Origin of the sequence: Streptosporangium subroseum (assembly GCF_900188345.1) — a bacterium.
Classification (GTDB): Bacteria; Actinomycetota; Actinomycetes; order Streptosporangiales; family Streptosporangiaceae; genus Streptosporangium; species Streptosporangium subroseum.
Genome location: NZ_FZOD01000063.1, coordinates 1 through 56,762 on the forward strand (window position 1 = coordinate 1; position 56,762 = coordinate 56,762).

Annotated in this window: 52 protein-coding genes; 24 read left to right on the plus strand and 28 right to left on the minus strand. The window is 69.9% G+C overall.

What is annotated here, in order from left to right:
- A partial coding sequence (locus tag CHC08_RS38210) for a YceI family protein (RefSeq protein ID WP_143653515.1) occupies positions 1-789 on the plus strand: 789 nt, incomplete at its 5' end.
- Positions 790-930: 141 nt separating this feature from the next.
- Positions 931-1,398, plus strand: a complete 468-nt coding sequence (locus CHC08_RS38215) for a MarR family winged helix-turn-helix transcriptional regulator (protein ID WP_245878819.1) — start codon at positions 931-933, stop codon at positions 1,396-1,398.
- Positions 1,399-1,402: 4 nt separating this feature from the next.
- Here CHC08_RS38215 and CHC08_RS38220 read toward each other — a convergent pair whose 3' ends face one another.
- Positions 1,403-2,683 carry an MFS transporter gene (locus tag CHC08_RS38220; protein ID WP_179282450.1) on the minus strand — a complete coding sequence of 427 codons (1,281 nt, stop codon included), beginning with the start codon at positions 2,681-2,683 and terminating at the stop codon, positions 1,403-1,405.
- A 35-nt stretch (positions 2,684-2,718) separates the two neighbouring features.
- A complete protein-coding gene (locus CHC08_RS38225) occupies positions 2,719-3,303 on the minus strand; it encodes a winged helix-turn-helix domain-containing protein (protein WP_089212273.1) in 585 nt (194 codons plus the stop codon).
- Between the two features lie 253 nt (positions 3,304-3,556).
- On the opposite strand from CHC08_RS38225, the gene CHC08_RS50950 reads away from it, so the two are divergent.
- From CHC08_RS50950 to CHC08_RS38245, 4 genes are all read left to right on the plus strand, one after another.
- Entirely contained in the window at positions 3,557-5,239 is a 1,683-nt protein-coding gene (locus CHC08_RS50950) for a serine/threonine-protein kinase (protein WP_218825689.1), read from the plus strand.
- Between the two features lie 3 nt (positions 5,240-5,242).
- Positions 5,243-8,053 carry an AfsR/SARP family transcriptional regulator gene (locus CHC08_RS38235; protein ID WP_089212274.1) on the plus strand — a complete coding sequence of 937 codons (2,811 nt, stop codon included), beginning with the start codon at positions 5,243-5,245 and terminating at the stop codon, positions 8,051-8,053.
- 98 nt (positions 8,054-8,151) lie between these two features.
- A complete protein-coding gene (locus CHC08_RS38240; RefSeq protein WP_245878820.1) occupies positions 8,152-8,745 on the plus strand; it encodes a hypothetical protein in 594 nt (197 codons plus the stop codon).
- Positions 8,729-9,310, plus strand: coding sequence for an OmpA family protein (locus CHC08_RS38245; RefSeq protein WP_089212275.1), 582 nt, complete (start codon positions 8,729-8,731; stop codon positions 9,308-9,310). Before CHC08_RS38240 ends, CHC08_RS38245 begins: the two co-directional genes overlap by 17 nt.
- 151 nt (positions 9,311-9,461) lie before the next feature.
- Here CHC08_RS38245 and CHC08_RS50030 read toward each other — a convergent pair whose 3' ends face one another.
- Complete coding sequence (locus CHC08_RS50030; RefSeq protein WP_179282451.1) at positions 9,462-10,193, minus strand: hypothetical protein; 732 nt, start codon at positions 10,191-10,193, stop codon at positions 9,462-9,464.
- A gap of 624 nt (positions 10,194-10,817) precedes the next feature.
- Positions 10,818-11,780 (minus strand): helix-turn-helix transcriptional regulator, encoded by a 963-nt coding sequence (locus CHC08_RS38255; protein ID WP_089212276.1) that lies wholly within the window; start codon positions 11,778-11,780, stop codon positions 10,818-10,820.
- 39 nt (positions 11,781-11,819) lie between these two features.
- Between CHC08_RS38255 and CHC08_RS38260 the strand changes: the two genes are divergently transcribed.
- The 3 genes from CHC08_RS38260 to CHC08_RS38270 all read left to right on the plus strand — a co-directional run bounded on the left by CHC08_RS38260 (position 11,820) and on the right by CHC08_RS38270 (position 13,803).
- Positions 11,820-12,299, plus strand: coding sequence for a hypothetical protein (locus tag CHC08_RS38260; RefSeq protein ID WP_089212277.1), 480 nt, complete (start codon positions 11,820-11,822; stop codon positions 12,297-12,299).
- Entirely contained in the window at positions 12,296-12,745 is a 450-nt protein-coding gene (locus CHC08_RS38265; RefSeq protein WP_089212278.1) for a hypothetical protein, read from the plus strand. The genes CHC08_RS38260 and CHC08_RS38265 overlap by 4 nt, the downstream gene beginning before the upstream one ends.
- A gap of 368 nt (positions 12,746-13,113) precedes the next feature.
- Positions 13,114-13,803, plus strand: coding sequence for an SDR family oxidoreductase (locus tag CHC08_RS38270; RefSeq protein WP_089212279.1), 690 nt, complete (start codon positions 13,114-13,116; stop codon positions 13,801-13,803).
- A 110-nt stretch (positions 13,804-13,913) separates the two neighbouring features.
- Here CHC08_RS38270 and CHC08_RS38275 read toward each other — a convergent pair whose 3' ends face one another.
- The 3 genes from CHC08_RS38275 to CHC08_RS38285 form a co-directional block, all read right to left on the minus strand.
- Positions 13,914-15,266 (minus strand): carbohydrate-binding domain-containing protein, encoded by a 1,353-nt coding sequence (locus tag CHC08_RS38275; protein ID WP_089212280.1) that lies wholly within the window; start codon positions 15,264-15,266, stop codon positions 13,914-13,916.
- Between the two features lie 171 nt (positions 15,267-15,437).
- Entirely contained in the window at positions 15,438-16,085 is a 648-nt protein-coding gene (locus CHC08_RS38280; RefSeq protein WP_245878821.1) for a response regulator, read from the minus strand.
- Positions 16,086-16,089: 4 nt separating this feature from the next.
- Positions 16,090-17,238, minus strand: coding sequence for a sensor histidine kinase (locus CHC08_RS38285; RefSeq protein WP_089212282.1), 1,149 nt, complete (start codon positions 17,236-17,238; stop codon positions 16,090-16,092).
- Positions 17,239-17,397: 159 nt separating this feature from the next.
- On the opposite strand from CHC08_RS38285, the gene CHC08_RS38290 reads away from it, so the two are divergent.
- The 4 genes from CHC08_RS38290 (at position 17,398) to CHC08_RS38305 (ending at position 22,354) form a co-directional block, all read left to right on the plus strand.
- Positions 17,398-18,111: an ABC transporter ATP-binding protein gene (locus tag CHC08_RS38290; RefSeq protein ID WP_089212283.1), complete on the plus strand. Its 714-nt coding sequence runs from the start codon at positions 17,398-17,400 to the stop codon at positions 18,109-18,111.
- Positions 18,108-18,983, plus strand: a complete 876-nt coding sequence (locus tag CHC08_RS38295) for a hypothetical protein (RefSeq protein ID WP_089212284.1) — start codon at positions 18,108-18,110, stop codon at positions 18,981-18,983. The genes CHC08_RS38290 and CHC08_RS38295 overlap by 4 nt, the downstream gene beginning before the upstream one ends.
- 212 nt (positions 18,984-19,195) lie before the next feature.
- On the plus strand, positions 19,196-20,221 hold the full coding sequence (locus tag CHC08_RS38300; RefSeq protein ID WP_089212285.1) for a LacI family DNA-binding transcriptional regulator: 1,026 nt from the start codon (positions 19,196-19,198) through the stop codon (positions 20,219-20,221).
- 228 nt (positions 20,222-20,449) lie between these two features.
- The gene (locus CHC08_RS38305) at positions 20,450-22,354 is read left to right on the plus strand and encodes a ricin-type beta-trefoil lectin domain protein (protein WP_179282452.1); all 1,905 of its coding nucleotides are present in this window, start codon (positions 20,450-20,452) and stop codon (positions 22,352-22,354) included.
- A gap of 156 nt (positions 22,355-22,510) precedes the next feature.
- Here CHC08_RS38305 and CHC08_RS38310 read toward each other — a convergent pair whose 3' ends face one another.
- The 3 genes from CHC08_RS38310 to CHC08_RS38320 form a co-directional block, all read right to left on the minus strand.
- Positions 22,511-23,467 (minus strand): SPFH domain-containing protein, encoded by a 957-nt coding sequence (locus CHC08_RS38310; RefSeq protein ID WP_245878822.1) that lies wholly within the window; start codon positions 23,465-23,467, stop codon positions 22,511-22,513.
- A 178-nt stretch (positions 23,468-23,645) separates the two neighbouring features.
- A complete protein-coding gene (locus tag CHC08_RS38315; RefSeq protein ID WP_218825690.1) occupies positions 23,646-24,392 on the minus strand; it encodes an SDR family NAD(P)-dependent oxidoreductase in 747 nt (248 codons plus the stop codon).
- Between the two features lie 57 nt (positions 24,393-24,449).
- Entirely contained in the window at positions 24,450-25,265 is an 816-nt protein-coding gene (locus CHC08_RS38320; RefSeq protein ID WP_089212289.1) for a VOC family protein, read from the minus strand.
- 119 nt (positions 25,266-25,384) lie between these two features.
- On the opposite strand from CHC08_RS38320, the gene CHC08_RS38325 reads away from it, so the two are divergent.
- Both CHC08_RS38325 and CHC08_RS38330 read left to right on the plus strand, forming a co-directional pair.
- Positions 25,385-25,984: a TetR family transcriptional regulator gene (locus CHC08_RS38325; RefSeq protein ID WP_089212290.1), complete on the plus strand. Its 600-nt coding sequence runs from the start codon at positions 25,385-25,387 to the stop codon at positions 25,982-25,984.
- A gap of 320 nt (positions 25,985-26,304) precedes the next feature.
- Entirely contained in the window at positions 26,305-26,970 is a 666-nt protein-coding gene (locus CHC08_RS38330) for a maleylpyruvate isomerase family mycothiol-dependent enzyme (protein WP_089212291.1), read from the plus strand.
- Between the two features lie 55 nt (positions 26,971-27,025).
- On the opposite strand, the gene CHC08_RS52600 is transcribed toward CHC08_RS38330, so the two are convergent.
- Positions 27,026-27,160: a hypothetical protein gene (locus tag CHC08_RS52600; RefSeq protein ID WP_275937235.1), complete on the minus strand. Its 135-nt coding sequence runs from the start codon at positions 27,158-27,160 to the stop codon at positions 27,026-27,028.
- 37 nt (positions 27,161-27,197) lie between these two features.
- Here CHC08_RS52600 and CHC08_RS38335 point away from each other — a divergent pair, with 37 nt between their 5' ends.
- Complete coding sequence (locus CHC08_RS38335) at positions 27,198-27,767, plus strand: dihydrofolate reductase family protein (protein ID WP_089212292.1); 570 nt, start codon at positions 27,198-27,200, stop codon at positions 27,765-27,767.
- A gap of 40 nt (positions 27,768-27,807) precedes the next feature.
- Here the strand turns inward: CHC08_RS38335 and CHC08_RS38340 are convergent, their stop codons facing one another.
- From CHC08_RS38340 to CHC08_RS38350, 3 genes are all read right to left on the minus strand, one after another.
- Complete coding sequence (locus CHC08_RS38340; protein ID WP_179282453.1) at positions 27,808-28,500, minus strand: DUF4232 domain-containing protein; 693 nt, start codon at positions 28,498-28,500, stop codon at positions 27,808-27,810.
- Between the two features lie 284 nt (positions 28,501-28,784).
- Entirely contained in the window at positions 28,785-29,531 is a 747-nt protein-coding gene (locus CHC08_RS38345) for a CPBP family intramembrane glutamic endopeptidase (RefSeq protein WP_218825691.1), read from the minus strand.
- A 323-nt stretch (positions 29,532-29,854) separates the two neighbouring features.
- Positions 29,855-30,820 (minus strand): alpha/beta hydrolase, encoded by a 966-nt coding sequence (locus tag CHC08_RS38350; protein ID WP_089212295.1) that lies wholly within the window; start codon positions 30,818-30,820, stop codon positions 29,855-29,857.
- A gap of 80 nt (positions 30,821-30,900) precedes the next feature.
- On the opposite strand from CHC08_RS38350, the gene CHC08_RS38355 reads away from it, so the two are divergent.
- Complete coding sequence (locus CHC08_RS38355) at positions 30,901-31,485, plus strand: helix-turn-helix domain-containing protein (RefSeq protein WP_089212296.1); 585 nt, start codon at positions 30,901-30,903, stop codon at positions 31,483-31,485.
- 216 nt (positions 31,486-31,701) lie between these two features.
- Here the strand turns inward: CHC08_RS38355 and CHC08_RS38360 are convergent, their stop codons facing one another.
- Both CHC08_RS38360 and CHC08_RS38365 read right to left on the minus strand, forming a co-directional pair.
- A complete protein-coding gene (locus tag CHC08_RS38360) occupies positions 31,702-32,193 on the minus strand; it encodes a nuclear transport factor 2 family protein (protein ID WP_089212297.1) in 492 nt (163 codons plus the stop codon).
- Positions 32,194-32,225: 32 nt separating this feature from the next.
- Positions 32,226-33,074: an SDR family NAD(P)-dependent oxidoreductase gene (locus tag CHC08_RS38365; protein ID WP_089212298.1), complete on the minus strand. Its 849-nt coding sequence runs from the start codon at positions 33,072-33,074 to the stop codon at positions 32,226-32,228.
- A gap of 116 nt (positions 33,075-33,190) precedes the next feature.
- Between CHC08_RS38365 and CHC08_RS38370 the strand changes: the two genes are divergently transcribed.
- The 5 genes from CHC08_RS38370 (at position 33,191) to CHC08_RS38385 (ending at position 38,614) form a co-directional block, all read left to right on the plus strand.
- Entirely contained in the window at positions 33,191-34,096 is a 906-nt protein-coding gene (locus tag CHC08_RS38370) for a LysR substrate-binding domain-containing protein (protein ID WP_089212299.1), read from the plus strand.
- A gap of 115 nt (positions 34,097-34,211) precedes the next feature.
- On the plus strand, positions 34,212-34,892 hold the full coding sequence (locus CHC08_RS38375; RefSeq protein WP_089212300.1) for an alpha/beta fold hydrolase: 681 nt from the start codon (positions 34,212-34,214) through the stop codon (positions 34,890-34,892).
- The gene (locus tag CHC08_RS50035) at positions 34,892-35,155 is read left to right on the plus strand and encodes a helix-turn-helix domain-containing protein (RefSeq protein ID WP_179282454.1); all 264 of its coding nucleotides are present in this window, start codon (positions 34,892-34,894) and stop codon (positions 35,153-35,155) included. The genes CHC08_RS38375 and CHC08_RS50035 overlap by 1 nt, the downstream gene beginning before the upstream one ends.
- Positions 35,152-37,866, plus strand: coding sequence for a helix-turn-helix transcriptional regulator (locus CHC08_RS38380; protein ID WP_179282455.1), 2,715 nt, complete (start codon positions 35,152-35,154; stop codon positions 37,864-37,866). Before CHC08_RS50035 ends, CHC08_RS38380 begins: the two co-directional genes overlap by 4 nt.
- A gap of 73 nt (positions 37,867-37,939) precedes the next feature.
- Positions 37,940-38,614: an alpha/beta fold hydrolase gene (locus tag CHC08_RS38385; protein ID WP_089212302.1), complete on the plus strand. Its 675-nt coding sequence runs from the start codon at positions 37,940-37,942 to the stop codon at positions 38,612-38,614.
- A gap of 31 nt (positions 38,615-38,645) precedes the next feature.
- Here the strand turns inward: CHC08_RS38385 and CHC08_RS38390 are convergent, their stop codons facing one another.
- From CHC08_RS38390 to CHC08_RS38415, 6 genes are all read right to left on the minus strand, one after another.
- Entirely contained in the window at positions 38,646-39,173 is a 528-nt protein-coding gene (locus CHC08_RS38390) for an EF-hand domain-containing protein (protein WP_179282456.1), read from the minus strand.
- 217 nt (positions 39,174-39,390) lie between these two features.
- Positions 39,391-40,374, minus strand: coding sequence for a sugar kinase (locus tag CHC08_RS38395; protein ID WP_089212303.1), 984 nt, complete (start codon positions 40,372-40,374; stop codon positions 39,391-39,393).
- Positions 40,375-40,397: 23 nt separating this feature from the next.
- Positions 40,398-41,069, minus strand: coding sequence for a bifunctional 4-hydroxy-2-oxoglutarate aldolase/2-dehydro-3-deoxy-phosphogluconate aldolase (locus CHC08_RS38400; RefSeq protein WP_089212304.1), 672 nt, complete (start codon positions 41,067-41,069; stop codon positions 40,398-40,400).
- Entirely contained in the window at positions 41,069-41,896 is an 828-nt protein-coding gene (locus tag CHC08_RS38405) for a hypothetical protein (RefSeq protein ID WP_089212305.1), read from the minus strand. Before CHC08_RS38405 ends, CHC08_RS38400 begins: the two co-directional genes overlap by 1 nt.
- A complete protein-coding gene (gene dgoD, locus CHC08_RS38410) occupies positions 41,890-43,035 on the minus strand; it encodes a galactonate dehydratase (RefSeq protein WP_089212306.1) in 1,146 nt (381 codons plus the stop codon). Before dgoD ends, CHC08_RS38405 begins: the two co-directional genes overlap by 7 nt.
- Positions 43,036-43,087: 52 nt before the next feature.
- Complete coding sequence (locus CHC08_RS38415; protein WP_245878824.1) at positions 43,088-43,912, minus strand: SDR family NAD(P)-dependent oxidoreductase; 825 nt, start codon at positions 43,910-43,912, stop codon at positions 43,088-43,090.
- 92 nt (positions 43,913-44,004) lie between these two features.
- Between CHC08_RS38415 and CHC08_RS38420 the strand changes: the two genes are divergently transcribed.
- Positions 44,005-44,856, plus strand: coding sequence for an AraC family transcriptional regulator (locus tag CHC08_RS38420; protein ID WP_089212307.1), 852 nt, complete (start codon positions 44,005-44,007; stop codon positions 44,854-44,856).
- A 10-nt stretch (positions 44,857-44,866) separates the two neighbouring features.
- Here CHC08_RS38420 and CHC08_RS38425 read toward each other — a convergent pair whose 3' ends face one another.
- The 6 genes from CHC08_RS38425 to CHC08_RS38450 form a co-directional block, all read right to left on the minus strand.
- Positions 44,867-47,023: an alpha-galactosidase gene (locus tag CHC08_RS38425; protein WP_089212308.1), complete on the minus strand. Its 2,157-nt coding sequence runs from the start codon at positions 47,021-47,023 to the stop codon at positions 44,867-44,869.
- A 25-nt stretch (positions 47,024-47,048) separates the two neighbouring features.
- Positions 47,049-47,912 (minus strand): carbohydrate ABC transporter permease, encoded by an 864-nt coding sequence (locus CHC08_RS38430; RefSeq protein WP_089212309.1) that lies wholly within the window; start codon positions 47,910-47,912, stop codon positions 47,049-47,051.
- On the minus strand, positions 47,905-48,825 hold the full coding sequence (locus CHC08_RS38435; RefSeq protein WP_245878825.1) for a carbohydrate ABC transporter permease: 921 nt from the start codon (positions 48,823-48,825) through the stop codon (positions 47,905-47,907). The genes CHC08_RS38430 and CHC08_RS38435 overlap by 8 nt, the downstream gene beginning before the upstream one ends.
- Positions 48,826-48,830: 5 nt before the next feature.
- Entirely contained in the window at positions 48,831-50,090 is a 1,260-nt protein-coding gene (locus tag CHC08_RS38440; RefSeq protein ID WP_089212311.1) for an ABC transporter substrate-binding protein, read from the minus strand.
- 51 nt (positions 50,091-50,141) lie between these two features.
- On the minus strand, positions 50,142-52,661 hold the full coding sequence (locus tag CHC08_RS38445; RefSeq protein ID WP_179282457.1) for a glycoside hydrolase family 97 catalytic domain-containing protein: 2,520 nt from the start codon (positions 52,659-52,661) through the stop codon (positions 50,142-50,144).
- A 170-nt stretch (positions 52,662-52,831) separates the two neighbouring features.
- A complete protein-coding gene (locus CHC08_RS38450) occupies positions 52,832-55,453 on the minus strand; it encodes a glycoside hydrolase family 97 N-terminal domain-containing protein (protein WP_089212313.1) in 2,622 nt (873 codons plus the stop codon).
- A gap of 203 nt (positions 55,454-55,656) precedes the next feature.
- On the opposite strand from CHC08_RS38450, the gene CHC08_RS38455 reads away from it, so the two are divergent.
- The gene (locus CHC08_RS38455) at positions 55,657-56,715 is read left to right on the plus strand and encodes an aldo/keto reductase (protein WP_089212314.1); all 1,059 of its coding nucleotides are present in this window, start codon (positions 55,657-55,659) and stop codon (positions 56,713-56,715) included.
- Positions 56,716-56,762: the final 47 nt, after the last annotated feature.

Genomic DNA, 56,762 nt, shown 5'->3' on the forward strand with positions numbered 1-56,762 from the left:
AAAGACGGCTGGGCGGTACAGCACGCGATCATCACCGTGACCGACGGGTACGGCAACCAGGTCGTGCGGGCCGAGGCGGACGCCGAGGGCGCGGTGATGACCGCTCCGCTGGCGCCCGGCGTCTACACCGTCGTCGTCACCGCGGTCGGCTACTCACCCATCGCCTCGACGGCGATCGCGACCACGTCCGGCACCGCCGAGCTGGGCGTCCTCGTGCTCGCCCGGCAGGGCGGTGTGGAACTGCCGCCGCCCGGCGTGTGGACCATCGATCCCGCTCATTCGAAGGTGGCCGCGACCGCGCAGCACCTCGGGCTGTCCAGCGTGCAGGGAAGGTTCACCGGGTTCTCCGGCCGGATCGACGTCGGCGCGACCGCCGAGACGTCCAGCGTCGCGGCCGAGATCAACGCGGCGTCGATCACCACGGGCAACGGCACGCGCGACGACCACCTGCGCTCGGCCGACTTCCTCGGCGTCGAGTCGCATCCGACGATCTCCTACCGGAGCATCGGGCTGTCCGTCACAGGTCCGGACCGGTGGAAGCTGTACGGTGTCCTGACGATGAGCGGCATCACCCGATCGGTCGATCTCGACCTCACCTACCTCGGCACGAGCCCCGACCCGTGGGGTGGCCTGCGTGCCGCGTTCCGCGCCGTCACCGAGCTGCGCCGCGAGGATTTCGCGATGAACTACAACCAGGTGGTGCAGGCCGGGATCTCGCTGATCGGGGCAACCTTGAAGGTCGAGCTGGACATCCAGGCGATCCAGGGGGAACTCGCGCCGGAGGCCTGATCGTTTCCACTGTGTGGAGGACGACCGGCTCCGCCGAGTGGCCCGGCCGGCTCCCGGCCGAGTGGCCCGACCATCAACACCCCAAACCGACCGGTGATCGCCGGTACCCGAAAACGAAGGGAGAGGATCATGATGACCGAGGTGGAAACGGCAGCAATCCCCGCCGACGAGCACGAAGCCTACTGTGCGCTCGAGCAACAGCTCGGCGTCCTCTTCCGGCGTTCGCGTGCGCTGTCCGCGCAGGTGGGGCGTACGGTGCACCCCGAGCTGGAGCCCGGCGCCTACGGGATCCTGGGGCGCATCGTGGAGGCGGCGCCGGCGCGTTCCAGCGACCTGGCCGCCTACTTCGGTGTCGGCAAGGCGACCGTCAGCCGCCAGCTGAAGGTGCTGGAGGAGCTGGGGCTGATCGGGCGCGAGCCCGATCCCCTGGACGGCCGCGCCCACCTCCTGAATCTGACCGAGGAGGGACGCCAGCGGTTCGACCGCGCACGGGTGGCACGCCAGGACCGCTTCTACGCCCTGCTCGCCACCTGGCCGGAGGAGGACGTGCGGTCGCTGGCCCAGATGCTGGCCCGCTTCAACGCCCTCACCGAGACGATAGCGACGTGAGATCTCAGAGCTTGGAGGGCTCCAGCGCTTCATGATCTGCCTCGTGGCCGGGCTCTTCCCCAGGCTGCGGCGCAGGCCCGCCGGTCTGTTCCCGCGAGAGCTCATCGGCTCCCGGAACGGGACGCCGGATGAAGAGGTAACCGGCCGCGAGCATCCCGACAACGGTGATGACCAGCAGCAACAGCCGGTAGTCCAGGACGGCGATCAGGCCGGCCCCCACCGCCATGGAAGCCGTCTGCGGCACCGTGACGCTCAGTTCGAACGCCGCGAAGCTCCGTCCGAGGAGCTCGACCGGAGTGGCGCGCTGGATGGCGACCGACACGCCGACGACCATCCAGGGGACGGTGACACCCAGCAGGAACATGCCCGCCACCACAACCGCGTCGTACGGCGTCGTCAACATCGCGCTGCACACCGCGCAGGCGACCAGGCCCCAGGCGACCAGAAGGCTCTCCCCCGTCCTGCGCATCACGCCGCTCGCCGTGGCGCCTCCGACCACGGTCCCGACGCCCATCGCCGAGCCCAGCACACCGACATATGACGGCTCATGGCCCAGGCCCACGGTGACGACCACGAACCCGATGGACTCGTAGAACCCGATCGCCAGCATGGCCAGGCCACAGGTCAGCACAAGCTGCCGAAGCATGCGGGTCTTCGCGATGTAACGGATCCCGGAGCCGACCTCGGCCACCCAGTGCTGCTCGGACGGCTGCGGGGCGGGCTCGTCCACCTTTATCGCCAGCAGTATGGCCGCCGCCACCAGAAACGTGACGATGTCGATCGCCACGAGAACGTTGGCCCCGTGCCAGGCGTAGAGCCCGGCGCCCGCCATCGGGGCGACGATCCTCAGCAGTCCGCGAATCGTCTGCAGTGCCCCGTTCGCGTCGCCCAGTAACTCCTCGGGAACCAGCCTGGGCAGGAGAGCCGCCTGGGCGGGCCCGCTGAGGCTGCCCGACACGCCGTAGGCGAACATCACCAGGTAGACCACCCAGATCCGGTCCTGCTCGGTGACCAGGATGAGCGGCAGCAGCAGTACGGGAGTCAGCAGGTTGACGGCGATCAGCAGCGGACGCCGTCGTACCCGGTCCACGATCAGGCCCGACACCGGGAGGAACAGGCTTCCCAGGGCGAACGCGAACATGACCAGGCCGGCCGAGCTCGCGCTGCGGGTGAGCTCCTGGACCGCGATGGCGAGCGCCAGCCACAACGCGGAACTACCGAAGTTGGAAAAGGTGTCCGCGAGCAGAAACAACCTGACCTGCCGCTGGGCCAACAGCTTCAACATCACCGTGCTCCTCTGTCGATCTCTGTCGAGCCTGGTTACGAGTGACGTTCCTTGAGTTCCGCGCTCAGCTCTCCCGCGTCCTCGCCCGCCGTCGGTGTGGCGCTCAGAAAAATGCGCACCAGCCGGGCGTCGTCCGGCCAGGACTCGGGATGGGTGAGGCGCTCGGTATAGGGCCGGAGCACTGCGAGGAGTTGCTCGGCGATCAGGTTCAGTTCTTCGACATCCACCGGCAGGGTCATCCCTCCGAGGAACGAGGCCCGGCGCCAGTCTTCGGGTTCGTCGGAATTGGACTCGGCCCATCGTGTGATCCGGTCGGCCTCACGCTCGACGAAGACCCGCTCCAACTCGTCGCCGGCCACCCCGCCCTCCACCGAGGACCAGCTCTGCTCGATGGAGGTGAGCTGCCACGGGCGCTCGCGCCGGTCCTTTCCGCTCAGCTGCTCGACGAAGCCGTACTTGGACAGCTGGCGAAGGTGGAAGGAGCAGCTGGCCTGGCTGACCTTGAGATGCCGCGCACAGGTGGCGGCGGTGGCCGGGCCTATCACCGCCAGCAGTTCCAGCAGATCCAGCCGCAAAGGATGGGTGAGAGCCCGAAGGGCCCTGGGGTCGGTGACGCGCATATTCCAAAGATGTCTTTGGAATATAAAAATGTCAAGGATGTCTTTGGAATGTGTGCCTCACGACCCCGGAGGCCCGCAATCCCGGAGACGCGGATCACTCTCGCCCGCCGGCAGAGCCGCCGGCCTTCGTTCGACCCGGCGACCTGCATGGCAGCCCTCTTCCGGCGGCGTCGACGTACCGGCCCCGGCGATAAGCCGCATGAGATTGAGGCTTTTGTCCGCGAAATAAGCGTTCAACCGTAAGGTGACTTCGATGAACGTGATCGGCGGATACGTGCTCAGGCGGGAGCTGGGCCGGGGCGGCATGGGTGTGGTCCACCTCGCCACCACCCCGGCCGGCGGCCTGGCCGCGGTGAAGGTGATCCATCCGCAACTGGCCGGCGATCCGGCCTTCCGGCGGCGCTTCGACCGCGAGGTCGCCGCGGCGCGCAGCGTGGCCAGGTTCTGCACCGCTCCCGTGCTCGACGCCGGGATCGAGGGAGGCGTCGCCTACCTCGTCACCGAGTACGTGAAGGGGCCCGATCTGGCGCAGGCCGTACGCGATCAGGGGCCGCTGACCGGCGCCGACCTGGAGGCGCTCGCGGTCGGGATCGCCACGGCGCTCCACGCCATCCACGGGGCAGGGGTGATCCACCGCGACCTCAAGCCGTCGAACGTGCTGCTGTCGCCGCTCGGCCCGCGCGTGATCGACTTCGGCATCGCGCAGCTCGTCGACAGTCAGAGCCTGGCCAGCCAGTCGATTCTGGGCACGCCGGCGTTCATGGCGCCCGAGCAGGTGCGCGCCGAACCGCTGACGCCCGCGACCGACGTCTACGCGTGGGGCGGGGTGATCGCGTTCGCCGGCACGGGACGGTTGCCGTTCGGCGGCGGCTCGCCGTCCGAGGTCCTCTACCGGATCGTCAACGAGGGGCCGAACCTCGACGGTCTCGACGAGACCATGCGCGCCGTCGTCGAACGGGCCATGGCCAAGGATCCCTCGCGGCGGCCGAGCGCCCAGCGGTTGCTGGACGAACTGGTCGGCGGTAGGCCGACCCTGGCGACGGCCACCCAGGTCGTCGAACACACCCTGGCCGTCGCCCGTGCGCCGGGCGCGCTCAGGTGGGCTGACACGCCCGAGCCACCGGCCGTACCCAAAGGGCTGAGCACACCCGAGACACCGGCCATGCCCGAACGGCCGGATACGCCCGGACCATCGGCCATGCCCGAACGGCCGGATACGCCCGAGCCATCGGCCATGCCCGAGCCATCGGCCATGCCCGAGCCATCGGCCATGCCCGGGACGCGGCCCGCGGGGACCCGGCGGCGGTGGCCGTGGATCGCCGGCGCCGCCGCGCTCGTGACGGCGTCGGCGGCTGGGTGGGCCGCCTACGCCCTCTTCCGCGCGCCGGCGCTGCCCTACCACGCGGACTTCTCCCGATCCTGGGCGATCGGCACGTCCGCCGGCGGCAGAACCGAGCAGGACGGCGGGGCCTACCTGCTGACCGCGAACCCCGGCTGGCGGCTGTGGAAGTCGGCTCCCCTGTCGGTCGAGCCCGCCCAGGACATCGTGATCAGCTCCGACATGCGGCTGGAGCGGGGCTCGGGGGAAGTCGGCGTGTGGTGCCACGGCGACGAGGACACCGGCGACCGCTACGAGTTCGCGGTCACCGGCACGGGAAAGGCCTCGATCACCAAGCGGCACGGCGGTCAGGGCACCGTCCTGTACGGGCCCGTGCAGGTGAAGAGGTCGGCCGACAGCCGCGTCGTCGCCCAGTGCGCACAGCGGGGCGAGCGGGTCGCCCTGAGCATGTGGCTCAACGACGGCCTGGTGAGCGAGGCCGTCGACACGCGGAGCCCCTACGCTCCGGGGTCCGTCGGCGTCTACGCGGCGCCGGACACGGCCAAGCCCCTCCGGGTCAGGTTCCGCTCGTTCGACGTCCGCCCGGCGGAGGGCTGAGCGGTGCGGTTCGACGTGCTGGGACCGTTGCGGGTCCTTGAGGGCGAGCACGACCTGACGCCCGGTCCCGCCAAGCACCGCACGTTGCTGGCCGCCCTGCTGCTGCGACCGGGACGGCCGCTGACCGTCGACCGGCTGATCGCCGAGGTGTGGGGCGAGGAGCCGCCCGCATCGGCCGAGGCGGTGCTCCGGGTATACGTGAGCGCGCTGCGCAAGGTGGTGGACGGGATCCGCACCGTGCCAGGCGGCTATCTCCTCGACGTCGATCCCGACCAGGTGGACGCGTACAGGTTCGAGCGCCTGGTGGCCGCGGGCCGGCGGACCAGGGACGCCGGCAGGACCGCCGAGGCGGCCGACGACCTGCGTGCCGCCCTGGCACTCTGGCGAGGGCCCGCGCTGGCCGGCATCGACTCGGGCGAGCTGCGGCGGGCGCATGCCGTACCGCTGGAGGAGCTGCGGCTGACCGCGCTTGAGGAGCGCGTCGCGCTGGATCTGGCGCTCGGCCGTGGCGGGGAGGTGGCCGGGGAGCTGCGCGCGCTCGTGGCGGCCCACCCGTTGCGGGAGCGGGCATGGGGGCAGCTCATGCTGGCGCTCGACCAGGTGGGACGCCGGTCGGAGGCGCTGGGCGCCTACCGGGAGGTGCGGCGGCTGCTGGTCGACGAGCTCGGCCTCGAACCGGGGGCCGAGCTGCGGGAGGCGCATGAGCGCGTGCTGTCGGGAGGAGCGCCCTCGCGGACCGTGCCGAACGAGACGCCGCCCGACATCGTCGACTTCACCGGACGCGAGCGCGTGCTGGACTGGATCCGCCGGTCCGTGCCCCCCGCGGGGACCCCTCCCGTCCACCTGGTGCTGCACGGTCCGGCGGGATCGGGCAAGTCCGCGGTGGCGATCCACGCGGCCACCGCGCTCGACTTCCCCGACGGACGGCTTTACGCCTCGCTGAGGGCCAGGACGCCGGGCGCGATGCTGGAGGACCTGCTGCGCTCGCTCGGGTGCCCGGAGGGAGCCGTACTCGCCGACCTGGACGAACGGATCCGCCTCTACCGCAGCATGGTGAGCGGGCGGCGGCTGCTGGTGGTGCTGGACGACGCGGCGGACGAGGCCCAGGTCCGCCCGCTGCTGCCCACCGGGCCCGGCTGCCTGACGCTGGTGACCAGCCGCTCGCCGCTGTCCGGGCTGGAGGCCGCGCGCGCCTGCGAGATCGGCGTGTTCGATCCCGGAGAGTCCGTGGCGATGCTGGCCAGGGTGGCGGGTGAGCGGCGCGTCCGGGCCGAGCCGCAGGCGGCCGCGCGGATCGCGATGCTGTGCGGCGGGCTGCCGCTGGCGCTCAGGATCGCGGGGTCCAGACTGGCGCGGCGACCGAGCTGGACGCTGGAGCACCTGGCGGGACGCCTGGAGGACGAGCGCGTCCGTCTCGACGAGCTCAGCGCGGGAGATCTGACCGTGCGGAGCAGCCTGGCGCTCGGCTACCGCGCGCTCTCGGACCCCGAACGCCTGCTGCTGCGCCGCCTCGGCGCGCTGTCCGCGCCCGACTTCGCCCCGTGGGCGGCCGCCGCCGTCCTCGGCGCACCCGCCGACCGGCTGCTGGAGTCACTGGCCGAGGCGGGCCTGCTGCAGGCGCGCGGGCTCGACGCGACCGGCCAGGAGAGGTATGGCTGGCACGACCTGACCAGGCTCTACGCCGCCGAGCGCCTGGCCGATGAGGAGGGTCCGCCCGCCCGGGCGCTCGCCGCCGCCGCCCGGGAGATTCTCGACCGCACCCGCCGGGCCAGGGCGCTGCTCCTGCCCGCCGAGCCCGGCTCGGGCCAGACCCTGGTTCGTACGGCGGAGCAGGCCATCGCCCTGGAGACCACGCAGCTGAGGGAGTCGGCCCGCCGGCTGGCCGTCGAACGGGGGTTCCTGGTCGCGACCGTCGCCGACTTCCAGCGGACCGGCCTGGACGAGGCGGCCTGGCGGCTGGCCTTCTACCTGACACCCTTCTTCGAGCTCGGCGCGCACCGCGAGGACTGGCGCCAGACCGTGGATCTCGGCCTGCGGTCCGCGCGGCGCATGGGCCACCGCCACGGTGAGGTGCTGCTGCTGCGGTCCCTGGCCGATCTGCACCGCGCGGAGGGACGTCTCACGGAGGCGGCCGAAGCCCTCCACCGGGCGCTTCCGCTGGCGGAGGCGGGCGAGGTGGCCCGCATCCGGCACCGCCTCGGCCTGGTCCACCTCGCCCAGGGGCGGTTGTCGGAAGCGGGGGCCTGCTTCGTGGCCTGCCTGGCCGCGTTCTCGGCGGCGGGCGACCAGCGGGGCAGGGCCGACGCGCTGCGCGCCCTCGGCGGGTTGCGGCGCGCCGAAGACCTGCTCGTCAGGAGTCTGGAGGCCTACCGCGAGTTGGGCGATCCGCGCGGCGAGGCGGCCGTCTCGTTCGACCTCGCCGGGCTCCATGTGGACCAGCGGCGGCCTTCCGAGGCGCGTCAGCGGGCCGAACGCGGCCTCGGCCTGGTCAGGCGGCTGGGAGATCGACTGCCCGAGGCCGCGGGGCTGGTGGTCCTGGCCAGGGTGGCCCTGGCGGAGGGCCGGCCCGACGTCGCCCGCGGGGCCGCCGAGGAGGCGCTCGGGACGTTCCGCGAGTACGCGGACCGCGGGGGCGCCGCGCAGGCGTCGCTGACCCTGGCCGCGGCCTTCCTCGACCTTGATGAGGTGGATGGGGCGGTTGATGCCGTGACACGTGCTGTGGGAGAGTTCAACGCTCTCGGCGACCGGCGAGGTCTCGCCAGGGCCGAAGAGCTCGCCAACGAGGCGCGGCGGCGGCGTGGCCTGCGCATATAGCGCACTATGCGGATCCTGAAGGTGACTCGCCTACGGTCGTGCTCGATTCGATCCACGAGAGGCAGAGGTGGGACGGGATGCGAAGAGGGATCACGCCCGTGACGGCGGTCGTACTGGTGGCCGTGCTGACAGGCTGCGGGATTCTGCCGGACCGGCAGGGCGGCGGCGGTGAGGAGAGGCAGGCCGCCTCCCAGTCGCAGGCTGTCTCCCCGCCGCAGGCGGTCCCTCAGCCGCAGACGGAGGAGCCGGCCGCCATGGTCAAGGTAACCGCCGCGGCCGAAGAGCTCGGGGCGATCGCCAGCCGCAAGGTCTCGCACGGGGGCAGCAACCTGCGCGTCGACATCACCGGCCTCAGGCGGCAGGGAAAGATCGCCACGCTGACCTGGACCGTCGCCAACCTCGACGAGCGCACCGACACCTGGTACCTGGGCTCCCGCCTGAGCAGCGCAGGCCTGGATATCACCGTCTCGGGTGTCTCGTTGATCGACCCGGTCAACGGCAGGCGCTACCGCGTCGCCCGCAACGGCACCGACGAGGACGCCAAGTGCGTGTGCAGCAATGGCAGCGAGACCATCAAGGGCGGCAGCTCGCTTGAGCTGTACGCGGTCTACGGAGCGCCGCCCGCCGATGTCACGAAGGTCAACGTCGAGTTCCCCAACCTGGGGGTGTTCACCGATGTCCCGATCTCCTGAGCGGACCGCGGCGATCCTGGTCACGGTCGCCCTGATGGTCGGGTCCGGCCAGACCGCCCGGGCCGATCCCACATCCCCGCCCGGCACCGCCCCGGTCGACGCGGCCTTCACCGTCGAGGATCTGGTGTTCCCCGTCGAGGACATCGTCCCCGAGACCGAGTCCATGGACGGCACGGAGAGCGAGTCCAAGAGGGGCGAGGAGATCACCGTGGGGCTCACCAGCGACGTGCTGTTCGCGCTGGACAGGGCCGTGCTGACGCCGCAGGCACGGCAGCGGCTGCAGCGGGTCGTCGCGAAGGTGCGGGCCGAGTCCGTGGGCGGGGCGGTCAGGATCGAGGGGCACACCGACGACCAGGGCAGCGACGCCTACAACGACGCGCTCTCCCTCAAGCGGGCGCAGGCCGTACGGCAGGCCCTCCAGGGGAAGCTGCCGGACGTGACCCTCCAGGCCAGTGGCTACGGCGAGAGACGCCCCAAGCTGCCCAACATCGTCCAGGGAAAGCCCGTGAAGGAGAACCGGGCGAGGAACCGGCGAGTCGAGATCGTCTTCAACGCCAAGCAGTGATCTCCGCCGGCTTCGGCGACGACGCGGGGAGCATCTGGGAGCGCCCGCCGTCCTGACGGAAACGACCGCGGCCGGGGGGATGCCCCGTACCGCGGTCGTCGTGAAAGCGCTCGAAGGGAACGAATTCAGAGAGGTGGAGCCGGAACGGGCGTCACTCCGGGGTCGGCCCGGAGGTCGGCGTCGTCGGGGTCTCCGTGGGCTCCGGGGTCTCTGTGGGGTCCGGAGTCTCTGTGGGGCCCGGCGTTTCCGTGGGCGGCGTCGGGAGATCTGTGGGGCCCGGCGTTTCCGTGGGCGGCGTCGGGAGATCTGTGGGGTCCGGGGTCTCCGTGGGCGGCGTCGGAAGGTCCGTGGGGATCGGGGTCTCCGGGGGCGGCGTCGGAAGGTCCGTGGGCGTCGGGACGGGCGGGGTGGGGCAGATGGCGGGAGTGCGCCACCGGGTGCCCGGCCGCCACTGCTTGGAGGACAACCAGCTGTCGCCGCGCCAGAAGCTCCTGTTGGGCCGCGACAGATCGAAGACGTAGGCGACCGTCGCCGTCTCGCCCACGGTCGTGGCGGTCACCGTCACCCAGTCGCCCTGCCTGACCTCGTTACCCCGCCGGCCGGTGAGGGTGCGGGTGGTGTCGCTGATCGCGTACACCTTCTCGAAGCCGTCCTGGCTTTTCACCGTGATCGAGTCCTGCGCCAGAACGGTCGCCTCCCCTGTCTGGGCGAACACCGTGAAGCCGCAGCCGTCCTTCGCCGGCAGGACGAGCTCGCCGTGCAGCGTGCCGGGGAACGCCAGCGGGGGGACGCGGGGTGGTACCGCCGGAGTGGTCGGAGTCGGGGTCGGGGTCGGAGTGAGCGTCGGTACGGGAGTCTCGGTGGGCGTCTCGGTCACCGTCACGCTGGGAACCGGTGTCTCCGGGTCCGTCGGGATGGGCGTCGGGGATGCCGCTGACGCCGCGGACATCCCGATACCGCCCGACGCCACCAGCACGACGGCGGTGGCGAAGACGAATGGGCGTGGGATGCGTCGGCGTGGCCCTCCCGACCCGCTCGACAACAATTCGTTCGGCTCATCAGAGTTTCCTGGCGTCACCATGTTCTCCATCGGGCTTGATGTGGAACCAACGGGGGCATTGAGGATGCGCTCCTGTCTGCCCCTCCAAGACCGAGGACCACTGCCCGGTCGCGGTCCTCCCTCGGGGGGCGCGGGGAAGAATGCCCGCTTCCAGAGGACCCATGCGAGCAACTTTGGCGATCAACTACCCGATGTAGGACCTTCCACCAGCTCACCGCCGCATTTCACGAATTCAAATTAAAAGGGATGAGATCCCCGTCAACCAGTCTCGGCCTTCGCATTAATGCGATTAAGTGCAGTAGGGAACATAATTCGCAAATCGCTCAAACTCATCGATACCGCCGGGAGTCGGCCCGGCAGCCGCCCGGGCGTGATCACCTGACGGTGACCGTTCATCGAGCCCGGCAGACGGATACGGCGCCGGTGGCCCAGGGGGTGTGGAGCGCGTCAGGCGGAGGCGTAGCGGGCCGCCAGGGCGCGGGAGGTCTCGGCGAGGCGGGCCCGCAGTTCCGGCGGCCCGAGAACCTCGACGTCCGCGCCCAGGGCGAGGAACGTCCCGTGGGCGTGGTCGAGCGACTCGATGGGGAGCACCGCGCGGATCCAGCCGTCCGGCTCGGTGGTTCCGGTGCCGGTCAGCGCCCGGGCGGCCGCTCCCCTGAGGCGGGACGCGGCTCGGGGCGAGAGGCGGACCACCGCCTCGCCCGCGTACAGGCGGGCGTGGAAGTCCGCCTGGTAGCGCCGCCAGTAGCCGGCCAGGTCGAAGTCCTCGGGAGGCTGGAACTCCTCGTCCCGTACGGCGAGTTCGAGGATCTGGTCGACCCGGTACGTGCGCGGCCCCGGGCCGGGTCCCGCGACGATGTACCAGCGGCCCGCCTTGAGCACCAGGCCGTACGGCTCCAGGCGCCGGTCGACGTCGGTCGGCTCCTTCCAGCGGCGGTAGCGGATGTCGAGCACCCGGCTGTGCCACACCGCGTCGGCGACCTGCGGCAGATGCGGGACGTCGTCGTCCTCCGCGTACCAGCCGGGCGCGTCGAGATGGAAGCGGGAGCGCATCCGGTCGGCCTGCGCGCGCAGCTCGGGCGGGAGCGCCGCACGCAGTTTGAGCTGGGCGGTCGCGAGGACCGAACCGAGCCCGAGCTCGGCGGCGGGTCCCGGGATGCCGGAGAGGAAGAGCGCCTCCGCCTCGCCGGCGTTCATCCCGGTGAGCCGGGTGCGGTAGCCGGCGAGCAACCGGTAGCCGCCGGAGTGCCCTGCGTCCCCGTAGAGCGGTATGCCCGCCGCGTGCAGCGACTCGATGTCGCGGTAGACGGTCCGCACCGACACCTCCAGCTCCTCGGCGAGCCCGGCGGCGGTCATCCGGCCCCTGGTCTGGAGCAGCAGGAGGATCGAGAGAAGACGGCTCGACTTCACTGACACAAGATGTCAGTGAAGTGGCCCTACGGTCCAGCCATGGCTTTCACGGAGAAACTGCTGCGGGTGCCGCACCCGATCGAGGTGGGCGGCCGCCGCGTCAAGCGCTATCACGTCACCGCCGACCCCGCCGGTATCGATCCCGGCGTCGAGAAGGCCGCGTACGCGATCCTGCCCGAGCTTCTGCCCGAGCCGGACGGCACACCGCCGGCCACCTTCGTGGTCCTCCACCGGGGCGGGGACGACGGGGCCTATATCAACGCGTATAGCTGGGCGTGGGACAACGTCCTGCACTTCGGCGGGGCGGCGGCGGGCCAGCCGGTGCTGGGCTGCCCGGACGGCGATCCCACGCACTTCGTCCGGCTGGACCGGTCGCTGATCGGCTGCGTCTGGGAACTGCCGCCCATCCTCCACGAACGCGACGCCTGGGTACGGCACATGCTCGCGCCCGACTCCCCCGACCTCGACGCCTACCTCGCCGACTCGCTCCCCGAGGGCACCACAGGAGACCGCTCATGAACGACTTCGACTTCCTCACCGGCACCTGGAACGTCGCCAACCGGTGGCGTACGGACTTCCTCGACGAAACGAGCGAATGGGAGGAGTTCCCCGCCGTCAGCCGCGCCTCCCGGCACTTCGAAGGCGGAGCGAACTTCGACGAGATCGAGTTCCCCACCAAGGGCTTCACCGGGCTCACCCTGCGGCTGTACGACACCGAGCGCGAGCAGTGGTCCCTGTACTGGTCCAGCAGTCGCACCGGCAAACTGTTCCCGCCGGTCATCGGCCGCTTCACCGGTGGCCGGGGCGAGTTCTACGGGGACGACACCCACGCGGGCAAGGAGGTCCGGGTGCGCTTCGTCTGGTCGGGCGCCACGGAGGATTCCGCCCGCTGGGAACAGGCCTTCTCAACCGACGAGGGAGAGACCTGGACAACCAACTGGATCATGGATCTCACCCGTAGCTGATCCTGCGCGCGGCGGGCGACCGGGACGCGGGACGGCGGGGCCGGGGGGACCTGACCGGCCCCGCCGCCGGGGTGCCCGGCGACCGCCGTTCCGGCCGGCGAGTCGCAGCGTGACGGCCGCCTCAACGCCGGAAGGGGGCCGGGTGTTGCGGTCTTAATATTCGGAGTCGCGTTCGGCAAAATGCCAGTTTTCCCGACGTTGAACCGTCCCTGTCCCACGTTGTAGATGTTGTGACCGGGAGTAGGCCGAAACCCCGTCCCTCCTGGCGACCCATCCTGCCGAGCCCGTATGGAGAACCGGCGATCAGGCCGGCGGAGCGCCCGTATCGCGTTCGGTGCCGCTCCTGACTCCAGTGCGGGAGGAACAGCATGAAGATCGAGAACTCTGTGGCGGTGGTGACCGGCGGCAACCGCGGGCTCGGCCGGCACTTCGTCACGCAGTTGATCGAACGCGGCGCGAAGGTGTACGCCGCCGCGCGCAACCCCGAGGCGGTCGACGTGCCCGGCGCGATACCGCTGCGGCTGGACATCACCAGGCCGGAATCGGTGGCGAAGGCCGCTCAGGTCGCGACCGACGTGACCCTGCTGATCAACAACGCGGGCATTTCCACCCACTCATCGCTGATCGACGGCGACTTCGACCAGATCCGCCTCGAGATGGAGACCCACTACTTCGGCTCCCTCGGCGTGACGCGTGCGTTCGCGCCGGTCATCGAGTCCAACGGCGGCGGTGCGATCCTCAACGTGCTGTCCATACTCTCGTGGGTGCACCCGCCGGACTACGGCGCCTACAGCGCCGCGAAGGCCGCGGAGTGGGCGATGACCGACGCGGTCCGGCAGCAGCTGGCCCCGCGGGGCATCCACGTCTCCAGTCTGCACGTCGGCTACATGGACACCGACATGGCCTCGTACGTCGACCCGGAGAACAAGGTCGACCCGGTCATGGTCGTCTCCACCGCCCTGGAGGGGATCACCTCCAACGTGGCGGAGATCATCGCCGACGAACGCAGCCGCATCGCCAAGCAGAACCTGGCCGCGCCCCTGACCGTCCCGGCCTGACCAAAGACGCCCTCTGTCGACCGCACCCGGCCCGCTCGATCGGGCTCCGAGCGGGCGCGGCGACCACGAGGCCCCGGCCGGGCCCCGCCGTCGCCGCGTGGTGATATCCGCTACCGCACCAGGCCGAGGCCGGCGAGCGAGCGGTCGTACTCGGTGAACGACTGGTTGTTGTACGGCCCATAGACCCAGGTGCGCAGCGAGTCGGCCTTGGTGTCGATCTCCACCAGGCGCACCGGGTTGGTGGAGTTGGAGTGGAACGTCTGCAGGAACGAGTAGATCTTGTTCCCGTGCACGCCGGTGTCCACCCGGTTGCCCGCGATGCCGACGTGTCCGGAGAAGACGAACTTGATGTTGGTGTACTGCTTGATCAAGTTGTCGAACAGGTACTGCGCGCTGTTGGCCCCGTACTCGGAGCTCTGCTCGATGTTGCCGTTCCCGTCGAGGTAGTCGTGCGTGACGACGATGACGTTGTGGTGCGGGTTGGCGGCGACGACGTTCTTCGCCCAGTTGACCACCTCGGTCCGCGGCCACAGCTCAAGGGTCATCACCAGCCACTGCACGCCGCCGGCCTCGTAGGTCGAGAAGGAGTTGTCGACCTTGCCCGCCTCGAACTGCCCCTTGACGGCGCCGTACTGCGCCGCGGTGAAGTAGCGGTTGAAAACGGTCGTGTCCCGGACGAGCTCCCGGGTGTGGGCGGGGTCACGAGCCGAGCCGCCGACACCGGTCGCCTGCGTGTCGTGGTTGCCGATCGCCAGCGAGTACGGCACCTTCGCCGTTTCGAGCGCCCGCATCGCGTTCTGGGCGATCGCGTACTGCGAGTGATCGGGGGTGTCCCAGTTGACGACGTCGCCGGAGTGCGTCACGAACCGGAGGTCCAGCGCGGACTTGTTGCTGACCAGCCAGTCGGTACGGTTCCGGAAGCGGGTGTCGCCCGCGTTCAGGACCTCCTGCTGGGTGTCGGGCATGACGGCGAAGCTGAACTTGGTGTCGACGGTGGCCGGTGTCTCCATCCGGGCATAGGCCAGATGGACGTTGCGGTCGCACGCCGCCGACTGGAAGTCGTTGATGAGCTCGATCTTGACGTTGTGCCGGCCCGCGCCGACCGCCGTGCCCACCGGGTAGGTGCCATAACTGGTGGCGCTGACGATGGTGGAGGTGCCGACGACCTTGCCGTCCACCGTCACGCGGATGGTCGGCCAGCCCTCGCAGTTGTCGCCGATCGCGCCGACCGCCACCCGCCCGGAGCCGTCAATCGTCGTGGTGGCGTAACTGGAGTTACCCCACAGCGAGGCCTGGGTGCCCGACGCGGGCACCGGAGTGCCGGTCGCCGGGCGGATCGCCCCGCCCGTCACGGTGAACTGCGAGGGGGTGTCGGCGCTTGCGACGCCGGCGAGACCCACTCCCGCCATCGCCATTCCCGCGACCACCGCGATCATCGCGGATCTGAGTCTCTTGATTCGCATCGCCAATCTCCTCCATGCACGTCACTTCCGCCGCTTGGACACTGGGATGGTAAGAAAGATCAGATACGGCAATGCAAATATCCAAAACACATTCCAGATACACGAGCTGTACTTCGGATTCCGCCCACGTGACGGGCGTTCGGCGCGGCCCTTCGACAAGCTGGGCGGCGTTCAGAGGAAATCGGCGTCGCGTACCTTCATGGCGACGTGGACCCGGTTGTCGGTCCCCAGCTTGGCGAAGATCCGGGTGATGTTCGCCTTCACGGTCGCGACGCTCATGTAGAGGCGTTCGGCGATTTCGGCGTTCGAGCTGCCCCGGGCCACCTCGATCGCGACCTCGCGCTCGCGTTCGGTGAGCCTGGCCAGCTCACGCCGTGCCTCCGGACGCCGCGGCTCGTTCCTGCCGGTGGCCGCGGCGATCACCTGGTGGGTGACACTCGGCGACAGCACCGGCTCCCCCCTCGCCACGGCGCGGACCGCCTCGATCATCTTCGGTGGCGGCGTGTCCTTCAGCAGGAAGCCGTCGGCGCCGAGTCGCAGAGCCCGCAGCACCATGTCGTCGGCGTTGAAGGTGGTGAGCATGAGGATCCGGGGCGGGTCCGGCTGGGACAGCAGCAGCTCGGTGGTGATCAGCCCGTCCTGGTTGGGCATCCGGATGTCCATCAACACGACATCGGGCCGCAGGTCACGGATCACGTCCATGGCCTTCCGCCCGTCCCCGGCCTCGCCGACGAGGTCCAGGTCGGGCTCGCCGCCGAGGATGAGGCGCAGCCCGGTCCGAACCATCGGGTCGTCGTCCACGATCACCAGTCGGGTCACGATGTCAGGCCTCCCATGGCAGCCGGGCGTCAAGGATGAAGCGTCCGTTCTGGACGGCATGGCTGAGAGTGCCGCCGGCCATCCGGGTCCGTTCGGCCAGGCCGACCAGCCCCAGTTTTCCGCCGGGACCCGCGGACGTCCCGGCCGGTGCCGGGTTGCTCACCCGAATCCGCAGGCCGTCACCCGGCCGCCCGTCGAGCTCGGCCGCCACCCGGCTGCCCGGCGCGTGCTTGCGCGCATTGGTCAGGGCCTCCTGCACGATCCGGTACGCGTGCCGCCCGGTCTGCGTCGGCAGCAGTTCCCGGTTGTCGATGGTGTCGTCCACCTCGACCTCCTGGCCGGCGGCGCGCACCTCGTCGAACAGGGCATCCACGTGGGCCAGGGTCGGCTGCGGGGCCTCCAGAGCGCCGTCGCTCCGGAGCTCGCCGAGCACGGTGCGTAGCTCGTTCAGCGACTGGTGCGCGTTCTCCTGGATCGCCAGCGCGACCTCGCGGGTCTCCTCGGCGGAGAGATCCGTCCGGTACGCCAGGCCGCCGGCGAGCATCGACAGCAGGGAGATCCGGTGAGCCAGGACATCGTGCATCTCCAGGGCGATCTTGGCCCGTTCCGCCAGCTTGGCCTGCTCGATCCGCTGCGACTGTTCGCGCTCCGCGGCCAGTGCCGCCTGTCGCTGGGAGGCGGCCAGGTCACGGCGGCCGCGAAGGTACAGGCCGAAGACGGTCAGCCCGCCGAGGAAGAGGGTTCCGCTCACCACGGAGATGACGGACACCTGGTCGCTGCCGTGCCGGACGGCGAATGCCACCGTGCACAGCCATGACACGACCGCGATCGGGATCAACTGACGCCACCGGCGATGCGTACACAAGGACACGTACGCGACGGAGGCGGGACCGGCCGCCGTACCGGAGAAAACGGTCAGCAGGGCGGTCGCCAGCGCGATCTGCCATGGCCGGCGACGCCGCCATCGCATCAGGACCAGCCCGACCACGCCGAGCCCCACGTCGACCAGTGTCGGCACAACGTCGCGTTCCTGGTTCCCTGCGGCCGCGACCAGGATGATGCCGTAGAACAGCATCGGCAGCACGGCGTACAGGTAGCGCAGCGCGATGCCCTGCAGGTCCAGGGGCGGCTGGTACTCCGTGTCGTCGGCCACGCTCACAGCCTAAAGACCACGGTACCGGAGCCCTAGCGACCTGGGTCTACATCCGGGTGGCCGCGGGTCTAGAACCGGGGCGACGGACCTGACCCTGCGCGCGGCAGCCCTCGACCTGGGTCCGATGCTCGGCGGCCTCACATCCGGTGGACTGGATCAATGATCGAATTTCACCACGTCAGCAAGGTCTACAGAGGAGTGAAGGTACTCGACGACGTGTCCTTCGCCGTCGAACCAGGAAGCGTCACCGGGTTCATCGGACCCAACGGAGCCGGAAAATCGACGGCCCTGCGTATCCTGACCGGGCTCTCCCGTGCCACCTCGGGCTCGGCCACCGTGCTGGGCGGGCCGTACGCCGAGCTGGACTGCCCGGCCTCCCAGGTCGGCACGTTGCTCGACGCCGGCGCCCAGCATCCCGGCCGTACCGGGCGGGAGATCCTGACCCTGGGCGCGATGACGCTCGGCCTGCCGAGGTCGCGGGTCGGCGAGGTCCTCGACCTGGTCGGCCTGACCGCCCGGGAGAGCCGGCGGACCTTCGGCGGCTACTCGCTCGGGATGAAGCAGCGGCTCGGCATCGGCCACGCGCTCCTCGGCCGGCCCAGGGTACTCATCCTGGACGAGCCCGCCAACGGTCTCGACCCCCAGGGCATCCGGTGGATGCGCGGGCTGCTCCGTGACCTCTCCGATTCGGGTTGCGCGGTGCTGCTCAGCTCGCACCTGCTGCACGAGGTGGAGCAGGTCGCCGACCACATCGTGATGATCGGCCGCGGCCGCGTCCTCGCCCAGGGCGCCGTCGACGAGCTCGGCCAGGGCCGGAGCCTCGAACAGACCTTCCTCGAACTGACCGCGAGCACCGATCGGAGTGCGGCATGACCGAAACCGTCACTCCCAAAACCGTCGGCATGGCCACGAGCGAAACCGTCGCTCCCGAAACCACAGGCGTGTCCACGGACGACACCGCGACGGACGACGTCGACACCATCGGCCCGAAGACCGCGGACGTCCACCGGGCACCGGCACCGATCCCGTTCCACCGGCTGCTGGCGGTCGAGACCCGCAAACTCTTCGACACGCGCAGCGGCAAGATCATGACCGGGACCCTGGTCGCCCTGACCCTCGCGTCCGTCATCGGTCGCGGCGTCGTCTCCGGTCCGCAACTGCACGCCCTGGTCGGCGCCGCCGGAATCGGCTTCGGGACCTTGCTGCCCGTGCTCGGCATCCTTACGGTGACGGGCGAATGGAGCCACCGCACCGCCCTGACCACGTTCGCGCTCGAACCCCGGCGACGGCGGGTGCTGGCGGCCAAGTGCCTGCCGCCGTTGATCACGGCCGTGTTCGCCTCCCTGTTCGCGATGCTGGTCGCGGTGCCGGTGACGGCCGTCGTCGCCGGTGTTCAGGGCGTCCCGGCCACCTGGGAGATCGACCCTCTCGCCCTGCTGGGCTGGACCGGGACGGGCGTTCTCGTGGTCGCGGAGGGGCTTGCCGTGGGCACGCTGCTCCTGAACGCACCGGTCGCGATCGTGATCTGCCTGTCGACCCCGGTCCTGTGGAGCGTCGTCAGGGGGCTCGGTACCACCGGCGAGGTCCTGGCCGAGTGGTTCGACCTGAACACCACCACCGATGCCCTGATGTCCGGCGCCATGACCGGTGGCGACGCCGCCCGGCTGGCCGTGTCGATGATCTTCTGGATCGTCATCCCGATGACGGCCGGTGTGGTGCGCACGGTCCGCAAAGAGGTGACCTGACAGACGGACCGCGTGGTGCGCAGGTCCGCAACAGACAGCCCGCATAGTGCGCACGGTCCGCGAAGAAGCGACCCGACAGACAGCCCGCGTGGTGCGCGTAATTCGTAAGGAGGTGGCCTGCCGGGGGGCGTACGCTCGTCCGCCCCGCGACTCTCGACGCATGCCGCCGGTAGTTATGCTGACCGCAGGCATACGGCTGGCAGGGGGCGCGGATGGCTAGGCCCGGGATGCGCGCGACCGTGCGCGACGTCGCGGCGGAGACGGGCCTGTCGATCGCCACCATCTCGCGGGTCCTGAACGGGCAGGCCAATGTCGCCCCGCACACCCGGGAGCTGGTGCTCCAGGCCGTCGGCCGCCTCGGAGATCAGGCGCCCCGGCCGCGCGCCGGGCAGGAGACGATGGCCGGCGGCACGATCTACGTGCGCTGCCCCTATCTGCTGACCGACTATTTCGGGCTCATCGTCTCCTCGGTCGGTGAGACCATCGAGCTGCACGGCGGGCAGATGATCCTGGGCACCGGTGAGTCGGGCCGGCACACCCCCGCGATCTCCGGTCTGCCCGACCGCTCCGACATCGCGGGTGCGATCCTGATCCTTCCCCCGGAGCCGGGCGACGAGCTCGTACGGCTCCGTGACCGGCAGTTCCCCTTCGTGGTCATCGATCCCAGGACCCCGCTGCCCAAGAACATCGTGGCGGTGTCGGCCGCGCACTTCGCGGGCGCGCGCAAGCTGATGGCGCACGTGGTCGAGCTCGGCCACCGCCGGGTCGGCATCATGGGCGGTCCCGTGGAGTGGCTGCCCAGCGAGGCCAGGCTGGCCGGATACACCGCGTCGCTGGCCGACGTCGGCGTCCTGCCGTCGGCCGAGCTGCTACGCAACGTGCTGGAGCCCAACACCGAGAACGGCTACCGCGCGGCCTGCGAGCTGCTCGATCTGCCCGAGCGGCCGACGGCGTTGGTCGCGTTCAACGACAAGATGGCGGTCGGCGCGCTGTGGGCGGCGGCCGAGCGCGGTCTGAGCGTCCCCGGCGATCTGTCGGTCGCGGGGTTCGACGACATCGACCTCAGCCGGGCGACTCTGCCGATGCTGACCACGGTGCGCCAGCCTCTGCAGGAGATGGGCCGGATGGCGGTCACGCTGCTGATAAGGCTGCTCAGCCGGCACACGCTGGAGGCGTTGCACGTCTCCCTGGGGACCGACGTGATCGTTCGCGGCTCCACGGGTCCCGTCCCCAGCTGAGCATTTGTTTCATTTGTTTCATTGTCGGTTACCTCCCAGCTCGCGCGTGAAGTGCATGGATTTGGGCCTTGACAACTAATTTCACCCTGTGTTGTCCTATGCCGTAACAGGTAAGTTTCTTATCTGTTACATTCGTTACAGTGACGGCTCCCAGGTGAGGCACGTGGCCTGATCCGAACATCCTGGGACGTCGCGGGCCCAATCGCACCCCCCGAAGGGACCCCTGCCTTGTCTCGACCTCCTCGCCGGGCGCTCACCCTCGCCCTCGCCTGCGTCGCCGCCATCTGGGCGGTGGGGCCTGTCGCCGCCACACCTGCCCTCGCCGCGGGCGAGTCCGTGAACATCTGGCTCACCACCACCTCCGACGCGGGTGGCCGAACCGTCACGCGAGGTCTCCAGCAACAGGCCCCGATCGCCTTCGGTCCCGCCGGCGGCAGCGCCAACCAGACCATCACCGTCAACGAGGGAACCACCTACCAGCAGTTCGAAGGCGGCGGAGCCTCGATCACCGACACCACCGCCTACCTGCTGCGCGGCGGCCCGATCAGCGCGGCCACCCGCGACACCGTGATGCGCAAGCTCTTCGACCCCGTCGACGGCATCGGCCTGTCGTTCGTGCGCAACCCGATCGGCGCCTCCGACCTCTCCCGTCCGGGCAACGTCTCCCTCGACGACACCTGCTGCAACCTCAACGACTTCGGCGCCAATGGTTACGACACCAACGTGCGCCTGCTCACCCAGCAGGCCAAGTCGCTCAACCCGGCTCTGCGCGTCAAGGGCGTGCCGTGGAGCGCCCCCGGCTGGATGAAGGACAACGGCCGGATGGACCAGATGGGCTGGCTCAAGGCGGAGTACTACCCCATGTACGCCCAGTACCTGGTCAAGTACGTCCAGAGCTACCAGGCCGCCGGGATCCCGGTGAACTACATCTCGGTGCAGAACGAGCCCAACTGCTGCCAGGCGGGTAACCCGACCGCGATGAGCTACCCCGGCATGAGCTGGAACTCCTCCGGGCTGGCCGAGCTCACCAAGAACCACGTCTACCCGGCCTTCCGGGCCGCCGGCATCACGACCAAGGTGCTCGTCCACGACTGGAACTACGGCGACTACGCCGGTATGGGCGCCGGCGTGCTGAACGACGCGGCCGTGCGCAACGACCCGCTGTTCGGCGGCATCGCCTGGCACGGCTACGGCGGCGACCCGGCGATCGGCACGCAGGTCCACAACCAGTATCCGGCCGTACGCCAGTTCAGCACCGAGCACTCGGGCGGCACCTGGATCGGCAACCAGCACAACGAGGATCTCTCCGACATCGTCAACTACGCCCGCAACTGGAGCGGCAGCCTCGTCAAGTGGAGCCTCGCGCTCAACCAGAGCATGGGTCCGCACAACGGCGGTTGCGACGTCTGCACCGGCCTGATCACCGTTCAGGAGGGCGGCGCCCGCGCCGGCCAGGTCGACTACACCATCGAGTACTACACGACCGGCCACCTCACGAAGTTCGTCAAGCCCGGGGCGTTCCGGATCGACTCCACCGCCAACGCCACGATCCAGAACGTCGCCTGGCGCAACTCCGACGGCACCAAGGCCCTGATCGCGCACAACCGCGGCACCTCGGCCCAGTCCGTCCGGGTCAACTGGGGCAACCAGTCCTTCGTCTACTCCATGCCCGCCCGCACCACCGCCACCTTCACCTGGGGCGGCACCCCCGGAACCGGCAACCCCGGCAACCCCGGCAACCCCGGCGGCACGGGCGGCGCCGTCACCGGTCTGGCCGGCAAGTGCATGGACGTCGCCGGCGGCAGCAGCGCCGACGGCACCGCCGTTCAGCTCTACACCTGCAACGGCACCACCGCCCAGCAGTGGACCCGCCCCGGCGACGGCACGATCCGCGTGCTCGGCAAGTGCCTGGACGTCGTCGGCAACGGCACGGCCAACGGCAGCCAGCTCCAGCTGTGGACGTGTTTCGCCGGCCCCAACCAGCAGTGGACCTACAACTCGGCGACCAGGGACCTGGTGAACCCCGCCGCGAACAAGTGCGTGGACGTCACCGGCAACACCAGCGCCGACGGCGCCCGGCTCCAGCTGTGGAGCTGCACCGGCGCCGCGAACCAGAAGTGGACGATGTCCTGACCTGAGCAAGCCACGGACGCGAACCCTCCAGACGGGGGGGTTCGCGTCCGTACTATACGGAGATCAGCGGGGCTGTCGTCAGTTCACGGACCGGGCCGTACCGGGGCTGTCCTGAGCGGCCTGGTTCTGATGTTCCGAATGCACCGGGCCGGCTGTCTATCGGCTCGGGACGACGACGGCGTCGGGGTTGCCGGGGGCGTAGACGGTGATGCCCTGGGGGAGGGACTTGAGCTTGTCGATCTCGGCGCAGGCGGGGCACTTGTCGTAACCGTTCTGCCTGGCACGGTTGGCCTCCGCCTCGGCCTTGGCCTGGTCGACCTTCGCCCGGGCCTCGGCGACGCCCGCGGCCGCCGCGAGGGAGGTGTCCACCGACCGCTGGACGTCCTGGGGCAGGGTCACCCGGACCAGGTTGAAGCGCAGGCCGGTGAGGAAGGCACCGCCGAGCATCTGCGGGAGATCGCGCTCCAGCGTGGCGTTGACCCCCGCCTGCACCTTGGCGACGTTGGCGTTGCTGCTCCTCGGCTCCAGTTCCGCCCCGCTGTCCAGCATCGCGCAGGAGGGCACCAGCTCGGCGCAGCGCAGGTCGCCGATCTGCACGCGCAGCGCGTTGTCGATCACCGGGCGGACGGCCTGGCCGAAGAAGGCCGCCCATCCCGCGTCTCCCTCCCACGCGTAGTAGGACTCGTTGTCCTGCCCGCGGAAGGTGCGGGTGCCGAAACCGTCGTCGAACCGTTTCAGGGTTTCCCGGTCGAGGTTGAGCGTGAAGTAGAGCGTCCCCTCGATGCCCAGGTTGACGCCGTCACTGCTGGGAGTCGTGACGAGGTCGACGCCGAGGGCGGTGGCGCGTTTGGGGTCGGAGGTGATGGTGTAAAAGCGCTGCTGGGCCGGATAGGGGTGAATGTCCGACCACAGTCCGGTCCAGGTGAGCCCGGACGCGGGATCGAGCACCTGCCTGACCCCGTTGTCGTCGAAGAGACCGCCGTCCCGGACGACCGCGACCTCGCCGGCCTGGGTGCTCGCGAAACCGGTGATCGCTCCGATCGCGGTGGGGATCGCAAAGCCCAGGACCGCTGCCAGCAGGATGATCGCCATGATGGTGCCGAGTCTGCGCATCGCCTGCGCTCCTTGGATGGAGGGCATCTGCGTTCACCCCGATTATCCACAATTCCCTTATAGAATTGTTCAACAATCCTTCGAAATACCTGGCGCGGAAGACACATATTTGTACGACTTTGTACGGCTTGGCAGTCCGGACCAAGGGGGCACCGCCGTCAAGCGGTGCGTGCGATGCTCACAGCTGGGTCTGGCCCCCGTTGACCTCGTACACCGATCCGGTGACGAACGACGCCTGGTCGGAGAGCAGGAAGTTCACCACGCCGGCGACCTCGTCCATCTCACCGGAGCGTCCCATGGCCGTCTTGGCCGCGATCGCGGCCCGCACCTCGGGCGGCAGGGCCTGGGCGGAGGGTGCGTCGATCGGACCCGGTGCGACGGCGTTGATCCGGATGTCGCGCTTGGCGTATTCGACCGCGGCCGAGCGGGTGAGTCCGACGATGCCGTGCTTGGAGGCCGAGTACGCGGCGCGCCCGGCGTGTGCCATCACGCCGGCGGTCGAGGCCATGTTGACGATCGCTCCGCCGCCGTGCTCGACGAAGTAGGCCAGCTCGGCCTTCATGCTGTAGAAGACGCCGGTGAGATTGACGCTGATCACCCGCAGCCAGTCCGCCGGATCGATCTCGTGGACATCGATCAGGTTCGGGGTGACGCCGGCGTTGTTGAATGCGATGTCGAGCCGCCCGTACGTCGACACGGCAAAATCCACAAGCCGCTGAGTCTCCTCGAAGACCGACACGTCGACGACAAACGGTGTGGCCTCGCCGCCGGCGGCGCCGATCTCCTTGGCGACCTGTTCGGCCGTGTCCCGGCTCCGATCGGCAACGATGATCTTGGCGCCTTCCCGGGCAAGTCGTTTGGCGCCCGACTCTCCGAGTCCCGAGCCGGCGCCGGTGACGATGCCGACCTTTCCCATGACGGACATGGTGATTTCTCCCTGGTGTATGTGCTGCGTCGTGGTACGCCGCGAACGAGTGGGTGGTCAGCCCTTGGGGGCCATGACGGTGAAAACCGCTCCGGCCGGATCGAGGAAGACGGCGATGTGGCCGACGCCGATGTCCGTGGGGGGCATGAGTTGTGTGCCGCCCGCGTTGACGGCCGTTTCGGCGGTCGCCGCGGCGTCGGCGACGGTGAAGTAGACGTCCCAGTAGGGCGGAACGTCCTTCGCCATCGCCGGCGGGCGGGGAAGAAGCCCGGAGATCGATCGACCGTCGAGCTGCCACTCCCGGCGATTCATCGGGCCCTCGGGTCCGGTCACGGTCCACCCGAACACCGACCCGTAGAAGGCCGCGGAGGAATCGACGTCGTCACTGATCAGTTCGGCCCAGGAGAACGTGCCGGGTTCGTCGACCGTCGCGGCGCCCCCGCGGTCGTCGTGGTCACCGGCCTCCCAGACCGCGAACCGGGCCCCGCTGGGGTCGGCGAAGACGATTTCCCGGCCGGCACCTGCGGCGTCTTCCGGGCCGGCACCCGGGGCGGCTTCCGGGCCGGCGCTCAAGGGGTCGCCGGATCGGGAGAGGATCGTGCCGCCCGCGGCGGTGACCTTGCTCGCGAACTCGTCGACGTCGGCCACAGCGGCGTAGGCCGTCCAGCCGGGATGGCCGGGCTCTCGGATCGGCCCGACCCCGGCTGCGGGGCGTCCCCGCAGTAGCGCCGTCCGATATCCGTTGGCTTCCGGTGACGCGTCGCCGAACTCCCAGCCGAACAGCGTGGCGTAGAACCTCGCCGCGGCATCCGGGTCGGGGGATTGGAGATCGGCCCGGCTGGGCGTTCCATGTTCGTGGTTGTCGATGTCCATGTCTGCTCCTTTGGTTGATGCCTGGTCAGCACTGGTGACAACCATAGACAAACATGTCAGCGAATGACAAACACAGCAGGAACCGCCTGGAATGACAGCGTGCTGCTAGCATCTGAACCATGACCAACGCACCGGCCTCGCAGGGCGGCCTCCGTGAGGTGACCCGCCGGGCGGTCCAGGCGGAGATCGCCGGCAGGGCGATGGAGCTCTTCCTGGAGCAGGGATTCGACGAGACGACCGTCGACCAGGTCGCCGCCGCCGTCGGCATGTCCGGGCGCAGCGTGTTCCGTTACTTCGCCACTAAAGAAGACATGGTCCTGGGAGACATGCTTCAGATAGGGCACGCGCTGGCCGCCGCGTTACAGGCCCGGCCGGCCGAGGAGTCGCCCTGGGAGGCGTTGCGACGAGCGCTGGACGAGCCCCTCGCCGCCCTCAAGAGCGACGGCGGCAAGGCGTTGGCCAGGGCGACCATGCTGGCGACCACCCCCGCGCTTCGGGCCGCCGCGCAACAGAAGCACACCCAGTGGGAGGAGCTGCTCCTTCCCTACGTCGTTCAACGCATGACAGGGCCCGCGGCCACGCGCGAACTGCGCGCCCACGCGATCGTCTCGGCCGCGCTCTCGTGCCTGGACGTGGCAGTCGAGATATGGACAAAATCCGGCGGAACGAAGGCGCTGGACACTCTGCTGGACACGGCCATCCAGGCGGTTCGCAGCTAGCCGGAATCGTCCGGCCCACGTCGCGGCAACCGTACGGGTGCATCGGACCAGGGCCTGAGACCGTCTCGGAGCACGCACGGCACCCGATGACAGGCGCCGAGATGTCAACGGCAAGTGACCCTGAGCGTCTTGCCCTGCGGCGGTTTCACGGCATCGTGGGAGCAGCGGTTCCGTGTCCGCGGATCGTCCGGAAAATACTTCGCTCACGAGCGACGATTCCATCCCGCGTCGGGAGTCTCCCCTTCGACCGACATCTGCCACCCTGCTGGTGCCGCCCAGGCGCAGCGAAGGTCACGACCCACGACAGGAGACCGTCCGACATGGCCGCGACAGAACCGAGAGCAGATCGCCCCCGCGTGACCGACGTCTGGCCGCTGGTCCACGCCGAGCGAGCGGCCCTGGCGGCCGACCTCGCGGATCTGACCGACGAGCAGTGGGCGACGCCCTCGCTGTGCACCGAGTTGACGGTGCGCGAGGTGCTCGCGCACCTCACCGCGGGGGCGAGCCTCAACACCGTACGGTGGATGGCGGGCGTGATCCGCTGCCGGTTCGACTTCGACAAGCAGGTGGCCATGCGGCTGGCCGAGCAGCTCGGCGCGACCCCGGCCGCAACGCTCGAAAGGTTCCGCCGCGTCATCACGAGCACGACCAAACCGCCCCTCCCGGCCGTGGCGCTGCTCGGCGAGTCGATCGTGCACGGGGAGGACATCCGACGGCCGCTGGGCATCCGCCGCGACCACCCGATCGAGACGATCACGAGGGTGGCCGAGTATTACCAGGGCTCCGACCTCGTCATCCCGGCCAAGGGACGGATCGGCGGCCTACGACTCGTCGCCGGTGACGGGCCCTTCACCACCGGCTCAGGGCCGCGCGTGTCCGGCACCACACTGGCGCTGACGATGGCGATGGCCGGGCGTACGGCGTACTGCGACGAGCTCGAAGGCGACGGTGTCGCGACCCTGCGCGACCGCTGCGAGACGGCGTGACCCAGGCGCGAGGCCACGGCCCGTCGCTTCCGGTGGAACTCGCCGACGGACGCGTTCAGGACCGGGCTTCCGTCGTTCGCGGGACCTCCGGCGGCAGGATGCGCGCCACCATGTCACCGATCAGGCCGTCAAGGGGGTAGGGCGCGAGAAGGCCGGGCACGGTGAGGTCGTCCACGATCAGCCCGGGCATGGCATCGATTGCACCGCCTTGAAAAGGAATCAACCGCATGCGCAAGCTGACCTACTACATCGCCTCGACCCTCGACGGCTTCATCGCCGGCCTCGACGGGCAGTTCGACTTCTTCTCCTTCGAGGGCGACTCCTCGGCCGCCATCCTGGCCGATTATCCCGAGACCATTCCGATCCAGGCCCGTGAGCCACTCGGCCTGACCGGCGTCGCGAACAAGCGGTTCGACACGATCCTGATGGGTCGCGGCACCTACGAACCCGGCTTGGCCATCGGCGTCACCAGCCCCTACCCCCACCTGAAGCAGTACGTGTTCTCCCGCACCCTGACCGGCACCGACCCGGAGGTGGAGATCGTCTCCAGCGATCCGGCAGAGCTCGTCCGGAGCCTGAAGCAGCAGGACGGAATGGACATCTGGCTGTGCGGCGGCGGGAAGCTGGCCGCTCAGCTGCTGCCGTACATCGACGAGCTGATCATCAAGCTCAACCCGATCGTCCTCGGCTCCGGCATCCCCCTGTTCGACGGCCCCTTCACCCCGACCGGTTTCACCCTCACCGCCACCCGTCCCTTCGACACCGGCGTGGTGATCATGACCTACGTCAAGAACTGACCACTTCCGCCACCCCGGAACTCCTTCTTGCGAGTGCCACCTACCAGGCGACGACGCCCTGGTTGCTGGGCTGAACCGTGCCGACCTGGAGCGACTTGAAGGTGATGCCGGACTGCTCCGGGTTCGGGAAGCCCTCCAGGGTCGCCGCCACGAGCGGCCCGCCCTTCGCGAGCCCGACCTTGATGGTGTTGCCGGTCGGGCAATCAGTGGCCGCCTTGTCGCAGATCGTCCACTTGATACCGGCGAACGCGCCTGTACCCGGGGCCAGGTCGGCCGGCACCGACTCGCCCGGCTCGGCGACGTCCTTCGTCGGCACGTTCACCGCCTGGTCGGCCGCGTTCACAAGCGTGATCACCAACCAACCGCCCACGCTGCAGGTACGGCTGGACGCGTTCGTCAGCTGGACGAGCGCCATCCGGCTGTCGCCCTCGCGTCGTTGCGGTTGCTCGGTGAGGGTCACCGTGATGTCGGTCGCCGTACAGGCCGGCACGGCCGCCGGTGTGCCGTCACCGACCGGCGCGGGTGACGTGGCGGTCGGGTCGTCGCCCACGCTCGGCGCGACGCCGGTCGGGGTCGACGTGACCGGTGACGTATCCGATGCGGAGCCTGCCGTCGTGGGGGCGACCGGCGACGAGGTCCCGCAGGCCGAGATCATCATCCCCGGTACGGCGAGCAGCAGAACCGCCCTGGCACAGTTGACGGTCCAGCGGGCCGTACGACGTCGCGACACCACGTTCTTCCCAATCCCTCGTTGGCGAGTCACGGTTGCCGAGCACCCGGGTCTCCCCCGGACACCGGTTCGGCGAACACGCTTCGAACACAGCACGGCTCCGGCGTCGGAATGGTTCAACCCCGACGCCGGAGCGAGCATGTGGCGCAACGGTTCGACCAGGACCGCGCCGGAGCCGCTTCTCGCGCGGTCACTCCCCTGTTCGGGCGCACCCGAAGGGTCCCGTCACCGGGCGGCTTCGATTGTGCCGCCCGAATCGATCAACCTCGGGGCCGGCTGATCCGATCCTATGAGTTGGTGACGACCCGGTGCGAGCGGGGATCGGCATCAACCGGCAGGTCCGTCCGGCGGTCACGCCGCGAGGCAAGCAGCACGATCGCGACAATGATCTGCACCGCCAGGACGGATGCCTGCGTCACAGGCGAATTGACACTCAACAGCGCCACTGTCGTGTTGATTCCGAAGTGGACCGCGACCGCCGCCACAACCCCGGCACGCTCGTAGGCGTAACCGGCCAGCAGCGCCATCGGAATGACGCTGAGCGTGAACAGCAACCCGCTCCAGCTGATCAGGCCGAATGTGGCCTGGATGGTCCCGGGGATGAAGAACAGCGGCAGGTGCCACACCGCCCAGACGACACCCAGCAGCAGGCCGGCCTGAAGGCGGCTCATCGACGCACGCAGGCGCGGGTATGCCGTGCCGCGCCAGCCGGGCTCCTCGGCCAGCGGACCGCCGATCAGCATGCTGATGATGAACGGCACAGGTCCGCCGACGGTCGCGATCAGCTTCTGCCCCTCCGTCAGGCTCACCGCGGGGCCGCCCAGGAGGTCCGCGAGCAGCGCGGCTGCCAGCACGGTCGCCGACGCCAGCACCAGCAGGGGCAGCACCCAGAACAGCCGCAGGCTCAGCCGGAGCCTCACCGTATGGGCGGGGACGGGTTGACGGCGGCGGGCGCGGCGCACCCGGACCACGATCGCGCCGATCACCGGGCCGAAGCCACCGAGCAGGTAGGGGATGACGGTGGGAGAACTCATCGCCGGTCCACCGAGTTTGATCGCGACAAACCAGAGAGCCCAGGTCGTCGCGAACGTGACAGTCCAGAAGAGGGCAAGGCCGCTTTTCTGACTAACGGGGGGTGTGATGGTCACGCTTTTTCCCTTTCACGAGTGTCGCAGGAAGGAATTTCTGATTTCTTCCGCGGGGGGCGAGCGAAAACGGCGATTGAAGTGTTCTTGAAGGTCAGCGCGGGCCAATACGGCCGACGGCGAGTCCGAGAGCAACAAAAACAGGCGCGCCGAACAGAGGCAGTGCCCTGTCGGCACTAACCGGACGAAATGATCGGACTAAGGATTTTTAACTAGGGAATTTTTGTCCCGTCGGGAGGATCCGTACGCCCTGCGGCGTGGATCTCCTGGGGCGTCTCCCGGAGTCGGTGAGCGAGCCAGCCGGCCACCTGCGCGAGCAGATCGGCGTCGACCGGCCGGCGCAGCAGCCGGGGATAGGAGCGCGCCGACGGACGGCCGGGGTCGCGACGCAACAGGTGGGTGAGATCGGGGATCCGGTGGACCTCGACCTCGCCGGGCACCAGCCTGCGGATCTCGTCCAGATCCGCGGGGTCGACCTGGACGTCCTTGCCGCCGGTGATCGCCAGGACCGGGACCCGGATGTTCGCCAGGTCCGGGCGCGGGTCATGGCCGAGCAGCTCCCGCATCCACCGGGCGTTCATCGGCATCCCGGCGACGCGCGTCACGTCCGTGCCGGTCGTCTTGATCCGAGCCAGCTGCCGGTTGGCCAGGGCTCGCAGAACCGGCAGCAGCGGCCGCACGAGCGCGGGGAGATCGCGGGCGATCATCCCGGCCTGCCAGCGCAGGGCGTCCTCGCCCAAGCGGGCGAACCCGGCCAGCAGCACCACCGCCGCAACCCCCGGGTGCCCGCCGAGGGACATGGCGTGGACGGCGCCCTCGCTGTGCCCGACCACGCCGATGGCGTCCGCCCGAATGTCGGGCCGTACGGCCAGGGCACGTAGTGCGGCGGCGGCATCGCGGCGGTTGTCGGCGAATCCGGTCGCGCGCCAGTCGCCGGAGGTGGCGCCGACGCCGCGACGGTCATACCGCAGTGTGGCGATCCCGTCCTTCGCGAGCGCGGCGGCCAGTGGTGGTCCGAGCTCCATGCGGAGCCGTCCGGTGTTGGCGTCGCGGTCCAGCCGCCCGGATCCGTGCAGCAGCAGAACGGCCGGATGCGGGCCTGGGCCCGCGGGCAGGGTCAGGGTGCCGACCAGGGGCAGTCCGTCGTCCGCGGTGGCTGTCATGTCGACATCCCGCATGTCCCGCCTCCTCTCATCATTATCGCTGGTGCGAACTTTATCAGCTGTGAGAACATTACCGTATGTGAGAACATGGGTTCATGGCAACCGCAGATCTCTTCCTGCATCCCGTCCGGATGCGCATCCTGCAAGCGCTGTTCGATGCCGATCCGCTGACCACCTCACAGCTGCGCGACCGCCTGCCCGACATCGCACCGGCGACGATGTACCGGCATATCGCCGTGCTGGCCGACGGGGGTGTGCTGGAGGTGGTGGAGGAGAAACGGGTGCGCGGCACGGTGGAGCGCAGCTACCGGGTGCGCGAGGAGCATGTGGTGATCGACCCCGCCGCGCGGGCAGCGATGACACGGGAGGACCACCTACGGGCCTTCACCACGTTCGCGGCGTCGTTGATGGCGGATTTCCACCGCTATCTCGCCCACGAGGACGCCAATCCCACCTCGGACGGCGTGGTCTACCGGCAGGCGGCGGTGTGGCTGACCGAAGAGGAGTTCGCCGTGATGATCGAGGAGATCGAGAGCGCGGTCATCGCGCGGATCGGCAACGCCAGGGGCGACGACCGCATACGTCACGTCATCAGCCTCGTCGCCGTGCCGGACCAACCCCGGACGGAACCTCGGCCGGACCCCGGGCCGGACGCCGGCGCCGAGCGGATGTCTGATTGACCCGTCTCTCGCTCCTGCAGGGCACTTCACCACCCGGGTGCCAGGCGCCGCGGCCGTACCATCGGGCGGCGCCGTCTCCCGATCGGCCACCGTTGTCCTGCGGCAATGCCTGGTTCTGCGGACCGTCCGTTGCCGTTCCTCGCGGCAGGCGGAGCGATCGAGAAACGAAAGACCCGTGACGACGCGTCGTCACGGGTCTTCGCAGAGCGCACGTCTCTATGCGGCTTCCTGAGGCGTGGAGGGACGGCTGTCGGTCCAGTCGATGATGATCTTCCTTTCGGCGAACAGCCACTGCCCGTCCCTGCGGACGAAGACGTCCTGGTTGCGGATGGACATCACCATCAGCATCCGCCGGCCGTCGTGCTCGAACAGGTGGTGGGCGAGGCAGTGGGTCTCACCTGCGGCGCCGTCCTCGTTGAAGTCCACGGCATGCTGACCGATGAAGTGCGTCGTGGCCTGGAAGGTGTTCAGAAATCCCAGTGCGTCAACTAGCTCGGCGCGGCCCCGCAGGAGCTGGACGGGCTCGCTGCTCGCGGGGTCGCCCTGGTAGACGGCGAGACGGGCGTCCTCGGCGAACAGGGCCGCCTGCCCCTTGGCGTCCCGGCGGTCGGCGTAGTGGGCATAGAGGTCGACGAGCCTGCGGACGGCCATCCGGTCGGCGATCTCCGCGAGGAGTGCTTCGGGGGATCTTGCGCCCAGAGTGGTCATACGGGTTGCTCCTTTGTATTCGATATGCCGGGTCAGACGGAGACGTCGGTGGAGCGGCTGACTTCCTCCCAGCCGGCCACGTCCTCCAACCGGGATGCCAGCTCGGCGCGGATGCCGTCGACCGCATCGCCGCCCAACGCCAGTCGCAGGGGCGGGTTACCGCTGTGGACGGCGGTGACGATGGCGCTCGCGGCCTTGGCGGGGTCGCCCTGCTCCTGGCCCCGCATCGAGTCGATGGCTTCGAGGAAGGCGCCGACGCTGCCGTGATATGTCTCCGGAACCGAGGTGATGGTCTTGCTCGCGTTGATCTGGGTACGGAACGCTCCGGGTTCGACCATCATCACGCGGACGCCGAGCGGGGAGAGCTCCCGGGCGAGCGTCTGCGACAGGCCCTCCAGGGCGAACTTGCCCGCGTGGTAGGCGCCGAACCCGAGGTAGGTGACCTGTCCGCCCATGGAGCTCATCTGCACGATCGTGCCGCTGCCCTGCTCGCGCAGGTGCGGCAGGACCGCCTTGGTGACCTCGGCGGCGCCGAAGAACAACGTCTCCATCTGGATGCGCAGATCGTCCATGCTGAGCCCCTCGACAGCGCCGAAGAGCAGGTTGCCGGCGTTGTTGACCACGACGTCGATCCGGCCGTATACGGCCAGTGTCGCCTCGACCGCGTCCTCGATGGAGGCGGAGTCGGTCACATCCAGCGTGGTGGTGCTGACCCGGCCCCGGCCGAGATCCACCAGGTCGGCCAGGACCTCGGGGCGACGGGCGGTGGCCATCACCCGGTCGCCCGCGGCAACCGCGGCACGCACCAGCTCGCGGCCGAACCCGCTGGAACAACCGGTGATCAGCCAGACCCGGGACTGGTCGGCGGCGATGTCGGACATCAGTGAACCCCCTTGTGCGTACGGGTCGCCACGTGCTTCCCGCTGTCCACCAGCCTGGCCAGGGGCCATGATCAAGATCCAACACTTGCTCTCTGCCCGCGCTACAGTCAGAAGCTGTGACCCATCCTGAGCTGCGGCAACTGCGATATTTCCTTGCGGTGGCCGAGGAGTTGAGCTTCACCAGGGCAGCGGAGCGCCTACTGATCGCCCAGCAGTCTCTCTCCCAGCAGATCACCGCTCTGGAGCGCCGGCTGGGGGTGCGGCTGTTCGACCGCGACAGCCGCGGCACCCGGCTGACCGCCGTCGGCGGGGTGTTCGTCTCCGAGGCCCGCGCCGTCCTGGAACGCGCGGACCAGGCCCTCGCCGTCCTTCAGCGGGCCCGGCGGGGCGAGGTCGGCGACCTTCGCCTGGCCTTCTTGACCACCGTCGCCAACCATCTTCTGCCCCCCATCGTCCGAGCCCTGCGCGAGCAGTTGGCGGACGTGCGGATCACTACGGAATCGACGACCATCGCCGCCCTCGTCGAGGGCGTTACCGGCGGACGCTACGACGCCGCGTTCACCCGCCCGCCACTGGTCGACGGCCTCGCGTCCCGGACCTTGGCCAATGAGCCCGTATGCGCCGTCCTGCCCGAAGACCACGCCCTGGCCCACCGCACCGAACTGGACCTGCGGGACCTGGCGGGGGAACGCTGGGTCCTCACCCCGCCGAGCTCATGGGAGCCCTGGCACCGGACCTACAACGACCACTTCCACCAGGCGGGCTTCATTCCCGACGTCGTCCATACCGACGCCAACCCCCAGAACCTCCTTGGTCTGGTAGCCGCCGGCGTCGGCATCACCCGGCTGGTCCGCTCATCTCAGAGCCTCCGCCGTACCGGCGTTGTTTTCATCCCCTTCGCCGACGCCTACGCCCCCACCGACGTCATCTGGCTACCGCGTAACGACAACCCCGCGCTCCCGCGCCTCCTTGAGATCGTCACCGACCTCGCGGCAACTCGTGACCTCACTCAGAGCGGATGATCAACGGCATGCGAAACTTCTGCGTACTGTTCTGCGTGGTTTGTGATCTTCCACACGACTTGAATGGAGGACATCGGACAGGCATCGGGCCTGTTCATCCAGGTCAGGAGTGACCATGACGACAATCAAGAACGTCGTGCTCGTGCACGGTGGCTTCGTGGACGGATCCGGTTGGCAGAGTGTCTACGACGACCTCGCCAGGGACGGCTTCCACATCCGGATCGTGCAGAACCCGACGCTGTCGCTGGAGGGTGACGTCGCCGCGACCCGCCGGGTCCTCGACGCGCTCGACGGCCCGGCGGTTCTGGTCGGCCACTCCTACGGCGGCGTCGTCATCAGCGAGGCCGGCACCCACCCCAACGTGGCGGCGCTCGCGTACATCGCCGCGTTCGCGCCCGACAAGGGCGAGTCGGTCAACACGCTCATCGCCGACCCGCCGCCCGGGGCGCCGGTGCCGCCGATCCTGCCCCCGCACAACGGTTTCCTCTATCTCGACCGTGACAGGTTCCACGACGCGTTCGCCGCCGACCTGCCCGCGCAGGTGGCCGCGTTCATGGCCGACGCGCAGGTCCCCTGGGGCATGGACGCCCTCGGCGGGGCGGTCACCGAGCCGGCCTGGCGGCACAAGCCGAGCTGGTACCTCGTCGCCACCGAGGACCGCATGATCCCGCCGCCGGCCCAGCGTGCCATGGCCGAGCGCGCCGGAGCATTTGTCGTCGAAGCCATCGGCAGCCACGCCGTCTACGTCTCCCAGCCCGCAGCGGTCGCCGGCCTCATCCGCCAAGCCGCCGCCTGATGTCGGCCGTCACGCGCGACGTGCTCGCACTGGTCTCGGAGGGGCTGTCCAACCGCGTCGTCACGGCCCAGCCGACGGTCACCGAGCGCCCGGTCGAGGCGCACGTGGCGCAGATCTTCGCCACGCCGGGGTCACACGACTCAGGTCTTCGCCACGCCGGGGTCGCACGACTCGCCTCGCGGCGTCCCGGCGGTGCTCACGCACATCCGGCCGGGACGGCGGGCCGCGAGCCGAAATTGGACGGCTCGGGGTGTGCGGTGTGAGCATCGTTCTCGTGAAACCGCACGCCCTTGTGGGACGAGACGCCGAACTGCGCGACCTGTCGGCGCTGCTGGACGGTATGAAGGAGGGCGGCGGCGGCGCGCTCCTGTTGAGCGGCGCGGCGGGCGTCGGCAAGTCGGCGCTGCTCGGGGCCGCCACGGCCGACGCCGCGGCCAGGGGCGCGCGCGTGCTGACCGTGACCGGTGTGCCCGCCGAAGCCCAGGTCCCGTTCGAGGGTCTGCGCAGGCTGCTCTCGGGGACCGGGCTCGCGCCCGGTGACCTCGACGGCGGGCCGCTGCGCGTCGCGATGTCCGTACTGCACCGGCTGTCCGCGCTGGCGGGTGACACGCCCGTGGTACTCGCCGTCGAGGACGCGCACTGGCTGGACGGGCCGAGCTGGGAGGCGCTCGCGTTTGTCGGCCGCCGGCTGCGTTCGGACGCGGTGGTGCTGCTGGCGACCCTGCGCGACGACGCCGACGCGCAGGCCAGGCTCGCCGCGTCGGGACTGCCCGCGCTGACGGTGCCGCCGCTGACCGGCCAGGCGGCGGCGGAGCTGCTGGTGAGGGTCGCGCCCGACCTGGGCATCGCGCTGCGCGCCCGCGTGCTGGCGGAGGCGGCGGGCAACCCGCTCGCGCTGATGGAGTTCGCCGCGCTGGCGTCCCGGCGGGACCAGGAGTTGCTGGCGTCGAGCAGACTGCCTCTGACGGAGCGGCTGGAGCGCGCGTTCGCCCAGACACTCGCCGCGCTGCCCGCCGACACCAGGCTCCTGGCGCTCGTCGCCGCCGTCAACGAGGACGACACGATCGAGGAGAACACGCGGGCCGCGTCCCTGCTGGCGGGCTCGCCGATCGCGGCGGCCGCGCTGGCCCCCGCGACCCGGGCGGGACTGGTCGTGGCCGATGCCGTGCGCGTCAGGTTCCGGCACCCGCTGATCAGGTCGGCGATCACCCAGGCAGCCGGGCCCGACCTGTTGCGCGACGCGCACGCCGCGCTCGCCGCCGCCCTGCCCGATGACGACGACCGCAGGATCTGGCACCGGGCTGCCGCCGCGACATCCTACGACGACGACATCGCAGCCGGGCTCGCCACCGCCGCGCTGCGCGCCGAGGCCAGGGGCGCGTCGGGGCGTGCGCTGGAGGCGCTGGAGCGCGCCGCCCACCTCAGCGCCGACCCGGTCCACCGGGGCACGTGGCTGATCGACGCCGCCATGATGGCCTTCGACCTCGGCGACCGTGCCGCCATGGAACGCCTCGTCGGCCGCGCGGAGGACGCCGACCTCGCCCCGATCGACCGGTCCAGGCTCACCAACCTCCGCGACATCAGCCTGCATTTTGTGTGGACCGGCGTGGACCGGCTGTCTGACCTCGCCGGGTTCGTCGACGAGCTGCGCGCACGTGACGGCTCGGCGTACGCCCTGAACTGGCTGTCATGGGTCGGCCTGCGCTGGTTCTTCTCCAACCCCACGCGGGAGGCCCGCGCGCCCGTGCTCGCCGCGATCGACCGGCTGGCCGTGCCTCCGGATGACCCGCAGCTTGTCACGTCGCTCGCGATGATCACCCCGGTGGAGCGTGGCAGGCAGGTGCTGGCCCAGCTCCACGCGCTGAGCAGGGCGAGCTGGGTCAGCCCGAACAACCTGCTCCGGCTGGGCGTCGCGGCGAACGCGGTCGGGGCGTTCCCGCTGGGCGCGCGGCTGCACGCGGAGGCGGTCTCGGGGATGCGGGCGCGGGGGCCGTTCGGATCGCTCGCGCAGGCGCTCGTCGGGCAGGCGACGGCGGCGGCGCGACTCGCCGACACCCGGCTCGGGGTCGTCGCCGCCACCGAGGCCAGGGCGCTGGCCGTGGAGACCAGGCAGCATCAGTGGGTTCTCACCGTGGACGCCGTATCCGCCGAGATCCACGCGCTGCGCGGCGTGACGGACGTCGCGCGCGACCTCGCCGCACAGGCCGAACGGGGGTTCCTGTCGGCGGGCGCACACCCGATGCTGGCCCTGGTGCAGCTCGCGCGGGGGACCGCCGAGCTGGCCGACGGGACCTTCGGCGCGGCCTGGGACGCACTACGCCCGATCTTCGACCCCAGCGAGGTCAGCTACCACCAGTACGTACGGCTGTGGGCGCTGCCGCACCTGACGGAGGCGGCGCTGCTCAGCGGACGGCAGGAGGAGCTGCGCGCGATCGCCGACAAGCTGGTCCCGGTGATCGAGGAGAGCGGGTCGCCGATCGGGCACGTGGCGCTCGCCTACGTCAGGGCCGTCACCGCGCCCGACGAGACCGCCGAGGAGCTGTTCACGCAGGCACTGCGCGAGGACCTGGTCGGCTGGCCGTTCGAACGGGCGCGACTGCGGCACGCGTGGGGCGCGTGGCTGCGCCGCCAGCGCCGCGCCGCCGAGGCCCGGGCGCCGCTGCGCGCGGCGGCCGAGGCGTTCGACGCCCTCGGCGCGGTGCCCTGGTCGGAGCGCGCGCTGCGCGAGCTGCGCGCGAGCGGCGAGCGGATCCGCCGCAAGCACGACGCCCGTGACCGGCTCACCGCCCAGGAGCTCCAGATCGCGCAGCTCGTCGCGGACGGCCTGACCAACCGCGACATCGGCCAGCGGCTGTTCGTCTCGCCCCGCACGGTCAGCTCACATCTCTCGCACATCTTCCCCAAGCTCGGCATCACGACGCGCGGAGAGCTGAGCCGTCTCATGGCCACGAGGGAGGGGGATTACATCATTTGACGTACGCGAGGGGAGCCGCCCGGTTCCTACCGTGGGATGTGTTCCATTCCTTCTCTCCTCGCAGGGGAAAGCCATGATCCGCAACATCGTGCTCGTCCACGGCGGCTTCGTCGACGGCTCCGGCTGGCAGGCCGTCTACGACCTGCTCGTCGCCGACGGCTTCCGCGTGTCGGTCGTGCAGAACCCGACCCTGTCCCTGGCCGGGGACGTCGCCGCCACCCACCAGGTTCTGGACGCGCTCGACGGCCCGGCCGTTCTGGTGGGCCACTCCTACGGTGGCGTCGTGATCAGCGAGGCCGGCAGCCACCCCAACGTCGCGGCGCTCGCGTACATCGCGGCCTTCGCCCCGGACAAGGGCGAGTCGGTCAACACGATCATCGCCGACCCGCCGCCCGGCGCGCCCGTCCCGCCGATCCTGCCCCCGGTGAACGGATTCCTCTTCCTCGACCGGGACAAGTTCGCCGCGTCGTTCGCGGGGGACCTTCCCGCCGACCAGGCGGCGTTCATGGCCGACTCGCAGGTCCCCTGGGGCGTGGACGCCCTCGGCGGCACGGTCACCGAACCCGCGTGGCGCGCCAAGCCGTCCTGGTATCTGGTGGCGACCGACGACCGGATGATCCCGCCGCCCGCACAGCACTCCATGGCGCAGCGCGCCGGGTCGACCGTCGCGGAGACACCGGGCAGCCACTCGGTCTACCTGTCGCAGCCCGCCGCGGTCGCCGAACTCATCCGCCAGGCCGCCGCCTGATCACCGCCGTCCGCGGGAAGGTGACGCCGGGCTATTCCGCCAGCGCGCCGAAGACGTAGGTCCCGGGAGCGTTCGGGTTGTCGCCCGCCCAGAACTCCGTCCAGTGGGTGCGGAACTCGTCGCGGGTGAGGTGGCCGTCACCGTCCAGGTCCAGGCGAGGGAAGATCTCATCGGTCGCCGTGGGCGTCCCGTTCCACGTCTCGATGAGCGCGCCGTACTCCGAACGGGAGATGAGGCCGTCACCGTTGAGGTCGATGGCCTCGAACATCGCGTCGGCGGTGCCGGAGACGGCGTCCGCCATGTCGCCGAGGCCTTCCACGGCGAGGAGCACCTCGTCGAGGGTGACGGCCTTATCACCGTCGGGGTCGGAGGTCGCCTGGAGCACCGGCCACCAGCCGGTCATGATGGAGGCCAGCCGCCCCGGATCGACGGATCCGGCGACGACCGTCCAGCGGTGGGCGAGCGCCTGGAAGTCGGCCTCGGTCAGCCGGCCGTCTCCGTCCACATCCATCGCACGGAAAACTCCGACGACCTTTCTCCGCTGAAACTCACTGGCCACATCAGCCTCCGCTCTTCGGGAGGCTTCATGCTGTCGGCAGGCCGCCGTCGGTGACCATACTCCTTTAAGTAAGGAATCCGTTACGCACCGTAGACGGTGCGCCATGCGGGACAGGCACGATTCAAGGCCTTGGCTCTGGAGGCGTCGCTGGATGAGGTCACCGAGCGTCGGGCCGCCGAGGGTCAGAAGGAGTGACCGTAGTAGTTGCCCCAGTCGTTCAGCGGAGGGTGGATCCGGGCAGGGAGTCGAGCAGCCCGAGCTCGTTCCTGGTGGGCGCTCCCTCCCAGTCGCCGGGTGAGGCGACGGCGAAGGCGCCCGTGGTGACCGCCCGATCGAGACGGCCCGCCAGATCAAGGTCGTCGAGCAGTCCGGACAGGTAGCCGGCGACAAACGCGTCGCCGGCCCCGACGAGATCGATGACACGGACGCGGCGGGCCAGGACGTGTTCGGTCGTTTTCAGGGTGTGGCCGCTCGCGCCGTCGCCGCCGCGCTTGACGACCACCTCGTCCACCCCCGCGTCGAGCAGGGAGACCACGCGGTCGCGTTCCGTCGCCGCCGAGGCCGGCGCGACCAGCTCCAGCTCGTCGTCGGATGCGACGACCACCGACAGCGAGGGGACCAGCGGGCGGAGCGCCTCGGCCGCCCGGTCACGGTCCCAGAGCCGGGAGCGGTGGTTCACGTCGAGGCAGACGCGCACGCCTGCCTCCGCGGCGGCGGCGACCGCCACGCGAACCGCCGCGGCGGGTCCCGGGCCGAGCGCCGGCGTGATCCCGGTGACGTGCAGCAGTCTGGGCGGCGGATCGAGCGCGGGCAGGACGTCCTCCGGGGACATCAGGGAAGCGGCGGAGCCCGCCCGGTGGTAGATCACCCGGGTCAGATCGCCGATGCGCCGCTCGAACAGAACGAGCGCGGTGGGCCCGCGCCCGTCGACGCGGGCGTGGGTCACGTCCACCGCCTCCGCGCGTAGGGTGCGCAGCACGAGTTCACCGGTCTCGTCGTCCCCCACCCGGCCGGTCCAGCCGACCCGGTGACCCAGCCGCGCCAGGCCGATCGCGACGTTGGACTCGGCTCCCGCGACCGAGAGCCGCATCGTCCCGCCGAGCCTGATCGGGTCGTCCGCGCGCAGGGACGCCATCGTCTCGCCGAAGGTGGCGACCTCGATCGGTCCCCGGGCCGGGTCGTCCGCGCGCGGGGCCGCCATCGGTCTCAGAGAAGGACCGGTGGTCACAGTGCCTTCCTGAAGCCACGGATCCGTGCCCTGAGCTCCTCGACGCTTCCACCGGCGACGGCGTCACCCACGAGGGGCGAGCCCACGCCGACCGCGACGGCGCCGGCACGCAGGTAGTCGGCGGCCTCGGTCATCCCGACTCCGCCGACCGGAACGAACGGAACCTCGGGGAACGGATCCCGCAGTGCGCGCAGGTGGCGCACTCCGCCGAGCGACGCGGGGAACAGCTTGACCGCCGACGCCCCCATGCCGAGCGCGGCCACCACCTCCGTCGGGGTGAGTGCCCCGGCGAGGACGGGCAGACCCAACCGGCCGCCCTCGGCGACCGCCTCGCTCACCGCGGGGGTGACGAGGAAGGTCGCGCCCGCCTCGGCCGCCTTACGGGCGTCGTCCGCGGTGACCACCGTCCCCGCGCCGAGATCGGCCGCGTCTCCCAGCGCGGCCCGGGCGTCACGGATCACCCGCAGCGCGTCCCCGGTCACCAGGGAGACCTCTATCAGCTCCACGCCTTCCTCGGCCAGTGTGATCACCGTACGGAACGCGGCGTCGGGGTCGGCGCCGCGGACGATGGCCAGCAGGCGGCGTGCTGCGAGCACTTCGAGAAAGCGGTTCGCCTCCGGGGTGACGGAAGGCCCGACCTTCGTGACGGCGGGGATCTGTTCGACCATCAGTTCATCCGTTCCGCGGCCAGCACGAGCCGCCAGGTCAGTTCGCCGGACGACGGGATGACCGCGGCATCGCCCGGACCCGCTTCCGAGAGATCGAACACCGCGCCGAGCATGGGTTCCACGCCGATGCTGCGGTACGGCGAGCCGGCGGGGAATCCGCCGAGGTTGCGCCAGAGGGCGGTGGACACCGGAACCCCCTCGGGGGCCTCCACGCGCAGGTCGAGAACATCGCCGCCGTCCACGACCCGCACGGCCTCGCATCGCAGTACGGCGCCCACGGCGGTGCCGTCGTCGGGACCGAACCGGTCGAGCCGCAGCCCCAGCGGCGCGGGCCAGCGACCGTCCAGGTGAGTCGCGCCGTACGGCCAGGCGCGATCGAGCAGCGGGGCCGCCTCGGGGAAGATCCTTGCCGGGGTGTCCTCGGGGGCGAGGAGCCGGGCGTTCTCACCGAGGTCGAGCAGGGCGTGGGCGGCCCAGACGAACGTGTATCCGGGGTCGGCGGACATCCGGTAGGTCGCCACCACCGTTCCGGCGTCCTCTTCGACCTCGCGCAGCAGCTCGAAGTCCTCGCAGCTCACCGCACTCTCGCCCGGCGAGCCCTTCCAGGCGCGGCTCCACGCGTCACCGTGGTCCGGGACCCCGCGCACCGTGGGAACGCACTCCTCGAGGCCGCCCGCGTCGACGAACGCCGATCCCGGGACGACCGAGGCACGAGCGGGCTCGGGGCGCGACCACAACCACTCGCGGCCGCCTCCGGACAGTGAGACCCAGCGGCCGCCCCGGTCGAGATCGAAACGCGCGCGCAGGGGGACGCTCGCCGTCACCATTCGGCGATCCCGCCGTCGTCGTGCCGCCACACGGGGTTGCGCCAGGTGTGTCCCGCCTGGTCGGCCCGCCTGACCGCGGCCTCGTCGATCTCCACGCCCAGGCCCGGCGCCTCCGGCCGGGAGACGTACCCCTCCGTGAAGCGGAACACCTCGGGGTCGAGCACGTAGTCGAGGAGGTCGGCGCCCTGGTTGTAGTGCAGCCCGATCGAGTGCTCCTGGATCAGGAAGTTCGGGGTCGCGAAGGCGACCTGGAGGCTGGCCGCGAGGGCGAGGGGGCCGAGCGGGCAGTGCGGGGCGAGCTTGGCGTCCCACACCTCCGCGAGCGCGGCGATCCTCCGGGTCTCCGAGATCCCGCCCGCGTGTGACAGGTCGGGCTGCACCACCGCCACCCCGGCCTCGAGCACGGGCCGGAAATCCCAGCGTGAGTACAGCCGCTCCCCGGTGGCGACCGGGACGCTGCTGGACGTCACGACGTCGCGCAGCAGGTGCGGCCGGTCGGGCAGCACCGGCTCCTCGGCGAACATCGGCTGGAACTCGGCGATGAGCGGCAGGATCCGCCGCGCGTCGGCCGCGGACACGCGGCCGTGGAAGTCGACGGCCACATCGCGGCCCGGCCCGAGGATCTCCCTGGCCAGGGCGACCCGTTCCACCACCCCGGCGATGTCGGCGACCGTGGCGAGGGCGGGCATGCGGCCGCCGGCGTTCATCTTGACCGCGCTGAATCCGGCCTCGATCCTGGCGCCGATGCTCTCGGCGAGCTCGGCCGGTTCGTCGCCGCCCACCCAGGCGTACATGCGGACCCGATCGCGGACGTGCCCGCCGAGCAGAGCGTGGACGGGTACGCCGTAGGTCTTGCCCGCGATGTCCCAGAGCGCCTGATCAAGGCCCGCGAGCGCGCTGGAGAGCACCGGCCCGCCCCGGTAGAAGCCGCCGTTCGCCATGACCTGCCAGTGATCCTCGATCCGCAGCGGGTCCTGCCCCATCAAGTATTCCGCCAGCACGTGGACGGTGGCCCTGACCGCCTCCGCGCGACCCTCCACCACGGGCTCACCCCAGCCGACCACGCCCTCATCGGTCTCCACGCGGCAGAACAGCCAGCGTGGCGGCACGAGGAACGTTTCGACATTGACGATTTTCACCGCGACCTCCGACCCCCGATTCCCTGCTTGTCTCCGGTCGCCTTCTCGCGCGTCACGCGGAGTCCTTCACCGCGGTCCATCCCCCGTCGACCACGAGGCAGGCACCGGTGACGTACGAGCTCTCCCCGCAGGCGAGGAAGGTCACCGCGGCGGCCACCTCATCGGGCCGGCCGAAACGCGCGGCGGCGGTGGCCGCCGCGCTCCGCCGGCGGTCCTCCTCGCCGATGCCGTCCCAGGCGGGGGTGAGGATCGGCCCGGGAAGCACGGTGTTGACCCGTACCTCCGGGCCGTACTCCACGGCCAGCTGGCGTCCGAGTGACACGAGCCCGCCCTTGGCGGCCGCGTAGGCGGGGTGTCCGGGAAGGCCTACCAGAGCGTGCACGGAGGAGCTCAACACGACGGAGCCCCCGTTCTCCCGAAGGAGCCCGACGCAGGCGTTGACCGCCAGATACGTCGCCGTGAGGTTGACGGCGATCTGCCGGTCCCAGGCCTCCTCGGCCAGCTCGTGCGCGGGGGCCCGCACCACCACGCTGGCGTTGCTGTAGAGCACGTCCAGCCGCCCGAACTCGGCTCGCGCAGCCTCCGCGATCCGTCGCCAGGTCAGGGCCTCGGCGACATCACCGGTGATCACCAGAACGTCCGGCCGGTCCTGCCGCTGCTCGGTCACGTCCACCGCGATCACGCGGGCGCCCTCACCCAGGAACCGGTCCACCACCGCGGCGCCGATGCCCGAGGCCGCGCCGGTCACCACGGCCACCTTCCCGGACAGCAGTCCTCGTTCCATGATCTGCACCTTGTCCCAGGGAGCGGACGACACGCCGGTCCGGTCATCTGAGGGCGGGGCCAGGCCGGCCACCGCAGCAACGTTGTCATTCATCAAGACCAGTCAACACGGCGTCACCGGTCGCGGGGAATGTCGGATATTCGGAGCCACCTGGACGATCCGACGGTGTGTGCCATACTGACCCCATGCCGATCCAGGAGGGTTTCCTTAACCAGCGGCTGACCGTGGTGCCCCGCCGGGTCGTGGTCGAGGCGAGCTCTCGCCCGGTGACCAGACGCCTCATGGTCACGGACACCGGGCACTATCCGATCGCTGCGGATCACTTGATGAAGCGGCCAAACGGCATCGAGGAGACCATCCTCATCCTGTGCACGGCCGGCACGGGATGGGCGAACATCGCGGGCGCCCAGCACCGCGTCGGGGCGAACGCGGCGCTGGTGATCCCGCGAGGCACCCCGCACGCGTACGGCGCCTCCTACGACAACCCCTGGACGATCTGGTGGTGCCACCTACGAGGCGCCGACTTGGCCGAGCTCATCGAGGAGGTCGGCGGGCCGGTAATCCCCATCCGCCGCATCGATCGAGCGATCGCCCTGCTCGACGAGATCGTGACGACCCTCGAACGGGGTCACTCGCCGGCGAGCCTGATGGGCGCGGCGGGCGCCGCGTGGAAGCTCCTCACGCAGATCGTGGTCGACCGCACCATGCCGGCGCCCGGTGATCCTCTGCAGCGCGCGATGGCCTACCTGGCCGAGCGGCTGGACAGCACCGTGCGGGTCGCCGACCTGGCGGCGCTGGTCGGCGTCTCACCCTCCCATCTGAGCGCGCTGTTCCGCCGCGCGACCGGGGGCGGGGTGCTCGCGCACCACACGGCGCTCCGGATGGCGCAGGCCCGCAGCCTTCTCGACACCACGGACACGACCGTCGCGAACATCGCCCGCGAGGTCGGCTACCCCGACCCCTTCTACTTCTCCCGTCACTTCAAACGGATGCACGAGGCCAGTCCCACCGAGTACCGCAACCGCGCGAAGGGCTGAGCCGCCCGCGTCACGGCGCCTTCGTCGAGCTCACGACGCGCAGCAGCACCGACCGGTCGACGTCCAGCGACGGCGCCTCGACGCCGACGAGCCGCAGCACACGCCCGGGAAGGGTCACGCCGTCGCGCTGCCACGGCGGGAGCACCGTACCGGCCGCGGGCGCGGACCCGGGGTGGACGGCGTGGACGGTGTAGTCGCGCGCGTCGTCGAGACCGGGCAACCGGATGCGCCCCGGCGGCCACGTCGACGGGCGCTCGACGACGCTGAACGCGTAGAGCGCCTCACCGCGATCGCCCGCCACGACGCCCTCAAGACGGAGTGCCGCGTCGGCGAGGTCCGCGTGAACGACCTCTCCCGAGTGCAGCAGCTCCCGGTGCTCCTTGTGGAACGCGATCCACCGCGCGAGCGCCGCGAGGGTCTCGTCGTCGGCGGTGAGCAGGTTCACCTCGACGCCCAGGTGTCCCCACAGCGCCTTCTCCGCGCGATAGTCGAGCGGATGCGTCCGGTGGGTGGTGTGCGACTCCTCGGCCCCGATGTGCGTTCCCTGCATCTCCGGGGGAACCAGCAACCCCGTCCAGCGTTGGATCTCAAGCCGCTCGTGCGGGTCGTTGCAGTCGCTCGGCCAGACCCGGTCGGTGAACTCGAGGACGCCGAGGTCGATACGTCCCCCGCCGCTGGCGCACGACTCGATCTCCAGCCCCGGGTGGGCGGCCTTGAGCTCCGCCATCAGCCGGTAGACCTGCTCGACCTGCGTGCGCACGCCCGGCCGGCCGCTGGGCGTGTGGCCGGCGTCGAGCAGATACCGGTTGTGGTCCCACTTGATGTAGTCGATGCCGAGCGATCCGACGAGGGCGCTCATCCGGTCGAACAGATGGGCGTACGCGCCGGGGTGACCGAGGTCGAGCACATGCTGGTGGCGGGAGGCGAGGCCGGGACCGTGCCCCGCGTCGAAGATCCATTCTGGGTGCTCGCGAGCCAGGTCCGAGTCGAGGTTGACCATCTCCGGCTCGAACCAGAGCCCGAAGTCCATGCCGAGCTCGCGCACCCGGGCGACGAGCGGTTCGAGGCCCTCGGGCCAGATCGCCGCGTCGACCGTCCAGTCGCCGAGCGAGCTGGTGTCGTCGCGGCGGCCGAGGAACCATCCGTCGTCGAGCACGAACCGCTCGGCGCCGGCCTCCGCTCCGCGTTCGGCGAGCGCGCTCAGGGTGTCGAGGTCGTGGTCGAAGTAGACCGCTTCCCAGGTGTTCAGCACCACGGGCCGGGGCGAGCGAGGATGCTCCGGCCTCGACCGCAGGTGCCGGTGGAATCGCGCGGCGAGGTCGTCCAGCCCGATTCCCCACGATCCGTACTGCCACGGGCTCCGGTGCGAATCGCCCTGCCCGAGCACCACTTCGGCCGGAAGCAGCACCTCTCCCGCCGCGAGGTGCCTCGTGCCCGCGGGTGTCCGCTCGGCGGCGAGCACCTGGTTGCCGCTCCACGCGAGATGGGTCGCCCACACCGCGCCGTGCCGGAACCCGAAGCCTGCCTCACCGGCGACCAGCAGCAGGGTGTGCTCGAGTCCCGGCTTGCCTCCCCGCGAGGCCCGGACCCACTCCCCCACGTGGAACGGACGTCGCTGCGGCACCCGTTCGAGCGCCCAGCGACCGGTCAGGTCGAGGATCTCCGACGCGTCCGACGGCACCGGGAGCGCCAGTTCGAGGGAGTCGACGCGGTACGGCGTCGCCGCGTCGTTCCTGATCCGGACTCGCTGGCGCACGAGCCCGCTCGCGGCGAGCACCTGGATCTCGAGGTCGACGGAGAGGCCGTACTCCGGGTCGTGTGCCGTGCTGCGCAGCACGGGCCCGTCTGTCTCGTCTTCGGCGCGGTACGTCGCGTCCCGGAACTTCGGGGCCCAGCGTCGGCCGTCGTCGTCGCCGACGAGACCCGGGCGCCCGAGCCAGCCCTCCGCCGGTTGCGGGAGCACCGGGACGGGCTGGGGGTAGGTGACCGCGCTGTCGCCGATCGCGGGAAGCGCGGCCTTCTGCACGTACGCCAGGGCGTCGTCCCCGACCTCTCCGAGATCCGGCCCCCAGTGCAGGATGCGCGGCAGCCTGCCCCCGTCGACGGCGACGACGAGGCTGGTGCCCCCCGCGCGCAGGTGGATCGGTATGTGCCGGTCGTCGTTCACTGTCCGTCGTTCCCCATCGTTTCCGTCATCCCTTGAGTCCACTGCTCGCGATGCCCGCGAAGAACTGCCGCTGCAGAACCAGGAAGACGACCACGAGAGGTATCGAGCATACGAACGCGCCCGCCATGAGGGTCGGGTAGTCCGTACCGAACTGTCCCTGCAGTCCCGCGAGGCCCACCGGCAGCGGCCGGTTCTCCCCGGAGGGGGAGACGATGAGGGGCCAGAGCAGGTCGTTCCACGAGTAGAGACCCGTCAGCACGGCGAGTGCGGCCAGCATCGGCCGGGCCATCGGCAGCATCACGTACCAGAACACCTGGAAGGTGTTGGCGCCGTCGAGCCGGGCCGCCTCCTCGTAGTCCTTCGGCATCGTGAGAAACGCCTGGCGCATCAGGAAGGTCCCGAACGCGGAGAAGAGGCCGGGAATGGCGAGCGCCGGGAGGGTGTCCAGCAGTCCCAGGTCGCGGACGAGCTCGTACTGGCCGATCAGGAAGAGCTGGCTCGGGACCATCAGCATGACGATGAACAGGCCGAACAGCACGTTGCGGCCGCGGAAGGGGATGCGTGCGAACGCGTATCCGGCGAGCGCGGCGACCACGATCTGGCCGACGACCCGCAGGGCGAGCGAACCGGTGGAGACCGCGAACATCGACCAGAACGGCACCGTCGAGAAGAACGTCTCGAACGAGTGCAGGCTGAGATCCCCCGGCAGGATCGTCGGCGGGACCCTGGTCACCTCGGCGGTCGTCTTGAACAGGGTGAGGATCTGCCAGACGAACGGCACCACCATGAAAACGGACGCGCCGATGAGGATCACATGGATCGGCCAGGTGGTGGTCGGCTTCCCGCGCCACCGGGGACCCGGCGTGCGGCGGACGATGGACTCAGCCATAGAAGACCCAAGATCTCTGCAGACGGAACTGGAGGGCCGTCGCGATCATGATCACAATGAGGAGCACGATCGCGATCGCGGCGCCGTAGCCCTGGTGGAACTGGACGAACGCCTTCTCGTAGAACAGGTACACGATCGTCTTGGAGTCGGCGAGGGCCGTGTTGTTCACCCCGCGCAGCATGATGAAGATCAGGTCGAACATCTGCAGGGCGGCGATCACATTGAGGATCGTGACGAAGAAGATGCTCGGGCTGAGCAGCGGCACGGTGATGTGGAAGAACTGCCGGACGCGGCCGGCGCCGTCGAGGGCGGACGCCTCGTAGAGGGCCTTCGGGATGGCCTGCAACCCGGCGCCGAGGATGATCAGGTTGATGCCGAGGCCCATCCAGATGCCGACGACGCCGAACGCGAAGATCGTGAACCGGGGGTCGGCCACCCAGAACTGCCCGTCGACGCCGAACCACGACAGCACGTAGTTGAGCAGCCCGAAGTCTCCGTTGTAGATGAACCGCCAGACCATGCCGATGGCCACGGGCAGGGTGACGACCGGCAGGAAGAAGAGCACGCGGTAGATCGAGCGTCCCCGGCCGACCTGCTCGATCAGCGCGGCGAGCGCGATGGCGAGGGGGATGCCGAGCAGGATGATCGCGGTGTAGAGCGCGGAGTTCCCGAACGCCTTCCAGAAGTCACCGTCGCCGATGAGCGTCGTGTAGTTCTCGATCCCCACGAAGGTCGCGGGCCCGAACGCCGGGACGTCCTGGAAGCTCTTGATCAGGGTCGACAGGAACGGCCACAGGTAGAGGACCACCAGGCCGATCGTCGCGGGAGCGATGAACGCCAGCGCCCACCACCCGCTGGGCGTGCTGGCGCCTGTGCGGCGGCCGGTCGGCCGCCGCACGAACTTCGTTGCCACGTTTGTCATTTCTTGGCGAGCACCTGGTCGACGGCGTCCTGATATTCCTTCGCCGCGTCCTGCACGGGCTTCTTACCGTCCCACGCGGGAGCCAGGTACTGCGCGGCGAGCCCCTGCCACTCGGACGCGTTCCCCGCGACCGGGAGCGGGACGCTGTAGTCGATGGCGTCGATGAACACCTGCAGGTGGAACTCGGGCATCGCGTCGAGCCACGGCTTCTGGGTTCCCTTGTAGGCGGGGAGCACCGTTCCGGTGGCCGCCTGGATCTCGGCGGCCTTCGTGCCGCCGAGGAAGGCGAGGAACTTCTTGAGCTCCTCCGGATGCTTGCTGCCGGCGTATCCGGCGTTGCCGATGCCGCTGGTGACGGTGGCGCGCTTGACGCCCTGCGGCAGGGGCGCGACGTCGACCTTGTCCTTCAGCTCGGGATTCTTGTAGAGCCGCAGGGCCCAGTACGCGCCGGAGAAGTACATGGCGACCTTCTGGTTCTCGAACATCGAGACCGCCTCGGTGTCCGACAGCTGCTTCAGGGTCGGTGACGAGCCGGCCGCCTGGAGGTCGGTCCAGAACTTCAGGCCGGCGACTCCCGCCGGGCTCGCGAAGTCGGAGGCGGTGCCGTCCGGGTTGATGATGGAGCCGCCGGCCTGCAGGATCGTGTTGTAGAAGCCGCCCTGCGAGTCGATCGGCGCCGCGATGCCCCAGACGCCCTTCGCGGGGTCGGTCAGCTTCTTGGCCGCGTCCTGCACGTCCTGCCAGCCCCACGTGTCATCCGGGTACTTGACGCCCGCGGCGTCGAAGAGCGCCTTGTTGTACCAGATGCCGTTGGTGTCGAAGTCCTTCGGCAGCGCGAAGGACTTGCCCTCATAGGTGTAGGAGTCGGAGACGGCCTTGGGGTAGACACTCATGTCGATCTTGTTGGACTTCACCGTGTCGGACAGGTCGAGAAGCTGACCGCCCTTCGCGTACTCGCGGAAGTGGTCGGCGAGCATCCAGAACGCGTCCGGCGCGGTGCCGCCGGCGGCGCCGACCTGGAGCGTCGACCAGTATTCGGTCCACGGCAGCGTCTGGACCTTGATGGTGATGTTCGGGTTCGCCTTCTCGAACTCGGTGGCGATCTGCTGCATCGCGGGAGTCTGGTCCTCACTCCAGTTCGCGTAGGTGAGGGTGACCTTCTCGTCCGACGCGCCACTGGATGATCCGCCCGAGCAGGCGGTGAGGAGCGTTGCCGCCGCGACCATCGCCGTGGCGGCGATCCAATTGCGTTTCATGGTGTTCCTCTGATCGTGTTGTGTGCCGGTCGTCCATGACCGGCACGGGTGTTACCGGTTGGGGGATGCGACGTGAACGGCGGTGTCGACCCAGTCGACGTGCACGCCGATGTCGTCCGGAGCCACGGTTTCGCTGCGCAGGCACAGGGTCTGGGTACCTGAGATGTCCAGGCTGAAGGTCGTGACGGGCTTCCCCGCCTCGACGACGGCGGTGAAAAGCTCGTGGTCGTCCGCGAGGACGCTCACCCTGGCGCTGCCGGTCGACTCGTCGTCGACCCCGACCGCGCCGGTGAACGTCTCCGCGCGCCCGCCGAGGTGGAAGCGCGCCTCCGAGTACGGCGCCGTGCCGAGGCCGCGTTCGAATCCCGTGCCCGCGACGCGCATGGGCCGGCCGTCGCCGGGGTTGCCCGCCCCGTTCGACTGGTCACGCTCGACGGGCCCGTCGTCGTTGACAAACGCGATCATCGGCAGGTCCGGCAGCTCGTACGTGCCGGGGGTCATGGGGCGCACGACGCGCGCGTGCGAGACCACGGGGACCACGCCGTCGCCGTCCCGCTCGACCGTCACGACCCCGAGCCGGCCGGGTCGCAGCGAGCGATCGGGACGGACGGCCCAGCCCGTCTCGCCGACGCGCTCGGCGGACCAGCCCGCCGGGAGGCGCAGCCGGGCGTCGGCGTCGGTCGTCACGGACGCGGTCCCGTCCGCTCCGATCTCGGTGACGGCCGGGTGCACGACCGGTGCGGGAAGGCGCGGCCGGGGCGCGGCCCGGAACAGGTCCGCGTCCGCCGGCGCCACGATGGCGACAAAGCCGCCGTCCCGGGCGACCGCGACGTCGATCGCGTCCGTGGCGGTCGTGGTCGTCTCCGCGAGTCCGGTCGCCGGCACCTCGCCGGACGTCGGCGACGCGTCGCCGACGATCCACACCCGGGCGTCCGGCCCCGTCCCGAGCTCGCCGAACGGCACGCGGATCGTGCGCGCGTCCCCGGTGGCGATGCCGCCCACGAACCAGCGGTCGCCCGCCCGGCGGGCGATGACGGCGTGGCTGTCGGGGTCGCCCGCCAGCAGCGTCGTCTCCTCCCAGACCGGGGCCAGCTCCGCGAGGAACCGGGCCGCGAGCGGGCGTGAGGCATAGGCGTCGACGTGGTCGGCGAAGTGGGTGATCCCGCATTCGAACGCGACCGAGAGTCCGAGCTCGTGGCCGTCGCTGGTCGTACGGTTCGCGGCGCCGAACGCGACCGGCGTGGCGTCCATCGCGCCGACGATGTTGCGGGTGAACGGCTGGATGACGTTGTGGGACGCCGTGAGGGCCTGGTTCTCGAAGAACACGTAGTACTCGGCGCCGCGGATCGCCTCGTACCCGATCACCTGGGGGAACGTGCGCGCCCAGCCGCGCGGGATGACCGAACCGTGGAAGTTCACCATGAGGCCGAGCCGGGCGGTTTCCATGAGGACCGTGTCGTACCAGCGGTAACGGTCCTTCGACTCCGACTCCATGAAGTCGACCTTGATGCCGGCGACGCCCCAGGAGCGCCACAGTGCCAGCTTCCGCAGGTCCTCCGGGCTGTTGAGGTCGCGCCAGATGGTCCAGAGATGAACCTGGACTCCCCGGCGGCTCGCATAGGCGACGATCTCCGGCACCCAGGTCTCCTCCCATCCGCAGTCGATGAGCAGGTGCTCCCAGCCGAGGTCGGCGGCGACGTCCACGAAGTGCTTCTGCCGCTCCAGCTGCGCGCCCGAGTAGAAGTCGGACCACCACGACCAGGCGGCGCGACCCGGCCGGACCCAGGTCGCGTCCTCCAGGTCGGGCGAGACGGCCGGCGCCAGCTCGTCGACGAGCAGCGAGGACACGAGCTGGGGCAGCGTTCCGACGAGGATGACGCGCCACGGCGTGACGACGCCGCGGGCGACCTCGACGCTGTCGTCGGCGAGGGCGAACCGCAGCGTCCGGCGGCCGTCCGCGTCCGGCTCGCTCGCCTCGGCGTGCGCGCCGGTGAAGCGCCCGTCGATCCCCGATTCGGTGATCAGGATGTGTGTCGTCGCGTCGAGGCGGGTGAGGAACGGGAATCCGTACGCGCCGCTCGCCAGCTCGGCGGTGTCCGCCCCGAAGCGGGGCGTCTCGTACCAGGTCTGGTAGTCGAGCACCCAGCTCCTCGACCCGGCGGGAAGCGTGACGGCGGTACGGTCCCCGGTGACACGGGCGGTTCCGTCGAGGGTGGGCATCGCGTAGCGGATCCCGACGCCGTCACGCGCGACCCGCAGAACGGCCTGCCACTCAACGCCGTCGGCCTCGCGGAAGGTGTGCACGCTTTCGTGGTGCTCGTAGTCGTGTTCTCCGGCGGATTTGCCGGAACGGAGGCTCATCCGGTCGCGAATCATGCGATCCGAGACGTGTACGAGTTCCGCGTTGATGCCGAGCTCTCTGCCGTCGATCACGAACCCGAGCGGAATCCGGTCCAGGACGATCTCGTCGTTCCAGGCGACGGTCAGCTGCACGCCCGTGTCCGCGTTCCGGACCTGAGCGCTCACCGCACCTGTGCTCGTCGCGGGGCGGGGGCGTACCTCGTCGCTCAACACGTTCTCCATCGGAAGCCTTCGGATTGTTCAAGTGGCGATAAACCGCCGTTCAACGGTGACGCTATAGGTCGCGTCCCCCTTGGTCACATGGGCCTTCATAGTTGAGGGATGGACGATCCGACGATTCGGGACCGGGTGGCGTCCGCAGAGGCCACCCGGCCCCGGACTCACATCACGACGTCCAGCGAGTCAACCGTCACCGCCGCCCCGGACGCGTCCTTGATCAGGATGGTGTTGGCGCCGGAGCCCAGGGGGAGCCCGACGGTCGCGGTGGCGAGGGCGTCGCCGCCGCCGGTCCCGTGGAGCGCGACCGTGACCGGGGTTCCCCCGTTGACCGTCACCTTGATCGACGCGGCCGCGGCCGACGCGTAGTGGATCCGCACCGTCTTGTTGCCACTCGACGCGGCCTGGAACGGCACCGACAGCGAGCCGGCCGCGAGACCGGACACCCCGGTGCCACCCGTGCATTGCGAGCACGCGTCCAGGGCGGCACCGCCCGCCCGGGTGTTCGCCGCCGCCTCGGCCTCGACCGTACGCGCGATCGTCAGCGCGTCGATGTCCGGCGAGAAGGCGCTCGCGTTCAGGAATGTGACGGTGTTCGCGCCGGCGTTGAGCGGCACGTCGAGCGACCGCTTGCCCACGTGCTCCCATCCACCGGAGTCCTTGACGTTCTCCGTCGATACGGCGGCGCCGTTCACCCTGACCTGCACCGACCGCGGGTCGCCGGAAGTGTAGGTGAAGGTCAGCCTGTGCGTGCCCGCGGTCGCGGCCATCACATTGTTGAACTGTACGGAGCCGCCGGATCCGATGTTTCCGACCTTCTGCCCGCCCGAACATCCCTTGCACGCCTGCACACCGGCACCGCCGCCGCGCGTGTTGGAGGCGCTCTCCGCCTCGTACCGCGCGTCACCGGATCCGATCATCGCCAGAGGCTTCTTGGAGATGTGCACGGAGACCCCGCCTGCGGCGATCATCGGCAGCGAGAGCGTGGTCGCGCTCGTGACGGCCTGCGTCGAGACGGTGATCCTCCCCGCGCCGTTGTCCGAGAAGATCGTCGCCGTGTGGGTACCGGAGCCGAGGAACGACAGGGGAACCGTGGCGGTCCTGGCCGGTGACGTCATCGCGCCGACGAACCAGTCGTCGCCCGACCGGCGTGCGACCGTGATGTGGTCTCCGGGGAAGCCTTCGACGACCTTCGTCTCGTCCCACGTCGTCGGCAGCGCGCGCATCAGCCAGCGGCCGTCCCACTGCTCGTAGGCCGCGGCCGAATCCGCGTAGTTGACCATCGCGGAGGTGAACACGACCGCCTGCGCGAGCGTGTGACCCTGCGTGAGGATCGACGCGTTCTCCGAGATCATCGTGGGTGTGTAGTCCATTCCGCCGAGCATGTTGCGGATGAACGGATAGGTCACGTCCTGGCGGGCGGTGGTGGGGGGCGGGTACAGGTAGTGCTCGGTGCCGGCCACGGCCTCCGAGGTCACCAGCCACGGCCAGCTGCGATTCTCACCACCCGGCTTGGTGCTGCCGTGGAAGTTGAGCATCATCTGGTGGTTCGCCGCCGCCTGGCCGATCGACTGGTACCAGCCCATCGACTCCTTCGAGTCGCTGAGGAAGAAGTCCACCTTGAGGCCGTCGATGCCGTAGCTCTTGTGCTCGGCCATCAGGGCCTCCGCGGCGGCCGGGTCGGCGAAGGGTTCGGCGTTGACCCAGGCGAACATGCCCACCCCGCGCTGCCTGGCATAGGCCGCGATCACCGGCAGGTCGGTCGACCGGTTGTAGCAGCAGTCCATGGTCACGTACTCGAAGCCCATGGACTCGGCGAAGTCGACGTACTCCCTCTGCTTGTCGAGGTCGCTCGCACTGTCCTCGTCCGCGTACCACGACCACGCGGCGCGCCCCGGGCGGACCCACGAGGAGTCCGCCGTCGCCGGCGGGTTCAGGTTCTGCACCAGGTCCGAGTTGTAGAGCGTGTCGAGGTCGCCCGCGATGATCGCCGCGCGCCAGGGCGTCTCGAACGGGTACGTCGTCGAGATCGGGAACGCCTGGTCCGGCGTCCGCTTCAGGTTCAGCAGCCCGTCACCCGCACCGCTGCCCTTCAGCAGCGACGGGACGTAGGAGGCGTTCGCGTTCACCACCTGCGCCTCGGTGATGACCGTGAAGTAGTCGTTGTCGTCGATCGACGCCAGCAGCGGCATCGTGAGCTCCGTACCGGAGTTCAGCTGGGACGCGTTCCTGTACGTGTAGTCCTGCTCGTAGTTCGCGTTCCACGGAGCCGCCCATCCACCGGTCGTCGTCGGCAGGCGGAATCCACCGGTCTCGTCCGTGATCGACACCGACCCGCTTCCCGGCAACCGGTACCGGTAGGCGATGCCGTCGTCGTAGGCGCGGACCACCAGTTCGAGCGTCCGCCCGCTCTTGGAGTACCGCAGGGTCAGCTCGTTCGCATGATCGCGGTACGACGGCTTCGTTCCCGCCGGCAGCGAATAGGCGGTGTCGATCGCCGTACGCGTCTCGCTGACGTAGCTGAGCCCGGACCGCAGATCGACCGCCGAGGTGGCGATGCCCAGGGGAGAGCTCCCGAAGATCGACGTGGCTCCCGCCGTCACCGCGAACGTCAGCGCGCCTCCCGTCTGCTCGGTGACGGAGAAGGAGATCTGCCCGTTCGGGGAGCTCACGCTGTGCGTTGTGAGGGCGAGCGCGGGGGTCGCCGCGAGGAGGGAGAGGAGCATCCCCAGTGCGGCGACGGCGGCTAACAGGCGCGGACGTCGTCGCCCGGTTCTTCGCGACATTTCGCCTCCATTTTACTGGGTGGACCGGTCCTAACTAGACATATCCACTCGGGTGAGGCAAAACTATGGGCCCAGCTGAACGTGGTCGGAATGGTGGAATCTGTGGATTGGCTGGACATTCCGACTAATTCAGCCGCGGGCTCTGGGAGGAATCCGGCGCCCCCGGGACTGCGGGCGTACATCACAGCGATTACGGTCGAGGTATGGACTATCGCAGCCTTGGACGTACCGGTATGCAAGTCAGCCCGCTGTGCCTGGGAGCCATGATGTTCGGCGCCTGGGGCGAACCGGACCACGACACCTCGATCAAGATCATCCACCGGGCACTGGATGCCGGAATCAACTTCATCGACACCGCTGACGTGTACTCGCAGGGCGAATCGGAGACGATCGTCGGCAAGGCACTGGCGAACGGCCGTCGCGACGAGGTCATCCTGGCGACGAAATTCCACGGGCAGATGGGCGTGGCCCCGGGCCAGACCGGCGGCGGCGATCCGAACAAACGCGGTAACTCGCGGCGCTGGATCATCCAGGAAGTGGAGAACAGCCTGCGCCGTCTCAACACGGACTGGATCGACCTCTACCAGGTGCACCGGCCGGACCGGGACACCGCGATCGACGAGACCCTTTCGGCACTGACAGACCTGCAGCGCCAGGGCAAGATCCGCGCGTTCGGTTCCTCGACCTTCCCCGCCCACGAGGTCGTCGAGGCGCAGTGGACCGCGCGGGATCGCGGGCTCAGTCCGTTTGTCACCGAGCAGCCGCCGTACTCGATCCTGGTCCGCGCGATCGAGGCGGACCTGCTGCCGGTGACCCAGCGCTACGACATGGGCGTCCTGCCGTGGAGTCCGTTGGCCGGCGGCTGGCTGACGGGCCGCTACCGCAAGGGGCAGCAGATACCGGCCTCGCGTCGTGCCGAGCGCATGCCGGCCCGCTACGACCTGTCCGATCCGGACAACCAGCGGAAGCTGGAAGCCGCTGACGCACTGGCGGTGGTGGCCGAGAACGCCGGTATGTCCCTGGTCCACATGGCAGTGGCCTTTGTGCTGCAGCACCCCGCGGTGACCGCGCCGATCATCGGACCGCGCACGATGGAACAGCTGGAATCACAACTCGGCGCCGTCGACGTCACCCTCACCACCGATGTACTGGACGAGATCGACAAAATCGTCCCGCCCGGCGTCACCCTCGCACGCGCGGACCGAGGCTACGTGCCGCCGGCACTCCAGGACCCCTTCCTGCGCAGGCGCCGTACGAGCTGACGCCTGGCCCCGGGGGCGGCACCGACCGGCAGAAGCGTCAGCCGAAT

Excerpts from the sequence above, each read along its gene's own strand:
- CHC08_RS38395 (WP_089212303.1), bottom strand. The coding sequence starts at position 40,374 with ATGGCGGCCCCGCGCGCGGACGACCCGGCCCGGGGACCGATCGAGGTC.
- CHC08_RS38310 (WP_245878822.1), bottom strand. The coding sequence starts at position 23,467 with ATGCGCAGACTCGGCACCATCATGGCGATCATCCTGCTGGCAGCGGTC.
- CHC08_RS38275 (WP_089212280.1), bottom strand. The coding sequence starts at position 15,266 with ATGCGAATCAAGAGACTCAGATCCGCGATGATCGCGGTGGTCGCGGGA.
- CHC08_RS38315 (WP_218825690.1), bottom strand. The coding sequence starts at position 24,392 with ATGTCCGTCATGGGAAAGGTCGGCATCGTCACCGGCGCCGGCTCGGGA.
- CHC08_RS38335 (WP_089212292.1), top strand. The coding sequence starts at position 27,198 with ATGCGCAAGCTGACCTACTACATCGCCTCGACCCTCGACGGCTTCATC.
- CHC08_RS38400 (WP_089212304.1), bottom strand. The coding sequence starts at position 41,069 with ATGGTCGAACAGATCCCCGCCGTCACGAAGGTCGGGCCTTCCGTCACC.
- CHC08_RS38440 (WP_089212311.1), bottom strand. The coding sequence starts at position 50,090 with ATGAAACGCAATTGGATCGCCGCCACGGCGATGGTCGCGGCGGCAACG.
- CHC08_RS38355 (WP_089212296.1), top strand. The coding sequence starts at position 30,901 with ATGGCAACCGCAGATCTCTTCCTGCATCCCGTCCGGATGCGCATCCTG.
- CHC08_RS38405 (WP_089212305.1), bottom strand. The coding sequence starts at position 41,896 with ATGGTGACGGCGAGCGTCCCCCTGCGCGCGCGTTTCGATCTCGACCGG.
- CHC08_RS38360 (WP_089212297.1), bottom strand. The coding sequence starts at position 32,193 with ATGACCACTCTGGGCGCAAGATCCCCCGAAGCACTCCTCGCGGAGATC.
- CHC08_RS38260 (WP_089212277.1), top strand. The coding sequence starts at position 11,820 with ATGGCTTTCACGGAGAAACTGCTGCGGGTGCCGCACCCGATCGAGGTG.
- CHC08_RS50950 (WP_218825689.1), top strand. The coding sequence starts at position 3,557 with ATGAACGTGATCGGCGGATACGTGCTCAGGCGGGAGCTGGGCCGGGGC.
- CHC08_RS38220 (WP_179282450.1), bottom strand. The coding sequence starts at position 2,683 with ATGTTGAAGCTGTTGGCCCAGCGGCAGGTCAGGTTGTTTCTGCTCGCG.
- CHC08_RS38385 (WP_089212302.1), top strand. The coding sequence starts at position 37,940 with ATGATCCGCAACATCGTGCTCGTCCACGGCGGCTTCGTCGACGGCTCC.
- CHC08_RS38270 (WP_089212279.1), top strand. The coding sequence starts at position 13,114 with ATGAAGATCGAGAACTCTGTGGCGGTGGTGACCGGCGGCAACCGCGGG.
- CHC08_RS50035 (WP_179282454.1), top strand. The coding sequence starts at position 34,892 with ATGTCGGCCGTCACGCGCGACGTGCTCGCACTGGTCTCGGAGGGGCTG.
- CHC08_RS38345 (WP_218825691.1), bottom strand. The coding sequence starts at position 29,531 with ATGAGTTCTCCCACCGTCATCCCCTACCTGCTCGGTGGCTTCGGCCCG.
- CHC08_RS38450 (WP_089212313.1), bottom strand. The coding sequence starts at position 55,453 with ATGTCGCGAAGAACCGGGCGACGACGTCCGCGCCTGTTAGCCGCCGTC.
- CHC08_RS38290 (WP_089212283.1), top strand. The coding sequence starts at position 17,398 with ATGATCGAATTTCACCACGTCAGCAAGGTCTACAGAGGAGTGAAGGTA.
- CHC08_RS38365 (WP_089212298.1), bottom strand. The coding sequence starts at position 33,074 with ATGTCCGACATCGCCGCCGACCAGTCCCGGGTCTGGCTGATCACCGGT.
- CHC08_RS38225 (WP_089212273.1), bottom strand. The coding sequence starts at position 3,303 with ATGCGCGTCACCGACCCCAGGGCCCTTCGGGCTCTCACCCATCCTTTG.
- CHC08_RS38420 (WP_089212307.1), top strand. The coding sequence starts at position 44,005 with ATGCCGATCCAGGAGGGTTTCCTTAACCAGCGGCTGACCGTGGTGCCC.
- CHC08_RS38330 (WP_089212291.1), top strand. The coding sequence starts at position 26,305 with ATGGCCGCGACAGAACCGAGAGCAGATCGCCCCCGCGTGACCGACGTC.
- CHC08_RS38300 (WP_089212285.1), top strand. The coding sequence starts at position 19,196 with ATGGCTAGGCCCGGGATGCGCGCGACCGTGCGCGACGTCGCGGCGGAG.
- CHC08_RS38430 (WP_089212309.1), bottom strand. The coding sequence starts at position 47,912 with ATGGCTGAGTCCATCGTCCGCCGCACGCCGGGTCCCCGGTGGCGCGGG.
- CHC08_RS38415 (WP_245878824.1), bottom strand. The coding sequence starts at position 43,912 with ATGAATGACAACGTTGCTGCGGTGGCCGGCCTGGCCCCGCCCTCAGAT.
- CHC08_RS38245 (WP_089212275.1), top strand. The coding sequence starts at position 8,729 with ATGTCCCGATCTCCTGAGCGGACCGCGGCGATCCTGGTCACGGTCGCC.
- CHC08_RS38325 (WP_089212290.1), top strand. The coding sequence starts at position 25,385 with ATGACCAACGCACCGGCCTCGCAGGGCGGCCTCCGTGAGGTGACCCGC.
- CHC08_RS38295 (WP_089212284.1), top strand. The coding sequence starts at position 18,108 with ATGACCGAAACCGTCACTCCCAAAACCGTCGGCATGGCCACGAGCGAA.
- CHC08_RS38375 (WP_089212300.1), top strand. The coding sequence starts at position 34,212 with ATGACGACAATCAAGAACGTCGTGCTCGTGCACGGTGGCTTCGTGGAC.
- CHC08_RS38455 (WP_089212314.1), top strand. The coding sequence starts at position 55,657 with ATGGACTATCGCAGCCTTGGACGTACCGGTATGCAAGTCAGCCCGCTG.
- CHC08_RS38320 (WP_089212289.1), bottom strand. The coding sequence starts at position 25,265 with ATGGACATCGACAACCACGAACATGGAACGCCCAGCCGGGCCGATCTC.
- CHC08_RS38350 (WP_089212295.1), bottom strand. The coding sequence starts at position 30,820 with ATGCGGGATGTCGACATGACAGCCACCGCGGACGACGGACTGCCCCTG.
- CHC08_RS52600 (WP_275937235.1), bottom strand. The coding sequence starts at position 27,160 with ATGCCCGGGCTGATCGTGGACGACCTCACCGTGCCCGGCCTTCTCGCG.
- CHC08_RS38265 (WP_089212278.1), top strand. The coding sequence starts at position 12,296 with ATGAACGACTTCGACTTCCTCACCGGCACCTGGAACGTCGCCAACCGG.